This is a genomic window from Nocardiopsis tropica, assembly GCF_042660575.1.
Lineage (GTDB): Bacteria > Actinomycetota > Actinomycetes > Streptosporangiales > Streptosporangiaceae > Nocardiopsis > Nocardiopsis tropica.
Map to the genome: position 1 here is coordinate 54905 of NZ_JBHSUF010000003.1, position 54874 is coordinate 109778.

At 71.1% G+C, this 54874-nt stretch carries 58 protein-coding genes and 3 pseudogenes (2 of these 61 cut by a window edge); 36 read left to right on the forward strand and 25 right to left on the reverse strand.

Features of this window, described 5'->3' with window-relative positions; genetic code table 11:
- Positions 1-1885, reverse strand: partial view of an FAD-binding and (Fe-S)-binding domain-containing protein gene (locus ACFQBR_RS05815; RefSeq protein WP_344178397.1) — the 5' portion only. 1085 nt of this gene lie to the left of the window's left edge; the window shows 1885 of its 2970 coding nt (coding positions 1-1885); its start codon is at positions 1883-1885; its stop codon lies off the left edge, out of view.
- A gap of 64 nt (positions 1886-1949) precedes the next feature.
- Positions 1950-3116, reverse strand: a complete 1167-nt coding sequence (locus ACFQBR_RS05820) for a pyridoxal-phosphate-dependent aminotransferase family protein (protein WP_344178399.1) — start codon at positions 3114-3116, stop codon at positions 1950-1952.
- Between the two features lie 326 nt (positions 3117-3442).
- Between ACFQBR_RS05820 and ACFQBR_RS05825 the strand changes: the two genes are divergently transcribed.
- A complete protein-coding gene (locus tag ACFQBR_RS05825) occupies positions 3443-4864 on the forward strand; it encodes an SLC13 family permease (RefSeq protein ID WP_344178400.1) in 1422 nt (473 codons plus the stop codon).
- A 52-nt stretch (positions 4865-4916) separates the two neighbouring features.
- On the opposite strand, the gene ACFQBR_RS05830 is transcribed toward ACFQBR_RS05825, so the two are convergent.
- Both ACFQBR_RS05830 and ACFQBR_RS05835 read right to left on the reverse strand, forming a co-directional pair.
- Positions 4917-5801, reverse strand: a complete 885-nt coding sequence (locus ACFQBR_RS05830; RefSeq protein ID WP_378552314.1) for an amidohydrolase family protein — start codon at positions 5799-5801, stop codon at positions 4917-4919.
- A 222-nt stretch (positions 5802-6023) separates the two neighbouring features.
- Positions 6024-6653: a TetR/AcrR family transcriptional regulator gene (locus ACFQBR_RS05835; protein ID WP_344178403.1), complete on the reverse strand. Its 630-nt coding sequence runs from the start codon at positions 6651-6653 to the stop codon at positions 6024-6026.
- An 87-nt stretch (positions 6654-6740) separates the two neighbouring features.
- Between ACFQBR_RS05835 and ACFQBR_RS05840 the strand changes: the two genes are divergently transcribed.
- From ACFQBR_RS05840 to ACFQBR_RS05850, 3 genes are all read left to right on the forward strand, one after another.
- The gene (locus tag ACFQBR_RS05840) at positions 6741-7358 is read left to right on the forward strand and encodes a GNAT family N-acetyltransferase (RefSeq protein WP_344178404.1); all 618 of its coding nucleotides are present in this window, start codon (positions 6741-6743) and stop codon (positions 7356-7358) included.
- A gap of 226 nt (positions 7359-7584) precedes the next feature.
- Positions 7585-8058, forward strand: coding sequence for a carboxymuconolactone decarboxylase family protein (locus tag ACFQBR_RS05845; RefSeq protein ID WP_344178406.1), 474 nt, complete (start codon positions 7585-7587; stop codon positions 8056-8058).
- A gap of 230 nt (positions 8059-8288) precedes the next feature.
- The gene (locus ACFQBR_RS05850) at positions 8289-9881 is read left to right on the forward strand and encodes a glycoside hydrolase family 10-like protein (RefSeq protein ID WP_344178505.1); all 1593 of its coding nucleotides are present in this window, start codon (positions 8289-8291) and stop codon (positions 9879-9881) included.
- Here ACFQBR_RS05850 and ACFQBR_RS05855 read toward each other — a convergent pair.
- The gene (locus tag ACFQBR_RS05855; protein ID WP_344178408.1) at positions 9817-10128 is read right to left on the reverse strand and encodes a hypothetical protein; all 312 of its coding nucleotides are present in this window, start codon (positions 10126-10128) and stop codon (positions 9817-9819) included. The two genes, ACFQBR_RS05850 and ACFQBR_RS05855, sit on opposite strands and share 65 nt — an antisense overlap.
- Before the next feature lie 230 nt (positions 10129-10358).
- Here ACFQBR_RS05855 and ACFQBR_RS05860 point away from each other — a divergent pair, with 230 nt between their 5' ends.
- Together ACFQBR_RS05860 and ACFQBR_RS05865 are read left to right on the forward strand one after the other, a co-directional pair.
- Positions 10359-11219, forward strand: a complete 861-nt coding sequence (locus ACFQBR_RS05860; protein WP_344178410.1) for an aldo/keto reductase — start codon at positions 10359-10361, stop codon at positions 11217-11219.
- Positions 11220-11382: 163 nt separating this feature from the next.
- Entirely contained in the window at positions 11383-11703 is a 321-nt protein-coding gene (locus ACFQBR_RS05865; protein ID WP_344178412.1) for a MazG nucleotide pyrophosphohydrolase domain-containing protein, read from the forward strand.
- Between the two features lie 355 nt (positions 11704-12058).
- Here ACFQBR_RS05865 and ACFQBR_RS05870 read toward each other — a convergent pair whose 3' ends face one another.
- A complete protein-coding gene (locus tag ACFQBR_RS05870) occupies positions 12059-12256 on the reverse strand; it encodes an NUDIX hydrolase (RefSeq protein ID WP_344178414.1) in 198 nt (65 codons plus the stop codon).
- A 44-nt stretch (positions 12257-12300) separates the two neighbouring features.
- Complete coding sequence (locus tag ACFQBR_RS05875) at positions 12301-12582, reverse strand: NUDIX hydrolase (protein WP_344178416.1); 282 nt, start codon at positions 12580-12582, stop codon at positions 12301-12303.
- 489 nt (positions 12583-13071) lie between these two features.
- On the opposite strand from ACFQBR_RS05875, the gene queC reads away from it, so the two are divergent.
- The 20 genes and pseudogenes from queC to ACFQBR_RS05975 all read left to right on the forward strand — a co-directional run.
- On the forward strand, positions 13072-13782 hold the full coding sequence (queC, locus tag ACFQBR_RS05880) for a 7-cyano-7-deazaguanine synthase QueC (protein WP_344178418.1): 711 nt from the start codon (positions 13072-13074) through the stop codon (positions 13780-13782).
- Positions 13783-13786: 4 nt separating this feature from the next.
- Entirely contained in the window at positions 13787-14203 is a 417-nt protein-coding gene (locus ACFQBR_RS05885) for a 6-pyruvoyl trahydropterin synthase family protein (protein WP_344178420.1), read from the forward strand.
- On the forward strand, positions 14200-14955 hold the full coding sequence (locus tag ACFQBR_RS05890) for a 7-carboxy-7-deazaguanine synthase QueE (RefSeq protein WP_344178422.1): 756 nt from the start codon (positions 14200-14202) through the stop codon (positions 14953-14955). The genes ACFQBR_RS05885 and ACFQBR_RS05890 overlap by 4 nt, the downstream gene beginning before the upstream one ends.
- An 82-nt stretch (positions 14956-15037) precedes the next feature.
- Positions 15038-15886 (forward strand): reverse transcriptase domain-containing protein, encoded by an 849-nt coding sequence (locus ACFQBR_RS05895; RefSeq protein WP_344178424.1) that lies wholly within the window; start codon positions 15038-15040, stop codon positions 15884-15886.
- A gap of 2 nt (positions 15887-15888) precedes the next feature.
- Positions 15889-16458, forward strand: a complete 570-nt coding sequence (locus ACFQBR_RS05900; RefSeq protein ID WP_344178426.1) for a formylglycine-generating enzyme family protein — start codon at positions 15889-15891, stop codon at positions 16456-16458.
- Complete coding sequence (locus ACFQBR_RS05905) at positions 16455-16892, forward strand: hypothetical protein (RefSeq protein ID WP_344178429.1); 438 nt, start codon at positions 16455-16457, stop codon at positions 16890-16892. The genes ACFQBR_RS05900 and ACFQBR_RS05905 overlap by 4 nt, the downstream gene beginning before the upstream one ends.
- A complete protein-coding gene (locus tag ACFQBR_RS05910; protein WP_344178431.1) occupies positions 16889-17914 on the forward strand; it encodes a glycosyltransferase family 2 protein in 1026 nt (341 codons plus the stop codon). Before ACFQBR_RS05905 ends, ACFQBR_RS05910 begins: the two co-directional genes overlap by 4 nt.
- On the forward strand, positions 17911-18855 hold the full coding sequence (locus ACFQBR_RS05915) for a radical SAM protein (protein ID WP_344178433.1): 945 nt from the start codon (positions 17911-17913) through the stop codon (positions 18853-18855). Before ACFQBR_RS05910 ends, ACFQBR_RS05915 begins: the two co-directional genes overlap by 4 nt.
- The gene (locus tag ACFQBR_RS05920; RefSeq protein ID WP_344178435.1) at positions 18852-19424 is read left to right on the forward strand and encodes a phosphoribosyltransferase; all 573 of its coding nucleotides are present in this window, start codon (positions 18852-18854) and stop codon (positions 19422-19424) included. Before ACFQBR_RS05915 ends, ACFQBR_RS05920 begins: the two co-directional genes overlap by 4 nt.
- Positions 19424-20530: a glycosyltransferase family 4 protein gene (locus ACFQBR_RS05925; protein WP_344178437.1), complete on the forward strand. Its 1107-nt coding sequence runs from the start codon at positions 19424-19426 to the stop codon at positions 20528-20530. The genes ACFQBR_RS05920 and ACFQBR_RS05925 overlap by 1 nt, the downstream gene beginning before the upstream one ends.
- On the forward strand, positions 20527-21369 hold the full coding sequence (locus tag ACFQBR_RS05930; protein WP_344178439.1) for a 5'-3' exonuclease: 843 nt from the start codon (positions 20527-20529) through the stop codon (positions 21367-21369). The genes ACFQBR_RS05925 and ACFQBR_RS05930 overlap by 4 nt, the downstream gene beginning before the upstream one ends.
- A gap of 26 nt (positions 21370-21395) precedes the next feature.
- A complete protein-coding gene (locus ACFQBR_RS05935; protein ID WP_344178441.1) occupies positions 21396-21980 on the forward strand; it encodes a PIG-L deacetylase family protein in 585 nt (194 codons plus the stop codon).
- Between the two features lie 32 nt (positions 21981-22012).
- On the forward strand, positions 22013-23140 hold the full coding sequence (locus ACFQBR_RS05940) for an aminotransferase class I/II-fold pyridoxal phosphate-dependent enzyme (protein WP_344178443.1): 1128 nt from the start codon (positions 22013-22015) through the stop codon (positions 23138-23140).
- Positions 23133-24182 (forward strand): Gfo/Idh/MocA family protein, encoded by a 1050-nt coding sequence (locus ACFQBR_RS05945; RefSeq protein WP_344178445.1) that lies wholly within the window; start codon positions 23133-23135, stop codon positions 24180-24182. The genes ACFQBR_RS05940 and ACFQBR_RS05945 overlap by 8 nt, the downstream gene beginning before the upstream one ends.
- Before the next feature lie 13 nt (positions 24183-24195).
- On the forward strand, positions 24196-24924 hold the full coding sequence (locus ACFQBR_RS05950) for a class I SAM-dependent methyltransferase (protein WP_344178447.1): 729 nt from the start codon (positions 24196-24198) through the stop codon (positions 24922-24924).
- 63 nt (positions 24925-24987) lie between these two features.
- A pseudogene (locus ACFQBR_RS05955) lies at positions 24988-25539 on the forward strand (IS5 family transposase); the annotation flags it as partial.
- 127 nt (positions 25540-25666) lie between these two features.
- The gene (locus ACFQBR_RS05960; protein ID WP_378552328.1) at positions 25667-25774 is read left to right on the forward strand and encodes a hypothetical protein; all 108 of its coding nucleotides are present in this window, start codon (positions 25667-25669) and stop codon (positions 25772-25774) included.
- A 39-nt stretch (positions 25775-25813) separates the two neighbouring features.
- Positions 25814-26743 carry a transposase family protein gene (locus ACFQBR_RS05965; RefSeq protein WP_344178450.1) on the forward strand — a complete coding sequence of 310 codons (930 nt, stop codon included), beginning with the start codon at positions 25814-25816 and terminating at the stop codon, positions 26741-26743.
- A 115-nt stretch (positions 26744-26858) separates the two neighbouring features.
- Entirely contained in the window at positions 26859-27590 is a 732-nt protein-coding gene (gene lipB, locus ACFQBR_RS05970; protein WP_344178452.1) for a lipoyl(octanoyl) transferase LipB, read from the forward strand.
- Positions 27591-27627: 37 nt separating this feature from the next.
- Positions 27628-28109, forward strand: a pseudogene (locus ACFQBR_RS05975) (IS5 family transposase); the annotation flags it as partial.
- 47 nt (positions 28110-28156) lie between these two features.
- On the opposite strand, the gene ACFQBR_RS05980 reads toward ACFQBR_RS05975, so the two are convergent.
- Both ACFQBR_RS05980 and ACFQBR_RS05985 read right to left on the reverse strand, forming a co-directional pair.
- Entirely contained in the window at positions 28157-29482 is a 1326-nt protein-coding gene (locus tag ACFQBR_RS05980; RefSeq protein WP_344178454.1) for an NtaA/DmoA family FMN-dependent monooxygenase, read from the reverse strand.
- A 19-nt stretch (positions 29483-29501) separates the two neighbouring features.
- The gene (locus ACFQBR_RS05985) at positions 29502-29996 is read right to left on the reverse strand and encodes a flavin reductase family protein (RefSeq protein WP_344178456.1); all 495 of its coding nucleotides are present in this window, start codon (positions 29994-29996) and stop codon (positions 29502-29504) included.
- 266 nt (positions 29997-30262) lie between these two features.
- On the opposite strand from ACFQBR_RS05985, the gene ACFQBR_RS05990 reads away from it, so the two are divergent.
- Both ACFQBR_RS05990 and ACFQBR_RS05995 read left to right on the forward strand, forming a co-directional pair.
- On the forward strand, positions 30263-30970 hold the full coding sequence (locus ACFQBR_RS05990) for an NADPH-dependent F420 reductase (protein WP_344178458.1): 708 nt from the start codon (positions 30263-30265) through the stop codon (positions 30968-30970).
- 86 nt (positions 30971-31056) lie between these two features.
- Positions 31057-31437 carry a MerR family transcriptional regulator gene (locus ACFQBR_RS05995; protein ID WP_344178460.1) on the forward strand — a complete coding sequence of 127 codons (381 nt, stop codon included), beginning with the start codon at positions 31057-31059 and terminating at the stop codon, positions 31435-31437.
- A 373-nt stretch (positions 31438-31810) separates the two neighbouring features.
- On the opposite strand, the gene ACFQBR_RS06000 is transcribed toward ACFQBR_RS05995, so the two are convergent.
- The 10 genes and pseudogenes from ACFQBR_RS06000 to ACFQBR_RS06045 form a co-directional block, all read right to left on the reverse strand.
- The gene (locus ACFQBR_RS06000) at positions 31811-32122 is read right to left on the reverse strand and encodes a nitroreductase family protein (protein ID WP_378552336.1); all 312 of its coding nucleotides are present in this window, start codon (positions 32120-32122) and stop codon (positions 31811-31813) included.
- A gap of 107 nt (positions 32123-32229) precedes the next feature.
- Positions 32230-32979, reverse strand: a complete 750-nt coding sequence (locus ACFQBR_RS06005; RefSeq protein ID WP_344178462.1) for an SDR family NAD(P)-dependent oxidoreductase — start codon at positions 32977-32979, stop codon at positions 32230-32232.
- A gap of 216 nt (positions 32980-33195) precedes the next feature.
- Positions 33196-33630, reverse strand: coding sequence for an NADPH-dependent F420 reductase (locus ACFQBR_RS06010; RefSeq protein WP_344178464.1), 435 nt, complete (start codon positions 33628-33630; stop codon positions 33196-33198).
- The gene (locus tag ACFQBR_RS06015; RefSeq protein WP_344178466.1) at positions 33591-33824 is read right to left on the reverse strand and encodes an NAD(P)-binding domain-containing protein; all 234 of its coding nucleotides are present in this window, start codon (positions 33822-33824) and stop codon (positions 33591-33593) included. Before ACFQBR_RS06015 ends, ACFQBR_RS06010 begins: the two co-directional genes overlap by 40 nt.
- A gap of 147 nt (positions 33825-33971) precedes the next feature.
- Complete coding sequence (locus tag ACFQBR_RS06020; RefSeq protein WP_344178468.1) at positions 33972-35357, reverse strand: DHA2 family efflux MFS transporter permease subunit; 1386 nt, start codon at positions 35355-35357, stop codon at positions 33972-33974.
- Positions 35358-35944: 587 nt separating this feature from the next.
- Positions 35945-36470: pseudogene (locus ACFQBR_RS06025) on the reverse strand (transposase).
- 164 nt (positions 36471-36634) lie between these two features.
- The gene (locus ACFQBR_RS06030; protein ID WP_344178471.1) at positions 36635-37525 is read right to left on the reverse strand and encodes an aminoglycoside phosphotransferase family protein; all 891 of its coding nucleotides are present in this window, start codon (positions 37523-37525) and stop codon (positions 36635-36637) included.
- The gene (locus ACFQBR_RS06035) at positions 37522-38811 is read right to left on the reverse strand and encodes a hypothetical protein (RefSeq protein ID WP_378552340.1); all 1290 of its coding nucleotides are present in this window, start codon (positions 38809-38811) and stop codon (positions 37522-37524) included. Before ACFQBR_RS06035 ends, ACFQBR_RS06030 begins: the two co-directional genes overlap by 4 nt.
- 866 nt (positions 38812-39677) lie before the next feature.
- Positions 39678-41123: an NADP-dependent phosphogluconate dehydrogenase gene (gene gndA, locus ACFQBR_RS06040; RefSeq protein WP_344178475.1), complete on the reverse strand. Its 1446-nt coding sequence runs from the start codon at positions 41121-41123 to the stop codon at positions 39678-39680.
- A gap of 201 nt (positions 41124-41324) precedes the next feature.
- A complete protein-coding gene (locus ACFQBR_RS06045) occupies positions 41325-41900 on the reverse strand; it encodes a TetR/AcrR family transcriptional regulator (RefSeq protein ID WP_344178477.1) in 576 nt (191 codons plus the stop codon).
- Positions 41901-42001: 101 nt separating this feature from the next.
- Between ACFQBR_RS06045 and ACFQBR_RS06050 the strand changes: the two genes are divergently transcribed.
- From ACFQBR_RS06050 to ACFQBR_RS06060, 3 genes are all read left to right on the forward strand, one after another.
- Entirely contained in the window at positions 42002-42853 is an 852-nt protein-coding gene (locus ACFQBR_RS06050) for an SDR family oxidoreductase (RefSeq protein ID WP_344178479.1), read from the forward strand.
- Between the two features lie 443 nt (positions 42854-43296).
- The gene (locus tag ACFQBR_RS06055; protein WP_344178481.1) at positions 43297-44082 is read left to right on the forward strand and encodes a 2-keto-4-pentenoate hydratase; all 786 of its coding nucleotides are present in this window, start codon (positions 43297-43299) and stop codon (positions 44080-44082) included.
- 85 nt (positions 44083-44167) lie between these two features.
- Entirely contained in the window at positions 44168-44929 is a 762-nt protein-coding gene (locus ACFQBR_RS06060; protein WP_344178484.1) for a phosphotransferase, read from the forward strand.
- A 126-nt stretch (positions 44930-45055) separates the two neighbouring features.
- Here ACFQBR_RS06060 and ACFQBR_RS06065 read toward each other — a convergent pair whose 3' ends face one another.
- Complete coding sequence (locus tag ACFQBR_RS06065; RefSeq protein WP_378552345.1) at positions 45056-45913, reverse strand: helix-turn-helix transcriptional regulator; 858 nt, start codon at positions 45911-45913, stop codon at positions 45056-45058.
- Between the two features lie 126 nt (positions 45914-46039).
- On the opposite strand from ACFQBR_RS06065, the gene ACFQBR_RS06070 reads away from it, so the two are divergent.
- The 3 genes from ACFQBR_RS06070 (at position 46040) to ACFQBR_RS06080 (ending at position 48283) form a co-directional block, all read left to right on the forward strand.
- On the forward strand, positions 46040-46471 hold the full coding sequence (locus ACFQBR_RS06070) for a nuclear transport factor 2 family protein (protein ID WP_344178489.1): 432 nt from the start codon (positions 46040-46042) through the stop codon (positions 46469-46471).
- Positions 46468-47298: a Rossmann-fold NAD(P)-binding domain-containing protein gene (locus tag ACFQBR_RS06075; RefSeq protein ID WP_344178491.1), complete on the forward strand. Its 831-nt coding sequence runs from the start codon at positions 46468-46470 to the stop codon at positions 47296-47298. The genes ACFQBR_RS06070 and ACFQBR_RS06075 overlap by 4 nt, the downstream gene beginning before the upstream one ends.
- A gap of 187 nt (positions 47299-47485) precedes the next feature.
- Complete coding sequence (locus ACFQBR_RS06080) at positions 47486-48283, forward strand: siderophore-interacting protein (protein ID WP_344178493.1); 798 nt, start codon at positions 47486-47488, stop codon at positions 48281-48283.
- A 37-nt stretch (positions 48284-48320) separates the two neighbouring features.
- Here ACFQBR_RS06080 and ACFQBR_RS06085 read toward each other — a convergent pair whose 3' ends face one another.
- From ACFQBR_RS06085 to ACFQBR_RS06095, 3 genes are all read right to left on the reverse strand, one after another.
- Positions 48321-48965 (reverse strand): response regulator, encoded by a 645-nt coding sequence (locus ACFQBR_RS06085; protein ID WP_378552349.1) that lies wholly within the window; start codon positions 48963-48965, stop codon positions 48321-48323.
- On the reverse strand, positions 48953-50182 hold the full coding sequence (locus ACFQBR_RS06090) for a sensor histidine kinase (RefSeq protein WP_344178497.1): 1230 nt from the start codon (positions 50180-50182) through the stop codon (positions 48953-48955). Before ACFQBR_RS06090 ends, ACFQBR_RS06085 begins: the two co-directional genes overlap by 13 nt.
- 335 nt (positions 50183-50517) lie before the next feature.
- Entirely contained in the window at positions 50518-51297 is a 780-nt protein-coding gene (locus ACFQBR_RS06095; protein WP_344184257.1) for a carbon-nitrogen hydrolase family protein, read from the reverse strand.
- Positions 51298-51396: 99 nt separating this feature from the next.
- Here ACFQBR_RS06095 and ACFQBR_RS06100 point away from each other — a divergent pair, with 99 nt between their 5' ends.
- Positions 51397-52026, forward strand: a complete 630-nt coding sequence (locus ACFQBR_RS06100) for a GntR family transcriptional regulator (RefSeq protein ID WP_267949560.1) — start codon at positions 51397-51399, stop codon at positions 52024-52026.
- A 154-nt stretch (positions 52027-52180) separates the two neighbouring features.
- On the opposite strand, the gene ACFQBR_RS06105 is transcribed toward ACFQBR_RS06100, so the two are convergent.
- Positions 52181-53515 (reverse strand): MFS transporter, encoded by a 1335-nt coding sequence (locus tag ACFQBR_RS06105; RefSeq protein ID WP_344184258.1) that lies wholly within the window; start codon positions 53513-53515, stop codon positions 52181-52183.
- Between the two features lie 82 nt (positions 53516-53597).
- On the opposite strand from ACFQBR_RS06105, the gene ACFQBR_RS06110 reads away from it, so the two are divergent.
- Complete coding sequence (locus ACFQBR_RS06110; RefSeq protein ID WP_344184259.1) at positions 53598-54290, forward strand: DUF2848 domain-containing protein; 693 nt, start codon at positions 53598-53600, stop codon at positions 54288-54290.
- A gap of 125 nt (positions 54291-54415) precedes the next feature.
- Here ACFQBR_RS06110 and ACFQBR_RS06115 read toward each other — a convergent pair whose 3' ends face one another.
- A protein-coding gene (locus tag ACFQBR_RS06115) for an ABC transporter ATP-binding protein (RefSeq protein WP_344184260.1) crosses the window boundary here: on the reverse strand, positions 54416-54874 show its 3' portion. The gene runs 1374 nt beyond the window's last position; only the last 459 of its 1833 coding nucleotides appear in the window; its start codon lies beyond the right edge, outside the window — the gene reads right to left on this strand; the stop codon is at positions 54416-54418.

The window sequence follows — 54874 nt, forward strand, 5'->3', positions numbered from 1 at the left end:
GAAGGCGCTCGTCGCCCAGGGCCGCCGTCGGGTCGGGCTCGGACAACGCCTTGACCAGGGCGTTGGCCCGGCCGCGGGTGGCGTGCTCCTCGTCGCGGGTGGCGATGTAGGAGGGGCACATCGCCCCCGTGGTGCTCTTGCGGCACAGGCCGATGTTCATGCACCGGTCGGCGGCCCCGCGCATGCCGCCCACGACCTCGAAGGCGAGCCGCGTCCGCACCGGGGCGGCCTCGGGCAGGGCCGGGTCGCGCAGGTGGTCGGTCATGGGGGGCGCGTCGACGATCTTGCCGGGGTTGAGCAGGTTGTGGGGGTCGAAGACCCGCTTGACCTCCTGCATGGCCGCGTACAGCTCGGGTCCGAAGATCTGGCGGTTGAACTCGCTGCGGGCCAGCCCGTCGCCGTGCTCGCTGGAGTTCACCCCTCCGTACTCGGTGACCAGGTCCTTGACCTCCTCGGCGACCGCGCGCATCCGCTCGGCCTCCCCGGGCACCGCCAGGTCGACGAACGGGCGGATGTGCAGGCAGCCCACCGAGCAGTGGCCGTAGAACCCGGCCTCCATGCCGTGCCGGTCGAGGATCTCCTTGAAGCGGGTGGTGTACTCCACCAGGTGGACGGGGTCGACGGCGGTGTCCTCCACGAACGCGAGGGGGCGCCGGGTGCCGCTGCCCGCCGCCATGAGCAGGCCGAGGCTGGACTTGCGCACCTTGAGCAGGGCGGCCTGCTGCTGCGGGGTCACCGCCTCCAGGGTGTGGTAGCCGTGCCCGGAGGCCTTCCAGGTGCGGGTGAGCCGGTGCAGCCGGTCGACGAGCTCGGCCTCGTCGTCGCCGGTGAAGGAGACGAACAGCAGGGCCTCGGGGTCGCCCTGGAGGATGTCGCCGAGGGAGGCGTACTCGATGCGCTGCCGGGACAGGTCGAGGATGGTGCGGTCCATCAGCTCCACGGCGGCGGGGTCGTGCGCCAGGGCGTCCTGGGTGGCCGCGATCGCGGCCGGGACGCCGGTGAAGTGGCCGACGGCGATGACGGTCCGCGCGGGTTTGGGGACCAGGTCGACCTCGGCCCCGGTGGCCAGCACGAGGGTGCCCTCGGAGCCGACGACGAACTTGGCCAGGTCGAAGGCGGGGTCCTGTGCGAGCCGGTCCAGCCGGTAGCCGCACGCCCGCCGCCAGAAGTCCGGGTACCCGGTGGCGACGGCCTCGGCGTTCTCGCTCAGGATGCGGGCCAGGCCCCGGTGGATGTCGCCCTCCAGGCCGGGGCGGGCGGCGAGGTCGGCGCGCTCGGCCCCGGAGTAGGGGCGCAGCGTGGTGCGCGCGGCGTCGGCCAGGACCACGTCCAGGGCGCGCACGTGGTCGATGGTCATGCCGTAGCGCAGGGAGCCGCTGCCCGCGGAGTTGTTGCCGATCATCCCGCCGACGGTGGCGCGGTTGCTGGTGGAGGTGTCGGGGCCGAACATCAGGCCGTGGGGGGCCGCCGCCGCGTTGAGCTCGTCCTGGACCACGCCGGGCTGGACGCGGGCCACACGGGCCTCGGGGTCCAGGGAGAGGATGGAGCGCATGTGCCGCGACATGTCGACGACCAGGCCCGCCCCCACGGTCTGCCCGGCCAGGCTGGTGCCGGCGCCGCGGGGGGTCAGCGTCACGCCGAGGCCGCCCGCGACCGAGGCGACCGCCGCGACCTCGTCGGCGTCGCGCGGGAAGACGACGCCGAGCGGCGTGATCGCGTACATGCTCGCGTCCCGGGAGAACAGGTGGCGCGAGTAGTCGTCGAAGCGGGTGTCCGTCACCCCCTCCCGGCGGAGCAGCTCCCGGGCCTCCGCGGCGAGCCCGGCGGGCGCCGCCCCTCCCCCGCCCGCTCCGCTCGTGCCGCTCTTCTGCGTCGTGCTGGTCATCGCCGCCTCCATCGCTCGCGTCCGCCCCGGTCCGGGGCCCCTCGGGTCGGTCGTCCGGTCCGTCTCAGTGCTCGTCCAGCAGCTTCAGCGCCGCCGCCAGTCCGTCGCCGGCGGGCGTGATCCCGGCGTGGCCCAGGCCCATCTGCACCCCGGCGAGCGCGCCGGCGATGGTGAGGTCGTTGGTGTGGCCCAGGTGCCCGATGCGGAAGACCCGCCCGGCCAGGCGGCCCAGCCCGGCGCCCAGGGACATGTCGTAGCGGTCCAGGATCACCTTCCTGACGTGGTCGGCGTCGTGCCCCTCGGGCACGAGCACCCCGGTGAGGACGCCCGAGTACTCGCGCTCGTCCGCGCAGAGCACCTCCAGTCCCCAGGCCCGGACCGCGGCGCGGACCGCCCGGCCGTAGCGGTCGTGGCGGGCGAAGACGGCGGGCAGCCCCTCGGCGTTCAGGATGCGCAGCGCCTCGCGCAGGCCGTAGAGGAGGTTGGTGGCCGGGGTGTAGGGGGTGAACCCGCGCGCGTTGGCCTCCAGCATCGGCGCCCAGTCCCAGTAGGACCTGGCCATGCGCGCGGTGCGCGACGCCTCCAGCGCCTTGGGGCCGACGGCGTTGAAGGCGAGTCCGGGCGGCAGCATGAGCCCCTTCTGCGAGCAGGACACGGTGACGTCGACGCCCCACTCGTCGTGCCGGTAGTCCACCGAGCCGAGGGAGGAGATGGTGTCGACGAGGAGCAGCGCGGGGTGGCCGGCGGCGTCGATGGCGCGGCGCACGTCGGGGACGCGGCTGACCACGCCGGTGGAGGTCTCGTTGTGGACCACGCACACGGCCTTGACCCTGTGGCCGGTGTCGGCGGCCAGGACCTCGGCGAGGCGGTCGGGGTCGGCGCCGCGCCGCCAGTCGCCCGGGAGGACCTCCGCGTCCAGGCCGAGCCTGCCGGCCATCTCGCTCCACAGCGTGGAGAAGTGGCCGGTCTCGGAGCAGAGCACGCGGTCGCCCGGGGAGAGGGTGTTGACCAGGGCGGCCTCCCAGGCCCCGGTCCCCGAGGAGGGGTAGACGACCACGGGCCCGGTCGTGCCGAACACCGGGGGCAGGTCGCGCAGGAGCCCGCTCATCAGGGCGCCGAAGCCGGGGCCGCGGTGGTCGACGGTCGGCGCGGACATCGCACGCAGGACCTCGTCGGGAACGTTGCTGGGGCCGGGAATCTGGAGGAAGTGGCGGCCGGTGGCGTCATCCATGGTGATCCTCTCGAAGCAATATCCGCATAGTGGAATATTGATTCCACTGAACGGATCCTAGAAGCCCCGACCCGATCGCCACAACCCCCTTGTCGCCGCCGGATCCCCACTTTACTGTGACTCACATCTCAGGCAATGGTTGACGTCGGCAGATTCAACGGAGATACTTCTGCAAGACAGAATCTATATTCCACAATACGAAATAGTGGAATGCAGCGGTGCGTCAGTCGCCCCCCACCGACACCCAGGCCCGCGAACCCACGGCGCATCCCGGCCCCCACGGCCCCCGTCCGACTCTCCGCCGCCGAGCCTTCACAGGAGGCCACGTGCCCGCAGAAGTCATCTCGATCGTCGTCCTCGTCCTCGTCTTCCTCATCGCGACCCTCACCTCCGTCCACATGGGGGCCCTCGCCCTCTTCGCCGCCTTCGTCGTCGCCCTCGCGGTGGCGGGCGAGAGCACCGACGACGTGTTCGGCGGGTTCCCCGGCGACCTGTTCGTCGTCCTGGTGGGCGTCACCTACCTGTTCGCCCTGGCCAGGAACAACGGCACCGTCGACTGGCTGATCCAGGTCGCCGTCCGCGGCGTCGGCGGACGCGTCGCCCTCATCCCGTGGGTGATGTTCGGCGTCACCGCGGTGCTGACCGCCGCGGGCGCGGTGGTCCCCGCCGCCGTCGCGATCGTCGCCCCGGTCGGCCTGGGCTTCGCCCTGCGCTTCAGGATCAACCCCGTGCTCATGGGCCTGCTGATCATCAACGGCGCCAGCGCGGGGGGCTTCTCCCCCATGAGCATCTACGGCACCATCACCAACGGCGTCGTGGCGCGCAACGGCCTGGAGGGCTCCCCGCTGCTGCTCTTCGCCGCGACGTTCGCCTTCAACGTGCTGCTCAGCGTGGCCGTCTTCTTCCTGTTCGGCGGCCGCTCCCTGCTGGGCCGCCGGGAGGGCGAGGAGTCCGCGCCGACCCCGCCCGCCCCCGAGGAGGGCGGGGGTCCCCGCGAAGCGCTCCCCGGACCCGTCGCCGGAGGCGGCACGGCCCCGGCCGCCGCCCCCGGCCGGCCGGGCGGGCCGACCGCCACCGCGACCAGGCCGGAGGGCGCGGCCGGGACCGACGACGGCGGGGCTACCGCAGCCGTGGAGGAGGAGCGGATCGTCCTCACCAGGGACCGCGTCCTGACCCTGCTCGGCATCGCCGCCCTGGGCGTGGGCGCGCTCGCCTTCGGCCTCGACGTGGGCCTCACCGCGATCAGCGTGGGCGTGGTGCTGAGCATCGTCTCCCCCGGCGGCGCCAAGGGGGTCGTCAACCAGGTCGCGTGGCCCACCGTGCTGCTGATCTGCGGGATCGTCACCTACGTCAGCCTCATGGAGCGCATGGGGACGATCGACTTCCTCGGCGGCAGCGTGGCCTCCATCGGCATCCCGCTCCTGGCGGCCCTGGTGATCTGCGTGGTGGGCGGCGCGGTCTCCGCGTTCGCCTCCACCACCGGCATCCTCGGGGCGGTGATCCCGCTGGCCGTGCCCTTCCTGCTGGTCGGGGAGGTCGGCGCGATCGGGATGATCACCGCCCTGGCGATCTCCTCCTCGGTGGTCGACTCCTCGCCCTTCTCCACCAGCGGGGCGCTCGTCGTGGCCAACGCCACGCCGGACCAGCGCGACCTCGTCTTCCGCCGGCTCATGGTGTGGGGCATGAGCATGATCGTGGTGGCCCCGCTGCTGACCTGGGGAATCCTCGTCCTCCCCGGCTGGCTGTAGCCGCCGCGCGCCGGGGCGGGCGGGGCGTCGTGCCCCGCCGCCCCGGCGCCGTTCAGCCGCGGTCCTCCCCGATCGCGTACCGGCGGCGCGCGGTGCCCCCCGCCACCAGCGCGGCCTCCGCCGCCGAGGATCCCGCCGCGGCGACGGCCGCGCGCAGGGACCGCCAGGCCGTGGCGTGGTCGGCGGCCAGCAGGACGACCGGCCAGTTGCCCGCCAGCATCGACCGGTGCGCGCCGAACGCCTCCAGGGCCCGGCCGACCCAGGGGACCAGCAGGTCGGGCTCCCACTCCCAGCCGACCAGGACGTCGCCGCCGACCGAGACCTTCACGGAGGCCGAGGGCAGGGCGGCCAGCCGGTCGATCCACCCCTCCCACGCCTTCGGCTCCCCTCCGGCCAGGGGCGGGGTGGCCAGGTGGTCCACCACGATCGGCAGGTCGGGGCAGGCCGCGGCCACCTGCTCCACCAGGGCGACGTGGGACTCCGACGTCACCACGAGCTCCCAGAGCAGCCCGGCCCGCTCGGCGGAGCGCATGGTCGCCAGGAGGGCGGGATCGGCTCGGGTGCCCGGGGGCACCGCCGCCCGGAACCCCCTGACCAGGCCGGTGAGGGCGCGCACCCGTGCGAGCTCGCGCTCCGCCGCGACCTGGTCGGCCAGGGGCAGCCAGATCACCAGGGCCCCGGCCGGGGGGAACTCCCGGGCGTAGGCCGCCAGCCGGTCGTTCTCCCCGGGACCGGCCGCGCACTGGACCAGGACCGTGCGCCCGACCTCTCCCCCGGCCAGCTCCCGTTCCAGGTCGGCGGGGGTGAACGCACGGTCGAGCACGGCGGTCCCCGGGGTGCGCGGGCGGACGCCGACCGGCCAGAAGTGCTGGTGCGCGTCGACCGCGGCGGGGGTGGGAGGGGCTGCGGGGGGAGGCGTGGCGGAGGTGGGTCGCATGGGGGCTCCTTGCTCCAGAGATCCGGGCCCCTGAATTGTAGACAATAGTTCGCTAGCCAATAGGCCGAGATTCCGGGCCGCACGGATCCCCTTCGCCCTCCACGGAACGCACCCCGCACACGGCAGCGGCCCGGTCCCGGGGGTGTCCCCCTGGACCGGGCCGCTGCGCCTCCGCCCTCCGGACACCGGTCACCGCAGGGCCGCCCACGGGGCGGCTCTCGGTCAGGCGGGCTCGGACAGGCGCGCCGCGAGGGCACGCACGCAGTCGTCCAGGGCCCGGTCGAGTACGGCCCGGTCGCCGGTGGCCGACCACAGGTCGCTCAAGCCGCTGGCCAGCACCATGATCGTGGTCGCGACCTCCCGGGCGGGACGGGCGAGCGCCACGCCGGAGGCGGCCGACCACTCCGCTATCCGCTCGGCGGCGGCGCCCACGTACCTCTCGTGCTCCCAGCCCGGCAGATCGGCCAGCGCCGGGTCGCGGCGGGCCAGGGCGATGAGCTCGTCGAGCATCGCGTGGTGCCCCGGGTCGGTGCGCACGCTCTCCAGCTGCGCCTCCAGGACGTTGCGCAGCACGCCTTCCAGGTCGGTCGACCGGGAGGAGCGGTGCCGGGCGCTCTCGACCGAGCGGTCCACCTCGCTCTGCAGCAGGGCGCGGACCAGTGCCGTCTTCGTGCCGAAGCAGTAGTGGACCGAGCCGTGCGGCACGCCGGCGCGCTCGGCGATGGCGCGGGTGGTGGCGGCCGCCACCCCCTGCTCGCGCATCACCTCCGCCGCCGCGGTGAGCAGCTGGGCGCGTCGTTGTTCGATGGGCAGGTGCTCGCGCACCGCCGCCGTGTCTCGCCTGGTCGCCATGGGGTGCAAGATTACACGCGCAAGTTTTGGCCACTTGGCCAAAAATGGGGGTAGTCTGTGGGCACCACCGACCACGGGAGAGCGATCATGCACATCAGACAGGCCGGCGCGGACGACGTCGCGGCGTCCGCCGCGATCCTGGCCGAGGCGTTCGAGGACGACCCGCTCCTGCACGACTTCGTGCCCGACGGCCCGGACCGGCGCTCACGCCTGGCCCTGCTCTTCGCCGCCCTGATGCGCAGGGGGGCGCTGCGCCACGGCGCGGTGGACGTGGCCGAGGTCCCGGGCGAGGGCATCGTCGGCGTCGCGGTGTGGGAGGGTCCTGGCCCGGCGCCCGGCGCGGGGTGGGCCACCCCGCGGGAGGCCTGCGCCCTCGTGCGGGCCATGGGCGTACGGGGGCTGGTGTCCTCGTACCCCGTGCGGCGGGCCTTCGCACGCCACCGGCCCGGGCGCGCGCACTGGTACCTGGACCAGATCGGGGTCTCCGCCGCCGGGCGCGGCCGGGGGGTGGGCGGCGCCCTCCTGGCCCACGGACTGGAGCGGGCCGACCGCGAGGGCCTGCCCGCGTACCTGGTCTCGTCCACCGAGCACAACCGCCGCCTGTACCGCCGCCACGGTTTCGGGGACGGGGAGATCGTCGCGGGCGCGCGCGGCGCGGCCCCGATGGCGATGCTGCGCGAACCGGGAAGCGTCGCACCGGCCTGACCTGCCCGGGGAGCCGCCGGGCCCCGCCGACGAGGGCGGGGACTCCCCCGGCGCCCGGCGGCGCCGAAGGCCCGTGTCCCCGCCGGGGCCGGACCCCTCCCGTGTTCGGACCGGGGCACGTCCGGGCGTGACGCACCTCACGCGTCCGGCGGCCACGGGGATGTCACACCCGGCCCACCCGCTCCCGTCCTTGCCGTGTCAGCCCCGACACCGCAAGGAGAACACCATGCAGGCCCGACTCGACCTCTTCGGCAACGCCCTCGCCACGAAGCTCATGAAGCACATCGCCTCGGCGGGCAGGGCCATCGGGGAATCGACGCTTCCCCGCACCACCCAGGAGCTGGTGCAGCTCCGCGTCAGCCAGATCAACGGCTGCGCCTTCTGCACCGACATGCACACCAAGGAGGCGGCACGGGCCGGGGAGACGGCCGTGCGCATCAACCTGGTCGCCGTCTGGCGGGAGGCCACGGTCTTCACCGGGGCCGAGCGCGCCGCCCTGGAGCTGGCCGAGCAGGGCACCCGCATCGCCGACGCCGCCGGCGGGGTGGAGGACGGGGCGTGGGAGAGGGCCGCCGAGCACTACGACGAGGACCAGCTGGTCGCCCTGGTCTCCCTCATCTCCTTCATGAACACCGTCAACCGGCTGAACGTCATGGTCCAGACCCCCGCGGGCGACTACCAGCCCGGCCAGTTCGGCTGACCCCGCCCCGGCCCCGCGGAGGACGCCGCGCACCGCCCCGCGGCGGGGCGGGTCCTCCGCGGGCCGCACGGCGTTGCGCCCGATTCCCACCTCAATGAGATTCAAACCACCGATTTCAGAATCATTGTCCAAAACGTTACCAAGTGTCCTACCCTGATTCCCGGCGTGGCGTCGCCCCGACGCCACCGCGGTTCAGGGGAGGACCCGTGGCTCGAGGCAGACGTGCGGGAATGGCGCCGCGCTGGCGCAACCGGTGGCTGGCCGCGGGCGCCGCCGCGGGGCTCATGCTGTCCGCCTACGTGCTCGTCGAAGCCACCGACCCCGGGGCGGGCCCCGGAGCCGCGCGCTGCCAGGCCGCCCACGACAAGCGGGAGATGCGCGGCGCGTGGCTCACCACCGTCGGCAACATCGACTGGCCCTCCGAACCCGGGCTGAGCGCCGACGAGCAGCGGGCCGAGATGGACGAGCGCCTCGACGAGGCGGACGAACTCGGACTGAACACCGTCTTCCTGCACGTGCGCCCCACCGCCGACGCGGTCTACGAGTCCGAGCTGGAGCCCTGGTCCCGCTACCTCACCGGCGAGCAGGGCGGCGACCCCGGCTACGACCCGCTGGAGTACGCCGTCGAGCAGGCGCACCTGCGCGGACTGGAGCTGCACGCCTGGTTCAACCCCTACCGGGTCGGCCTGAACTCCGACATCGAGGAGATGGCCGAGGACCACCCGGTCAAGGACAACCCGGAGTGGCTGGTCGAGTACGGCGGCGAGGGCTTCCTCGACCCCGGGAACCCCGAGGTCCGGGAGTGGGTCACCGGCGTGATCATGGACGTCGTCGAGCGCTACGACATCGACGGGGTCCACTTCGACGACTTCTTCTACCCCTATCCCAAGGACGGGGAGGAGTTCGACGACGACGCCAGCTGGCAGGAGCACGGCGACGGCTTCGACGACCGCGAGGACTGGCGGCGCGACAACGTCAACCGGCTCGTGGAGGGCGTGCACGACCGGATCCAGGACACCGAGCCGTGGGTCCGCTTCGGGATCTCCCCGTTCGGCATCTGGCGCAACGACGGCAGCGACCCCACCGGGTCGGCGACCTCCGGCCTGGAGTCCTACGCCGCCCAGCACGCCGACACCCGCGCCTGGATCAGGGAGGGCATGGTCGACTACGTCGTCCCCCAGCTGTACTGGGAGCGCGGGTTCGGGGCCGCCGACTACGAGGAGCTCGTCCCCTGGTGGGCCTCGGAGGTCGAGGGCACCGGCGTGGACCTCTACATCGGCCAGGCCGCCTACCGGGTCGGCGAGAGCGGCTGGCGCGAGGACGACGCCCTCAGCACCCAGCTCGACTACACCGACGACTTCCCCGAGGTCGGGGGCGACGTCTACTTCTCCTTCACCTCCCTCACCGGCGCCGCCGAAGAGGCCTACGAGCACCTGGCCGAGGAGCACTACGCCGACCCGGCGCTCCCGCCCGTGGCCGACCCCTCCCGCGAGGGGCAGCCCCTGACCGGCGCCGTGACCGGGCTGACCGCCACCGCCGACGGCGACGGCGACGGGCTGGAGTGGGACGAGGTCGACGGCGCCCGGTCCTACGCCGTCTACCGGCTCGACCCGGACGAGGCGGCCCTGGTGGCGTCGGGGGACGCGGAGGACCGCTGCGAGGCCCTGTCCGCCGACAACCTCGTCGAGGTGACCGGCCGCACCTCCCTGGAGGGGCTCCCCTCCGGCGAGGACGCCCCGGAGGGAACCGCGTACGCGGTCACCGCCCTGGACGACTACCGGGTCGAGGGACCGGTCGGGGCCCTCGCCGACCCGCGCGGCTGACCCCTGCGGGGGACGACCGGCCCCCGCCGTCTCCCCCACAGGGGCCCACCCGTCCACGCGCTCCCCGGAGCGGCCCCGCCCGGAGCGCGCGGAACACCCCCGCACGGCGGTGGGCGTGCGCCCCGAAGCGGTCGCGCCGGCCCTGAAACAGGGCCGCGGGCAGGCGCTCCGCGCGCAGCTCGTCGAAGTACGCCGGCGCCGCCGGGAACCCCGGCGTGACGCAGTGCGAGGCCGACGACCTCGTCACCCGTGCCGCGCGGCGGAGTGATCCCCTGCCCCGGATTCAGGCGACTTTTCACCACACGTCCGGACAACCACTGCTGGTGTACGATGCCGAACCCGACCCCGCCGAGCACCATTGCGGGTGCTCTCGGACCGTGTCTCCCCCGAGCCGCCGGCCCGATGCCGGCTGAGGCCCACACGGAACAGCTTTCGTGATGCGAGTGCCCGCGCGGGCACACCCCCGAGGAGCCCCTTGTGGAGACCTTCACCCTGAACGACGGCCGCGAGATGCCCAAACTCGGCATCGGCCTCAACCAGGTCCCTTCCGCCGACGTCGGGCCGGCGCTGGCCCACGCCTTCGAGGTCGGCTACCGCTCGGTCGACACCGCCAACACGTACTTGAACGAGCGTGCTGTGGGCCAGGCCATCCGCCACAGCGGCTTGCCACGAGAGGACGTCTTCCTGACCACCAAGCTGTGGTCGACCGACTCCGGGTACACGAAGACCTCGACCGCGATCGACCGCACTCTGAAGCGGCTCGACACCGACTACCTGGACCTCCTGCTGCTGCACCAGCAGTACGGCGACTACAACGGTGCGTGGAGAGCGATGCAGGAGGCCGTCGCCGCGGGCAAGGTGCGCTCGATAGGCATCAGCAACTTCAATCTCAGAAGGCTGACCGACCTCACCAGCAGAGCGACGATCATGCCCGCCGTGGCGCAGCTGGAGCGTCACCCCTACTACCAGCAGCGGAAGCTGAAGGCTTTCCTCGAGCGGTTCGGCACCGTCGTGGAGTCCTGGTTCCCGCTCGGGCGCGGGGACAAGGAGCTGCTGGCGGAGCCCCTCTTCGCGGAGCTCGGACGCAAGTACGGGAAGTCACCCGTGCAGGTGATCCTGCGGTGGCACGTCCAGGACGACGGCATCGTCATCCCCGGCTCCACGAACCCGGCCCATATCCGGTCCAACTTCGAGCTGTTCGACTTCGAGCTGACGCCCGAGGAGATGGACCGGATCGCCGCGATGGACCGGAACAGACGATTCCACAACCTGCCCGAATTCCTCGAGAGGATCATTTTTCAGTCCATGCGCATGGACTACGACAAGAGGCAGCGCTGATCCACGGGCCGCCGGGTCCTCCCCGGGCAGTGCCCGGGGAGGACCCGGTCCCAGGTGCGGGCCGGCCTGGGTCGCGCGTTGGACGCGAGCTGACCTGTTCCCCTCCTGCCGCATGCCTCCCGCTGGTAGCGTCCGTGCTCCCACAGCCGAGAGGGGGTCTCCGATGGAGCCGCTACCCGAACGCACGCTCACCCTGGAAGAGATCCAGGGGTACGTGGCAAGGATGGAGGTGGAGCGCGGGTTCTCCGACAGCACGCTGATCGAGCAGGCGCTGAAACTGGCGGAGGAGACGGGCGAGGTGTGCAAGGCCGTGCGCAAGCGCTCCGCCCTCAGCGTCGACCCCCACAGCGCGGTGGGCGCTCTGGGCGAGGAACTGGCCGACGTGCTGATCTACGTCGCGGCTCTCGCGAACAGGGCGGGCATCGACCTGAGCCGCGCGTTGCGCGACAAGGAAGCGGTGAACGAGAACCGCACCTGGCGGTGAGGGTCGAGCGGTGTGCCCACGCCGCACCCCGTACACGCCGCCTGTGACGGCGTGGATCTGGCGGATGGTGCCGGTGAGCAGCACATGCCGGACCGAACGAGCCGAAGGGCCGCAGTCGCGCCAGGCGTAGAATCCCGACTCCGACACCCCCAGCACCCGGAGAACGACCTGGACCGGATGGCCTTCGGTGGCCATCACCGCGATCGCCTCGAACCGTCTTTGGGGGCACCACCTTTCCCAAGCGTGCACGGAGTCCAGGCAATCCCCTACCTTCTGGCGCAAATGGTGCTTTGCATTGACGAGGTCGTCCATGTCTCTCACCTCGACGCGATGGACTGTTCCGAAACGCCGAGGTTCACTGTCGATACCGGTAGACGCTGGCTTTGTCCTCCAGCGCGTATAGGGCATGGCGCGTGCGTTCCCACACATCCTCGCGTAGAAGCCTGGCCGCCTGCTCAAGCGTGTACCAGCCAACGGACTGCAGCTCGGGATCCCTCGGCCGCAACTCGCGCGCCACCCGTGGGGTGACCGCCCCTCCGTCGAAGACGAACATGATCAGGTCGTCCCACGGCCCGTGCGGGGCGACCCACTCCACACTCAATAGCCCCCTATTTCGACAACGAGCCCCACCTCCTCATTCACCTCTCTCCGGGCCGCGTTGTGAGGTGGCTCGTTGGCTTCAGCCATGCCGCCGGGCAGGTCCCAGAAGGGCTTGTAGACGGGATCGACCAAGAGCATGCGGCCCTGTTCATCTCGGATCAGGACCTTCGCGGCCACCCGTTTGCGGGCCTGGATCCGGTTCCCCTCGGCCAGTTGCTCACGCCACGCGCCGGGGTCACGTACATACAGAGATTCCTCTGCCGCCCCATCACCGCTCATGGCTCACCCCCTCCACTGCCAAGCGTGGTCGAGTCGCCCGAGCCCGGTTCTCACTACATCGAGCAACCTCGTAGCGACCTCAGGAATGCGACGGTACGGTCCGCGTTCTCTTGCCACGGCGTGAAGGTGCGCCTATGCCACCGCTGGCCCCTTCACGGCTTCTGATGTTGCGGTCCGGCCGACCACTGATGTGGCTTCCTCGACCTGCCCCTGACCAATCAGGTACGCCATTATCACATCGGTTAATGAATGACTATCGGCAGCACCGATAAATGATATCGGTGCGCCGATACCTCAGGCTCATTTGTTCCTTGACGATGAACGGGTGGAGCGGCTCTCGGCGGACCAGGCGAGAGTTCCAACGGTCCGTGGCCACCTCTGCTGCACGTCGTACACGGAGCCGCCGGAAGCGAGCTGGTGAGGAAGCCCCGCGATACCGGTGCCCCACACGAACCCCATCCTTGAAATCGGAACTCCTGAGGACTGCCGATGGATACTCCCCCCGACCATGTCGTTCTCGTCGCCTCTGGCGGCCTGGACAGCACGACTCTGGCCCACCTCCTCCATGCCCGCGGCTCCCGGCTCACGTTCATGGCCGTCGACTACGGTCAGCGCCACCGCATCGAACTGGCCTTCGCGAAGCGTGCTGCCCTGCGGCTCGACGCGGACTTCGAGCAGGTCGACCTGTCCGGCCTGACTCCGGTGTTGGCGGGTTCGGCGTTGACGGACCCCTCCGTGGAGGTACCGGACGGCCACTACACCGACGAGCGGATGGCCAGCACGGTCGTGCCCAACCGCAACGCCCTGATGCTGGACCTGGCGGTCGCTCTGGCTGTGTCCAGGGGCGCATCCGCTGTCGCGTTCGGCGCGCACGCCGGCGACCACCCCGTCTACCCGGACTGCCGCCCGGCGTTCGTCGAGGCGTTCGAGCAGTCGGCGCGTGTGGCCAACGAGGGGTTCCTCGACCCCGGGTTCCATGTACTGGCACCGTTCCTGACCATGACGAAGGCGCAGATCGTCTCCACAGGCGCCGAGCTCGGCGTGCCGTTCGAGGAGACGTGGTCGTGCTACCGCGGCCGAGAGGCGGCGCACTGTGGCCGGTGTGGGACGTGCATGGAGCGGCGGGAGGCGTTCTCCCTCGCCGGCGTCCAGGACCCCACGACCTACGCCAGCACCGACCACATCGCGACGGGGCGGTGAGCCTGTGTACCGCATCGCGAAGGAGTTCGGCTTCAGCGCCTCCCACCAGCTCCCCCATCTGAGCCCCGGGCACAAGTGCGCTCGCCTGCACGGGCACAACTACACCGTCACCGTGTTCCTGTCCTCGCCCGTCCTGGACGAGCGGGGGTTCATCGTCGACTTCGCCGAGCTGGCCCCGATCAAGGCGTTCCTGGACTCCTGCTGGGACCACCAGCACCTGAACGACTGCGTTCCCCTCCCTCCCACCAGCGAGCACCTGGCGAAGTTCCTGTTCGACTGGTGCCGGGACAACCTCCCCCTGCCGGACATGCGGGCGTTGGAGGTGGTGCGGGTGGCCGAATCCGACTCCACCTGGGCCGAGTACCGACCCGACCCGCCCGAAGCACCCCCGCAGTGCGGAGCGACGGGAGGAGCGGCGTGAGCAGGCGCAAGGAGGTGGAGAAGGCTCCCGATCAGCGGGACCTGCTCATCAGCGAGATCTTCGGGCCGACCTTCCAGGGAGAAGGGGCGTCCCTGGGGCAGCGGGCCGCGTTCGTCCGGCTGGCCGGATGCAACCTCGACTGTGGCTTCAGCCAGGGCTTCGAGGCCGCCACGATGCGGTGCGACACCCCCTACTCCTGGAACTGGGAGGCGTTCGACAAGCGCAACCACAGCCACCGCACGCCCCAGATGGAGGTGGTGGAGAAGGTTCGCGCGATCGGGGCCGACCTGGTCGTCTTCACCGGCGGTGAGCCGCTGCTCCAACAGCAGGCGTTGATCTGGGTGATGGACGTGTGCCGCGCACGGGGGATGCGGGTGGAGGTGGAGACCAACGGAACACGCATTCCCCGAGAGGCCCTGGTGGGTGTGGTCCACCGGTTCACGATCGGTCCGAAGCTGGCGGGCAGCGCGGTTCCCTACGCACAGCGGATCCGCCCGCAGGCCCTGCGCCGGTACATGTCCAGTGGCAAGGCCGTCTTCAAGTTCGTGGCCGCAGACCGGGGCGACTTGGAGGAGGTGGCGGCTTTGGAGCGTGACCTGGGGCTGGCGCCGATCTGGATCATGCCTGAGGGCACGACGGCCGAGGCCGTGCTCGAACGCGGCCGGGAGTTGGCCGATCCGGTGCTGGAGCGGGGATGGAACCTCACCACACGTCTGCACACGCTGCTGTGGGGTGATGAGCGTGGACGCTGAGTCCCAGGGAGGGCCTGGACGGGGCCGTCGTTCCCCTCACCCCGGGTCGCGCGTGCAGTGGTGCAGACCCGAAAGCGGCGGTGTGGGGATCGTTCCTGCCGTCCAGACGAGCACCACCGTAGCCCACGCCCGGCCCACGCGCCACTCCCTCATGCCGTTGTTGGGGGAACGCCAGCTCGCCCAGGCCCTGCGCCGCGCCGCCCGCCACTCCTCCTCTCCAGGGGCGGACGGGATGACTTGGGGGGAGTTCCGCGAGATCGCCGGGCAGCGCGTCCCGGCGCTGGCTCGTGCCCTGCGCGAGGGGACGTGGGAGCCGCAGCCGGTACGTCCCCTCACCGTCACCACCTACACCGGCAAGCTCATGCCTGCGGCCATCCCGACCGTCCAGGACCGCGTCGTGCACGGCGCGCTGCGGGCGGCGGCGGAGCCGGTGTTGGAGGCGTGGGCGTTCCACGATTGGGTGTCCGGCTACCGACCCAAGCGCAGTCGCATCACCGCTGTGCGCCACGCCGCCCGCCATATGGAGGCCGGTCTGGGGTGGGTGGCTGATGTGGATGTGCAGCGGGTGAGCGAGGGCGGCGACGTGGAGGAGGTGATCGGGTGGTTGGCCTCCTACGTCAAGGACGGTGCGTTCCTGGCCCGGGTCGCCACCGCGCTCCGAGGCCTGCCCTCACCGCTCGTTCCGGGGACCGGGTTGTGGCCGCTGCTGCTGAACCTGCGGTTGCACCAGGTCGACGTGCCCCTGTCCGATCTGCCGGTGGTGCGCTTCGCGGACAACTACTGCGTCTTCGCCTCCGACGAGGCCGAGGCCGAGCGGTCGATGGCGCGCATCGTCCAGGCGCTGGCCTCGGCCGGGTTGTCCCACCACCCGGACAAGAGCCGCGTCCGGGCGGTGGTCAACCCCGAAGACCTGTTCCTGATCGGAGGCTGAGCGTGACACCTGCGTTCTCGGAGCCGACCTGGGTCCTGGTGCCCGGCGGCACCTGCCTGTTCGGTGACAACGCCAAGCCCCTACCGGTTCCGCCGCTGCTGTGGTCCACCACTCCGGTGCCGCACGGCTGGGTCGAACAGGACCGGCCGGATCGTGCGACCCTCCCGCAGACCGGCATCACCCACGCCGAAGCCGCCGCCGTGGCGCGCCGGTTCGGGGGACGCCTGCCCACCTCGGTGGAGTGGGAGTGGATGGCCACAGGCCCCCGGCGTCGCCTCTACCCCTGGGGCGAGGAACCCTGGAGTCCCGGGCTGGCGAACCTGGCCCCGGCCGGGGCGGGAAGGCCCAGCCCGGTCGGTGCGCACCTCGCGGGTGCGACCCCTGAGGGGGTGCTGGATGTGGCGGGCAACGTGTGGGAGTGGACCAGCCGCACCACCATGGGCAACGGGGCGGTGATCCGCGGTGGCTCCTACGTCTCCCAGCCCCTCTACGCCCGCTGCACCTTCCTCAACGCCGCCCCGCGCGAACTGGGCTCGCCCGGCATCGGCGTGCGGGTGGTGCGAGAGCCATGACGGGCCGCCTGCTGATCCTGGGGTGCACCCGCGACAAGCTGGCGACTGCACGCCCCGTCGCCGCGATCGAGCTGTACACCGGGGACAGCGTTCCCCGGGTCCGCGACCGTCTGGGCCCTGAGCGCCTGTCCCGCACCCTCTTCCTCTCGGGGCTGCACGGCCTCATACCCGCCGATGCCCTCCTGCTCCCCTACGATCGGCGCCTGCGCCCTGAGGACGCCGGTGTCCTCAGTGAAGCCTCCTGCTCCCGCCTGCTGGCGTTCTCCCACCTGCAAGGGGTCCCCGAACAGGTGCTTCTGGTCGCCGAGGCCGACTACACGGCTCTGCTGGAACCGATCCTCGCCACGTGGGAGCGCACACGCATCACCCGCATCTTCGACCCCTGCGCCTGGGCCGACATCGCCCGGGTCCTGGACTCCTGGAGTTGGACATGACCAACCCGCCCTCCCTGAAACAGGTCCTCGCCACGCGAGGCAACGACCACCGCCCCCACACTGCGGCGTTCGAACGCCGCACCGGTCTGGGCTGGCACACCCCCACCCCGCCCGACGCCCCGGCGGCCCCGCTCTCGGTCGTCATCCCCGCCCACAACGTCGCCCACAGCCTGCCCCGGGTCCTGGATGCCCTCCAGTGCCAGCGCACGGCCGGTCAGGTGGAGGTGATCGTGGTCGACGACGCCAGCACCGACGACACCCCCCGCATCATCACCGGTCACCCGTGTGTGGACCTCGCGCGACGCCTGCCCCAACGGGCCGGTGCCGCCTCGGCCCGCAACCTCGGTGTCGCGCTGGCCTCGGCGCAGACGGTGGTGTTCGTGGACGCCGACATGGTGCTGCCCGAGCACGTGCTGGCCGACATGGGAGCACGTGCCACCGCCGAGGCGGTCCTGGTGGGCTTTCGCCACAACCACCCCGCCCACCTGCCACCCCCGACTCCAGAGGATCGGCCCGACCTGTACGCCGACCACCGGGTGAGCTGGCGGCCCCCGGCCGGCGTCCCCCTCATGTACTCGGGGACCGTGGTGGAAGAGCGGCGCGTCTTCCACCCGCTGGAGGAGACCGAGGACCTGCGGGCCCTGGGCCACGGTGCCCTCTTCTACGACTGGGACCTGCCCCGCATGGTCGTCACGGCGCTGGTGGGTGTGCCCCGCCAGGCCGTGCTGGAGGTGGGCGGCTTCGATCCGCGGTTCGGACAGGTGGGGTGGGGGTGCGAGGACACGCACCTGGGCGCCAAGCTCATCGCCCACGGGCTGCTCGTGGTGCCTCTGCGCCAGGCGGTCGGGTTCCACCTGGACCCCCCGGACGCCGAGGACCAGTGGAAGGGCAAGCTCGCCTCCCTGCCCGCGACGGTGGACCACTACCGCCGCCACCTGGACCGGCCCGCTCCCGACCGGGGCGCGGCGAAGTTCGACGAGCAGGTGCGCCCGCTGGTGGACGTGTGCGAGGTGCTGCGATGAAGCGCGTCTTCGCCGCCGCCTACCGCGGCGGGCGCTGCCTGGTGCACGACCCCGCGACCGGCCTCACCCACACCAGCCCCTCCCCTGTCCCGCTGGGGCGGGTGGAGTTGGACGAGGGCACCGTGTCCTCATGGCCGACCGTCCACCCTGGCGAGATCGGTGCCCACGTCCCGATCAGCGTGTGCTGGTCCCCGCTGGTGCGCTGCAACCTGAGCTGCCCGCACTGCCTGGACGACAAGACACTGGCCGAGCAGTCGTCGGCCGACCGGTTGCGTATCGCGCGGATCCTGGCCGGATCCCAGGTCATGGGCGTGGACATCTCCGGCGGCGAACCGCTCCTGCTGCGGGACCTGACCGCTCTGTGCGAGGTGTTGACCGGGGCTGGCCTGGTCGTCAGCCTCACCACCAACGGGTGGCACCTGGAGCGCCGGGCCCGTGAGTTGCGGGGGCGGGTGGACGCCGTCGCCGTCAGCCTGGACGGCCCCACCGCCCACGTGCACGACTCCTGGCGCGGAAAGGGGAGTTTCGAGCGCGCCCTCGCGGGTGTGCGCACCTGTACCCGACTGGGGCTGCGTGTCCAGCTCCAGACCGTGCTCATGGCCGACACCACCAACCACGCCCAGCAGGTGGTGGACCTGGCCGCCGACCTGGGGGCGGGTGGGGTGACGTTCTTGCAGATGCTGCCCATCGGCGACGGCGCGGCGCTCGCCCCCTCCCAGATGCTCGACGACACCGACGCGCAGAGGGTCGTGGACGGCCTCACCACCCCCAAGGGGGCGCAGGTCCGGTTGCGGCGGCGCGATGCCGCAGGCGGGTTCAGTGTGATCCGCGCCGATGGGCGCCTGTGGCGCAACACCCCCTCCGCCGAAGGGATCGGCGCGTTGAGGGTGCTGCGCGAGGTGGAGGATCTGACACTCGACGGCAGGGACGGTTCGGCATGACGCACCCTTCCCCGACCGGACGCCGCTACTTCGGGCACCGCAGGATCCACCACGTCACCGAGAGACGGTTCGCCCAAGCCATCACCAACCTCGCTGAGCAGGTACGCCTGTCACACCCACGGGTAGGACTCGTCGTCGGCATCGCCCGAGGCGGCACCCGAGCCGCCACGGCCCTCGCCGGGCTCCTGGGCATACCGTCCGCCCTCGTCTTCGCCCGCCACAACACGAGCGAGGACACCCACCTGTCCGCCTCCGGCGACGTCACGGTCGACCTCACCGACCTGCCCGCGCACCTGTCCGGCATGGCGGAAGGCACGGACGTGCTGGTGGTGGACGACATCTGCGGCAGCGGCGCCACCCTCCAAGTCCTGCGCCGCGCCCTGTCCGCTCATCTGGGTGCGGACACCGCACCGGTCGAGGCGGTGCTGTGCCGCAACCTCGGCAGCGCCCATGCCCCCGACCTGGTGGTGTGGGAGGTCGATGACTGGGTGCTCTTCCCCTGGGAGGAGCGGCCCTCCTCCGCTCTACCGCTGGTCGAGCTTCCCGCACCTTCGGAAGGGGGGACCTGATGCGACACTCCTTCGCGTTCGTCCTGCTCTCCTATGCCCCCGACGTCGCCGCAGGCATGGAGCGGGCCACGGCCGGACTCGCCCACGGCCTCACCCAGACGGGACACGACGCCGTCATCATCACCGCCGCCCAGGTCCCCGATCCCCTCCCCGGAGTCGAGCGGCTGCGCTCTTTGTCCCTGCCTGGTTCCGGGGAGGATGAGCATCTGCGGCGGGCCATCGTCGAGAACCAGGATGCCGTCCACCGCGAGTTGGGCGCGGTGTTCACCGCCCACCGGGTGGACACGGTGGTCTATGTCGACGCCCTGTGGGGCATGGGGCGGGCCATGGCCGAACACCCGGCGCGTCACGTCCTGGCGGTGCACGTGGTCGGGCACGACGAAGACCTCGCGCCGGCCCTCGCGGCGGCCGACGCCGTCATCGCCCCCTCCCCCACCGTGCTCCGCCAGGCCACCGAACGCGGGTACCGGACCGGGGACTGGAAGGTGGTACCCAACAGTCTGCACTGGGAGTCCCCGTCCGCGCTGTCGCCCGCCCGGGTCGAGGAACGGCGCACCCGGGGTCCGGTGCGCGTGCTCGCGCGCCTGGGTCCGGAGAAGGGGGTCGACCGCCTGTTGGCCGCACCGGCTCCCCGCGGGCACAGGATCGACATCGCCCTGGCGCCCGCCCCCTTCGCCTCCTCCGGAGGAGCCCAACAGCGGCTCCTGGACACGTGCCGGTGCCTGGCCGATCGCCAACCGCAGGTCCGCGTCGTCGGTGGCGTGCCGTGGGAGCGGGTCCCGGTGTGGTTGGGTCAGGCCGGGGTCGTGGTCGTGCCCTCCCTCCAGGAGACCTTCGGCCTGGTCGCTCTGGAGGCCATGAGCGTCGGGGTTCCCGTCGTGGCCCACGACGTGGACCACTTGCCCGACCTCATCGGCGCCGAAGAGTCAGCCGGAGGCGTCCTCGTGCCCCTCGGCCGTGGCGCGGAGGGTTTGTGGGAAGCCGCCCGCGACCTGCTCGCGAATCCGGTAACGTACCGTGCCAGAGCACAGGCTGCGTACTACCGCGCGCGGGACTTCCGGCCATCCGCCGTCGCTGAGTCATGCCTGAAAGCGGTACCCCGATGACGAATACGCCCCTGCTCCTGGTCGACGGCCACAACCTGTTGTGGCGCGCGGCCTTCGGCTTCCCCGCGGAGATCCGCTCCCGCGACAAGACGCGCGACCTGACCGCCGTCTTCGGTTTCTTCGCCCTGCTGCGTGTGGCCATCCGCGACGAATTCCCCGACCTGCCCGAGGTCCTGGTGGTGTTCGACGGCGAGCACGGCAGCGACGACCGCAAGCAGGACGACGCCGACTACAAGGCCAACCGCCCCGCCGACGATGAGGCCCTCAAGCCGATCCTGGCTCTGCCGCACGTCAAACAGGGCCTGGACCTTCATCAGGTTGCGTGGGTCGAGATCGAGGACGCCGAAGCCGACGACGTCATCGCCACCCTGGTGCACCTGGAACCGCAGCGCCCGACCCGGGTCTTCTCCACCGATCGCGACTACTACCAGTTGCTCACCGACCAGGTACGTGTGCTCAACACCTGCATGCACCCGGGCAAACGCCACATCGGCCCCGCCCAGGTGAGCGAACGGTACGGCATCACCCCGGCGCAGTGGGCGTCGTTCCGGGCCCTGAGTGGGGACAAGAGCGACAACATCCCCGGTGTCACCGGCATCGGGGACAAGACCGCCGCCAGGCTCCTGGCCAACGGCGCCCAGGTCCAGGACCTGCCCGCCTCGGGTAGGCTCACCGGCCGGGCCGGTGAGCGTGTCCGCGCGCAGTGGGAGCAGGTACTCACCTGGCACCGGATGATCACCATGGACACCGCCGTCCCCCTCCCGGCCAAACCCTCCAACGCTCCGTCTCCTCTGCTGCCCGCGCCCGCCGCAGTCGTGGAGGAGCTGGGGCTGTGGTGAGGCCGCCCGGGTCGGTAATGACGGTCATGGCCCACCCCGACGACGCCGAGCTGTGGGCCGGGGGGTACCTGGCCCTGTGCGCCCGCACCGGTTCCCAGGTCACCGTCGCCCTGCCCCGCCATGACCCCGAACGCGACGCCGAGGCCGAGGCCGGGGCCGCCATGCTCGGCGCGCGGGTGAGGTTGCTCGACCACGCCGACCGTGCAGGCCTGGCCGCCCTTCTGGAGCAGGAGCGGCCCGAGGTGGTCATCACGCACCCGGTGCGCGATGTCCACCCCGACCACCGCCGTGTGGCCGAGGCGCTGCTCGAAGCGCTTCCTGAGGTGGTGATCTCCACGGGGCACCCCCGACGCGTCTACACCGCCGACTCCTACAACGGGCTCACCCTGGACGGTGCGATCGCCCCGTCGACCATGGTCGACGTCAGTGACACCTTCGAGACCAAGATGCGGGCCCTCGCGCAGCACCGGTCCCAACCGATCACCGAGCACTTCGGCCCCATGGCCAGCACCCTCGCGCGCTTGTGGGGCGGGCGGATCGGTGTGACGCACGCGGAGAACTACACGCCGCTGCCCGTCCTGGGACGCCTCACCCACGCCACCCACCTGTAATCGTTCCCCCGCGAACCACACAGGAGTTCCGCATGCCCGGACCCGGCTCTGCCGTGTACCAGTACAGCACCCTGACCTCCTCTGCCCAGGCCGCCACTGCCCAGGCCCTGCTCGCCTCCGGCACGCTCGGCTCGATCGGCGGCCACCACCTCCAACAGCTCGAAGCCCGCGTGGCCGACCTGACCGGCCGCGCCGGGGCGATGTCCTGCGCCAGCGCCTCCGCCGCCCTCGAACTCACCCTGCGCGCTCTGGATCTGGGGCCGGGCGATGAGGTGATCGTTCCCGAGGTGGCGTGGGTGTCGTTGGGGGCCGCCATCGACCACGTCGGCGCACGGGTGCGGGTCGCGCCGGTGGGCAGGGACCTCACGCCCCGGTGGGAGGACCTGGCCGCGCGCATCGGCCCGTCCACCCGGGCCGTGATCCTCGCGCACCTGCGTGGACGCCCCGCACCGGACACCGAACGCATCACCGGAGAGCTCCGGCGCCGCGGCGTCCTCCTGATCGAGGACTGTGCCCAGGCCTGGGGCGTCACCGTCGCAGGGCTCCCCGCCGGTGCGCGCGGTACCGTCGCGGTCTTCTCCCTCAACCACCACAAGCTCGTCTCCACCGGCGAGGGCGGCGTCGTGGTCACCGACGACACCGCCCTGCTGGAGCGGCTGCGGGCCCTGGCCGGGGACACCCGCATCGCCCTGCCCGGCCGGTGGCGGACCAGCCTGCGCCTCAGCGAACTCCACGCGGCCCTGGCCCTGCCCCAGCTCGACTTCCTCCCCGAGCTGACCGGGCACCTGCGCCGGCTCCAACACCGGCTCAGCGTCGCCGCCTCGGCCTCACCGCTCACCACCCACGTCCTCCCCGAGCCGGGAGAGTGTGGGGAGGCGAACGGGTCCCTGCTGGGGATGTGGGTGCACGACGCCGACACGGCGCGGGAGTTGTCCGACCGGTTCTTCTCCCTGGGCGTCCCCTCCTGGCATCCGCGCGAGGGTGACCTGCACCTGGCCTCCTCCTGGCCCACCCGCGCCGAAGGATCGCGCGTCGACCTCGGCTCCTACCTCGACATGGGTGTCCCCTACCTGCCCCAGGAGCACCACGACGCGTTCGTGTCGGCGTTCACCGCCACCCTGTCCGAAGTGGCCCTCGCACGAGGTGGTGCGCATGCCTGATCAAATCCCTGCCCGGTGCGTGATCGTGGGGTGCGGGATGGTCGCCCAGGAGTACATGGCCACCCTCACCGCCCACCCCGACCTGGTGCGGGTGACGGCGTGTGCGGATCTGGACCCCGAACGGGCCCGCGTCTTCGCCGACCGCCACGACCTGACACCGGTCACGGTCGAAGAGGCCGTGGAGGGGATGGCGGGCGACCTCATCGTCATCCTCACTCCACCCCACACCCACCTTGCTCTGGCAGAACGGGCGGTGACCGCGGGGGTCGCGGTGTACCTGGAGAAACCCCTCGGTGACGACGCGGCGGCCGGGCAACGCCTCCTGGACCGCGCCCGAGCGCAGGGGGTGGCCGTTGGATGCGCGCCGGACACGGTCCTGGCCCCGCCGGCACGCCTGGCGGCGCAGTTGATCGAGCAGGGGGTGCTCGGAACCGTCACCAGCGCCAGCGCCACACTGGTGGGACCGGGCCCGGAGAGCTGGCACCCGACACCCCAGACCCTCTACGCGGAAGGCGTCGGGCCGTTGCGGGACATGGGGCCCTACTACCTGAGCATGCTGGTCCACCTGCTCGGCCCCGTCTCCACCGTGCACGGCTCCGCTCAGCACCACCGCACACCCCGGCACACCCTTGGCGGCGAGAGCTTCCCGGCACAGTCCCCGACCCACGTCAACTCCCTGCTCAGCTTCGCCTCCGGTGCCTCGGCCACGCTCACGGTCGGATGGGACGGGTCCGTCTCCGCTACACCGCACCTGGAGATCCGCGGAACCGACGCGACGCTGGCGCTCCCCGACCCCAACTTCCACCACGGCACCCTGAGGCTGCGCCACTCCTGGCGCGAACCCTGGAAGGAACTCCACCCGCCCGCGGCCGACCCACCGCCCGGCCGCGGCATCGGTGTCCTGGCCACCACCCGCCGCCTCACCACCCCTCATCCCCCGTGGGAGAGCGCCGAGCTGGCGCTCCACGTCCTCCACCTCATCGAAGCCATCGAGCACGCGGCCACCCGCGAGCCCTGCCCGGTTCCCGCCCACACCCGATGACAGAAGAGGCGCCATGGTCCACCGCACCACACCCCACCTGCGTGACAGCACCCATGCCTACCCGCAGGAAACAGCCTGGTGCCGCCTGTCCCAGTACCTGGGCGAGGACTTCCAACCCCGCCTGCGGGACTTCGACGAACTCCGCCGGCACCTCGACCGGGAGTGGGGCGCCCTCGGACCGAACTTCTACACCCACAGCCAGGGCTACCTCTACGACCTGACCCACTTCCACTACATGGAGGCCAAACGCACCTTCCTCCACTCCCTCCGATGCTTCGCCGACCACCACCGGCTCACCACGATCGCGGACGTGGGCTGCGGCATCGGCCTGGACGCCCAGGCGCTCCTGAACGCCGGGTACGACGTCCACGCCTACGACTTGGACAATCCGTCCCTGGTCTACGCGCGGTGGCGCTTCGACCGGGACATGGGAGCAGGCGAACGCGTCCACGACCTGACGGAGTTCCCCGGGCGCGTCTACGACCTGGTGTACGCGGCCGACGTGATCGGCCACAGCTGCGATCCGAGCGCCACGCTCATCACCTTGTTCCAAGCCGGACGGTACGTCTGCGTCACACTGCCGCCCCATGACTGTCGCCACCGCTACGGGCCTGTCGACCTGCACCCGCAACTGGACCACGAACGTGTGCTTCCCTTCATGCAGCGCCACGGTGAGTTGGTACGGATGGAGAGCACACCGGGAAGCACCATTTCCTTTTGGCGAAGCCTTTCCATCACTTAGAGCTCATCTCGAAAGCCCTGCGAGGTGGCCCTGCGTCTGGCATGATCACGTGCTGTGAGCGATGTGTTGCCTGACGGGCTCTGGGAGATCGTCCAACCCCTGCTGCCGCCGGCCCCGAAGACCGGCCGCCCCCGCGCCGACCAGAGAGCGGTCATGACCACCGTGCTGTTCGTCCAGGCCTCGGGCTGTTCCTGGGAGAAAGCCGACGGCCTGTTCGGCGTCACCCGCGCTACCGCCCACCATTGGTTCCAGACCTGGACCGAGGCGGGCCTGTGGCCCACGATCCACCGCACCATCCTGGATGAGCTGGGCAGAAGGGCCTGCTGGACTGGTCCCGCGCCACCGTCGACTCCCAGTCGATCCGCGCCAAGAGAGGGGGAGAACACGGGGCCAAACCCCACCGATAGGGGCAAACCCGGCTCCAAGCTCCACCTGCTGTGCGACAACCAGGGCCTCCCGTTGACCTGCGCGGTCTCCGCGGCCAACGTCAACGACATCGAGGCACTCAAGCCCCTGGTCCGGGGTATCCCGGCGGTGCGCTCACGGCGAGGTCCCCGGCGGCGGCGTCCGGCCAAGCTCCACGGCGACAAGGCCTACCACTCCCGGGCCCAGCGCCGCTGGCTGCGCGAACGCGGCATCGGGGTGCGTCTGGCCCGTCCCGGCGTCGAGTCCTCCCAGCGTCTAGGGCCGGCACCGGTACAAGGTCGAGCGCTCCATCGCTTGGTTGGGCTCCTGCCGCAGGTTGAACGTGCGTTGGGAGCGCAAGGCCTCGGCCTTCCTGGCCATGCTCGGCATCGCCTGCATCCTCATCTGCTACAAGCACCTGGCCAAGCACGCTGATGGCTTTTGAGATGAGTTCTTAACTGGAGGGCCGTGGCATGCTCTGGCCGTGGCGATCAAGCTCAACCGTGCGGTTCTGACCCACCCCTGGTTCACCGGCATCTCCCGACACCACCTGGCCGCGCTCGTCGAGGGGCTGGCCCACCCCTGGGAGGTAGCGGTTGGAGACCACCGGGACCGGGACCGGGGCGGGGCGAGGAAACGGGCCGCCGGGGCGGGTGCCCGGCACCGGCTGGTCTTCGTCGACTGCCTGGTGGCCACCCCGATCCACCTGCGCCATGACCTGCCGCACGCCGTCCTGGGCCTGCTGTTCGGGGTCGACCGTTCCACCATGACCCGTGCCATCGGCCAGCTCCGCTCCCTGTTGGCCGAGCGCGGATGCGCGGCCCCGAACCGCCCGGGAGTACGGTTGCGCACCCTGGAGGACGTGTTCGCCTACGCCCACGCCGAGGGTGTGGAACTGCGGCTGGACGCCACCGAGGTCCAGGTCCAGGTCCAGCGGCCCCGAGCGGGGCGGGGCGGCCGGCGGGCGTTCGTCTCGGGCAAGAAGAAGCAGAACACGATGAAGGCCACCGTCGTGGCCGACCACCTCGGGCGCACCTTGTGGACCGACGCCATGCGCCCGGGGCGGATGCACGACGCCACCGCAGTGCGCACCGAGGGCATCGACGCGTGTTTCCGGCACTTCCTCGAGGTGGAGGTGCTGCTCGACGACGGGTACCTGGGCCTGCGACGTGACCACCCTCATCAGGCCCTGACTCCGCCGCGCAAGCCGAACACGAGTGCTCTGCCCGAGTTCCACGAGCGGTGGAAGCACCGCCGCCACGCGCATTCCTCTGATCGGATCACTGTCGAGCACGCCTTGGCCGACCATAAGCGCTGGAAGCAGTTGATGCGTTGGACGCACCGGCGGGAGAACCTGACGACCACCTATCGGGCCATCGCCGGACTGGTCTCCGACCGCAGCGCGAACACCTGACCGGCACCACGAGCGGGGCCACCATGCCTCACCCGCTATCACGCACCAACTCGTTAGTCGGGCGACCGGTCGATCTACAGTCGTTTACATCGAATCGATCTCAATGGAGGTAGTCGTGACCGCACTCGGCGATGGCGTCGTTTCCCCGCCCGGAAAGTCATCCGGCGTGCCGCTGGTGCGGGTCGATCTCGGGAAGGTGCCCTACGAGAGGGCGCAGGCCGACATGGCGAACTGGGTAGAAGAGCGCCAGCAAGGGCTCGCCCCCAACCGGCTGTTCCTGCTCACCCATCCCCCGGTGATCACATACACCGCGCGAACCGAGGCCGACCAGCTGCCCGACCCGACTCGCTCGGACATCGCCCTCGTGCAGACCGGCCGCGGAGGCCATGCGACCTATCACGGTCCCGGCCAACTCATCGGCTACCTGGTGCTGGACGTGCGCGAGATCGGCCCTCGCGGGCTCATCCGCCGGGTGGAGGAGGGGCTCATCGACGCTCTGGACTCGCTCGGGTTCCCCGCGATCCGCCGCGAGGCCGCACGCGGGGACCGGAGTCTGACGGGGGTGTGGACGCCCGATCACCGGAAGGTCGCTTCGATCGGCATGAGGATCAACAGCGGACGCGTCTCCAGCCACGGCCTCGCCCTCAATATCGACTCCGACCTGAGCGTCTACACCACGTTCACGGCCTGTGCTCTGCCGGGCGTGCAGATGACCTCGCTGGCTCAGCTCGCCGCCGAGCAGGGCCGGGCGACTCCCACGCAATCCGATGTGCGCGACGCCGTCGCACAGGCACTCGCCGACCGCCTCGAGACGCCGATCCCGGCCAGAGTCGCAACTGCCTCGTAAGAGCTCATCTCATTTGGGTTCTCGGTAGCCTGCTCCTGTGTCGATGGTGAAACGGCTGGTGCCGGACGAGCTGTGGGAACTGTTCCAACGAGTGGTGCCCGAAGCACCCACCCGCCCGCAAGGCGGCGGGCGGCGCAGACACGGCGACCGCCAAGTGCTGGCCGCGATCATCTTCGTGGCCACCACCGGCTGCACCTGGGCCCAGCTCCCGCCGGTCTTCGGCCCCTCCGGGCCCACCGCACACCGGCGTTTCACCGAGTGGAGTCGGGCCCGTGTGTGAGCGAAGCTGCACCGCCTGGTCCTGGACGAACTCGGCTCCCGCGGTGAGCTGGACTGGTCGCGGTGCACGGTCGACTCGGTGAACATGCGGGCCCTCAAAGGGGGGACCTGACAGGTCCCCATCCTGTCGACCGGGGCAAGAAGGGCGCCAAGATCCACTTGATCACCGATCGGGCCGGGCTTCCGATTTCCATGGCGATCTTGGGTGCGAACCTGCACGACAGTCAAGCCCTGCAGCCGCAGCTTCTGCTGTTCTGGACGGCGAAGCCAACTCACATGCTCCGTGTTCAACCTGTGACGCGTGGATCGAGGCCGTACTGGGGTGACGCGCCAAGGTGGTCGCGCAAAGTCGTTCCTTCGTAGTCCAGGTGGAACAGTCCGCGTTCCTGCAGGATCGGCACCACGCTGTCGACGAAGGTGTCGATACCGTCCTCGTAGACGTCGTGAGAAACCCAAAAGCCGTCAACGGCTCCTGATTCGAACCACTCCTGCATGTGGTCTGCTGTGACTTCCGGTGGTCCTACAGGGGTGGGGTGGTAGTCGATCACCCCGTGGGCGAGGATCTCTCGGATCGTCCAGCCTTCTCGCGCGACCTCGAGGACACGCGGAGCACGAGGATCAAACGGGGTGGGCTGCGCGAGGGAGAGCTGCTCGGCGGTGAGTGGCCTGTCGATCTGGTCGAGGCGGAGCTCGAGGCCGAGCATCTGGCCGAGGTATGGCACCCGCTGGATGAACTGGTGCTCACCGAGCTGGAGCCGGCGGTCGATCGCTTCGCGCACAGTGGGAGCGATCGCGGGCATGATTCCGGCAAAGAACGCGATCTCGTCCGGGTTTCGGCCAACAGTACGAGCGGCTTCGCGCGCAGCGTCCCGCTGCGTTCGCGCGTCCTCGATGGAGAACGTGGAGCCGATGACTCCGCTCGCGTAGCGGCCGGCGATGGCCAATCCGTTGGCTCCTCCTCCTGCGGAGAACAGCACGGGCTGGCCCTGCTCGGAGGGAGGAATGGGCAGTGGCCCCCGGGAAGAGTAGAACTCGCCTCTGAGGTTGACCGGCCGGATCTTCTTCGGATCGAGGAACTGGCCACCTTCGACGTCGTAGATCAGCGCATCGTGCTCCCAGCTGCCCCAGAGCGCCTGGACGATCTGGATCGACTCATGGGCCTTCTGGTAGCGCTCAGGACGGTCGGCGACCTGCTGGCCGAAGTTCGCCGCCGCTGCGGGACTGGAGGTGGTCGCGGGGTTCCATCCCGCACGACCATGGCTGATCAGGTCAAGAGTTTTGAACTGCCGGGCGATGTTGTAGGGCTCCATGAAGGTGGTGGAGGCGGTGGCGACCATGCCGATCCGCTTGGTCGCGCGCGCGATGGCAGTGAGGGTCAGGAACGGATCGAAGGAGAACACGGGCGTCTCGCCCGGCTGGAAGCTGTCGATGCCGGGGGTGTCGGGCAGGAAGAGGAAGTGGAACTTCCCGCGCTCTGCTGCCTGCGCGTACCTGACATAGGCGTCGAAGTCGGTGTAGTTCTCCCGGGTGACGTGGGGGGCACGCCAGGCTGTCGCCTGCGCACCGTAAGTGGTACCCAGTTGCATGCCCAGCAGCATTTTGCGGTCTGACATGGGGTCTCCGATCAATGGGTCAGGCGGAAAGTCGGTGGGTGCGGCTGCCGAAGAAGACGAGGGGAAGCTGCTCGTCATCCCGATCGAGATCGAGCACGTGCAGGAGCGTGAGGACGTGATCGCCGGCCTCGATTTCGCGGGCGAGCTCGACCGTGAGCGTGGCGAGGCTGCCGACCACGTGCGCGGCGTCGCCATCGGCGCTCATCTCGATGCCGTCGAAGCGTTCAGCAGACGGTCGCCGCATTCTCGTGAGCACGTCGCTGCTGTCCTCTCCGAGGATGCTGATGCCCCAGCGGGGGGCTCGACGCAGCAGGGGCCACGACGTCGAAGTCTTCGCGAAAGAGATGGCAACCAGCGGTGGATCGAGCGAGACGGAGACCAGAGAGTTTGCAGACAGCCCTACGGTCCTTCCCCCGAGATGTGCGGCGATGACAGCGATACCGGTCGGGAAGCCGGCTAGGACGTGCCGCATCGCCAGTGAGGTGTCCGTGGGGTCTCGGCTGGTGAGAGTCATGCCGACATTGTCAGGCCTTGACATCGGTGAGAAGGTCAATGGGCTTGAGCGAGAGATCTGCGCCACTGCGAGTTGCTAGGCTTGACATTGACATAAGTGTGAAGCTCGGACGCTGGCTCTAGGAGTCCTCGCTTCTCCCTCGACGAGGGAGTCTTGAGCAAGCTCTCTGGCGTGGTCGCCGCCCGCCACGGGCTCAGTGCAGCGATCCGGCAGCACGGCGGAGCAGGGCGGGGCCACCAGACATCTAGGAGAATCACATGTCTCGCATGGGCATCATCGGTAGCGGCTCGATCGGATCAGAACTCGCGCGTCTCGCTGTCGCGGCAGGGGACGAGGTCATGGTCGCGAACTCCCGCGGCCCCGAGACCCTTGTGGGACTCGTAGCGGAGCTCGGTGCAGCAGCTCAGGCGGGGACAGTGGAGGAGGCCGCCAGCTTTGGTGAACTCACTGTCCTTGCTGTCCCGCTGTCGGCTTACGGGACTCTCCCTCTGGAGCTGCTTTCTGGGCGCGCTGTGCTCTCCACCGGGAACTACTACCCCAGTCGCGATGGTCGGATCGCCGAGCTCGACTCCCTCGATCTCACTACCGCCGAGTACGAGACGAAGCTGCTCCCCGGTGCGGTGATCGTGAAGGCGTTCAACAACATCGTCGCCCACCACATCCCGTCGCTCACCCGCCCAACAGATGCGGCGGACCGGTCGGGGATGGCGGTCTTCGGTGACTCCGAGGATGCGAAGGTTCTCATCTCGAGTGTCGTCGCCGGAATGGGGTTCGATCCGGTCGACGCAGGCACGCTCGCGGAGTCCTGGAGGACCGAACCGGAGTCGGGGGCGTACACGCTGGTCTATGCCGCGGATCCCGAGTCGTTCTTCTCCAACTTCTCCACTGACATGGGAGCCCCCGTGCCCGCGTCCCGGCTCCGCGACTTGGTGGACGCCTCCACCCGCGCCGCCGTAGCTGAGCGAGAGTTTTGAGGTCCACAGCAGCCGCGTGGGTGGTCGGTGGCAACCTACCGCCACCCTTGCAGCACAAGCACGAACACCACAATGAAGGGGCATGTATGAGGATCGGAGAGCTAACCAGGAGGACCGGGGTCCCGGCTCGCATGCTGAGGTACTACGAGGAGCAGGGCCTCATCACGCCCCGGCGGCTCGATAACGGGTATCGCGAGTACGATGAGTACCTCGTCCAGCGTGTGCTCAAGATCCGCGGGTTGCTCGACTCGGGGATTCCAACGCGGATCATCGGCGACATGCTGCCGTGCCTCAACGACACCAACGCCACGCTGGTCGCCGACCCCGACCCGGAACTGCGAGAACTGCTGGTCGAACAGCGCGACAAGATGACCGAGCGCATCTCGTTCCTCGAACAGAATCGGGCCGCCCTGACGCGTTACATCGAGGCGATGGACCGCGCCGACTCGGTCTCCACTGCCTCCTGAGGGCCACGCTCGTCGAGCACGTCCAAGTCATGCAGCACCACGCTCTGATCCAGCGGTGCGCGGCCGATGTCGAGACTGCGCAGGGTGACTCTGGGCAAGCTGTCCCGTACGCGATCCCGAACAACAGCTTCTGGTCCTTCGGTACCCCGAGGTGCTGCGAACCGTGTCCGCGCACATCCCGTGCACTGCCTGAGGGATTCCCTGGTATCCGTGCCCGTGCAGGGACAGCAGGAAGTTCTGCGCGTACATCCTGACATCGCTGGCTGCGCGCACTCCATCGCCGAGCTGTGGCACGAACAGCGTCGCCACGTGCGGGGCGCCGTAGAAACGCACGTTCTCACGCACGACTTCGTTGCATCCTTCGTGGTCGTCGCTAGCGATGCCGCGGGCCCCGTACATCGCGGCAGTGAGGTGCTGTGAACGTTTCTAGCAGGGCTGAGCTCAGCGCATCCCGTGCAGATCCAGAGACGATGTGCGTGGTCCATGGCTGGGTGTTGCTGCGCGAGGGCGCCCAGTGGGCATCCTCGAGCACCTCCCGGATCACGCCCCCGGGGACAGGATCGGGAACGAAGACACGCGGCGAACGACGCGAACGAATGATCTCGGTGATCGTCGACATGGATGTAAACCTCCCGTGCAGTGCGCCTGTCGTGCTCCAGGCAGGAGCACGGCCATCCTTCGACATTCACACTCATGAGAAGGCCAAGTCTGCATGAGCTCGCTCTCCTAGAAGATGACTGTGATCAGTCGAAGCAGCTGAACGCGCGTGAGACGGGGGCGATTCAGGCTGGGCTATTCGGCCAAGCGTCCTCCATCAACGACAAGCTCGCTGCCCGTCATGTACGAGGCCTCGTCAGAGGCGAGGAAGAGCACCGTGTAGGACACCTCGCGAGGGTCTGCGAACCGGCGGATCGGGAGGGTTTGAGCGAGGGCCTCGAGCTCCTTGGTGTCGTTCAGATTCTTCGCCATGGGGGTGAGGATGGCGCCTGGATGCACGGAATTGACGCGTACGTTGTGGGGCCCGTACTCGATCGCCGTCGCCTTGGTCATGCCTCGGACCGCCGCTTTGGCGCCCGTGTATGCCACGTTGGGTGTCCCGGGGAGGTGGGCCATCGCTGCGGCCGACGAGATGTTCACGATCGATCCGCCTCCAGCGTCGACCATGCCGGGCAGCACTGCCCGCATGCCCAGGAAGACTCCGGTCTGGTCGACCGCAACGACCAGGTTGTATGCCTCGGGGTCGAGTTCAGCGGTGACCGCGCTGGGCCCGGACAGGCCCGCGTTGTTCACGAGCACGGTGATGGGTCCGAACGCCTGGGTACCAGTGGCGACGGCCGCAGCCCAGGAAGCGGGGTCCGAGACGTCGTGGTGCACATACAAGGCGTTCTCTCCCAACTCGTTGGCGAGCTCTGAGCCATCCTTCTCGTTGAGGTCGGTGATGATGACTTTCGCACCCTCGGCGATGAAGACGCGGGCATGTTCTGCGCCCATGCCGACTGCGGCTCCTGTTATCAGTGCAACCTTGTTGTCCAGGCGTCCCATGGGTGCCTCCTAGGTGTTGTGCGCCGACGGAGCGACGCGGGATCGTGATGGTTCAATACGACAACGAGAGGGCCTCTCGGCCGAGGTGAGCCATGTCGGGCTTGTTGCTGCCGGGCCCCTCGAAGGAGTGGGGAGGGGCTTACATGTAGATGGCGCGGTTGAGGCGCACCAGGAAGTCGCCGGTGATCGTCGTGTCTCCCTGGGCGCGCTCCATGATCAGATCGAGGGCGAGATCGCGGCGCCGCGGAAGCCGATCCTTGAATCGGCGATCGCGCCAGCATCGTATGCATCGAACCCGGTCTCATCGACGAGCTGCATCGCCACAGCACGATCGCTCTGACGATCCGCAGCGATGGGGATGCGCCCCGGAGTGCCGGCCGGGGCAATATTATCCGCGAAGGATTGAGAGGTGAGCGCGTTCCAGGCCTTCGCGATGGGGCGATTGAACTGTTCAGCGCCCCAGACGCTCTCGACGATGCCCTCGTCGATATCAGCGATGTTGCCATCGCGGCGCGGGTAGTAGTTCGCTGTATCGATGACCACGGTCTCCGGTGGGGTGCTGCGGATCAGCGGTGCGATCGCGGGCATACGGTTGAACGGGATCGAGGAGATCAGTACGTCGGTGTCCACCACCGCGTCGGCGGCGTCCACGGCCTATGCCCCGAGGTCAGCAGAGACGGGTCAATGGTCTCCGGGCCGCAGGAGTTCGCGACCTTCACATCATGCCCGGCACTGCTCAGTCGCTGCACTAACGTGGCACCGATCGATCCGGCGCCGAGAATTCCGATCTTCATAGGGTCCACCTCTGTGTCGTCGAGCGATAACTCCAGTCTGGACCTTCTCATTAATGTGAAGGTCAAATCCGTCCCGCTTCGATCTTCTCGGGGCGCACGCGGCGCATGGTGCCGAGAAGGGCGCGGCAGGGCCGTCCCTGTCGCACCCTGGCCAATCCGTGTCGGCCCGCCGCAGGGCGCCGATCATGTGGGACACGCTTAGCTGGACGGTGCGGCCTCTGCCTTGATGGCCTGCCGACGCCGCCCGATGAACAGCGTGCCGATGAAGCCAGCAAGGGCGATGATCCCGGCCATCATGAGCGCCGTCTGGCCAGCGACGACGGTCTGGGCCACGGTCAGCTGGCCAGCATCCGCTGCATTCGAGCCGATCGTGTACGCGGACACCAATACCGCGCCGCCGGCGGCGCCGGCGAGCTGCTGCACCGTGGTGAAGGCAGCACTCCCATGCGGATAGAGCTCCGAGCGGAGAGACGACAGCGCGAGGGTCGTTACCGGTGCCCAGATCATCGCCTGACCAGCGGTCATGATGAGGTAGCCCGCCAGATAGGTCCACACGCTGCTGGCGTCATTCAGGGTGCTGAGGGCCCAGATGCTCGATGCCCAGATCACCGCACCCGGGATCGTGAGAGGCAGGGGACCCCATCGGTCGTAGACGCGCCCACCGAGTGCGGACACAACCGAGATGACGACTCCACCTGGTAGGAGGAACAGCCCGATCGCCAGGGTGCTGAGTCCCAGCGCCCCGGTCAGGACGAAGGGCAGGACGAGTGCGACGCCGAAGCCGTTCATGGCGACGAAGAGCATGATCACGATCGCCACCGTGAACGTCCGGCTCCGGAAGATGCGCAAGTCCAGGAACGGGTCCCCATGTCGACGAAGGGCCACCTGGCGAAACACGAAGGCGGCCAACCCGACCGCACCGACCACGATAGGAACAAACGGAGGCACGGGCGCATGGCCGGACACAGACTCGCCGATCAGAGACAACCCGAACACCAGCCCGCCAAACCCGAGGATGGACAGCGCCAGCGACCACAGATCCAAGGATGCACGCTCTGGAGTGGTGATGTTCTTCAGCTTGAGAGCACCGGCGATCAGGGCGACCAGGGCGAGCGGCAGCACCAGGATGAAGAGCCAACGCCACGGCAGGTATGTCAGCACGAGGCCCGAGACGGCCGGCCCAACTGCGGGAGCGATAGCAGGGACGGCAGTCACGATCGCCATCACCCGGCCCCGTCGCGACTCCGGTACCAAGCGGATCGCCGTGGCCATGAGCAAGGGCACGAACACTGCCGTTCCCACTGCCTGCACGATGCGGCCGACGAGGAGAGGGCCGAAGCTCGGAGCCGCAGCGGCGATCGCGGTCCCGACGATGAACACCGACAGTGCCGTCAGGAAGATTGTCCGAAGATGGTAGCGCCGCATGATGAAGCCGGTCGCTGGGATGAGGACAGCAAGAGTCAGTAGATAGCCGGTCGTCAGCCACTGGCCGGCCGACGGTGTGATGCCGAGATCGGCAATAAGGGTCGGCAAAGCGACACCCAGCAACATCTCATTGAGCAACACAAGGAACGTGGAAGCCATGAGCAGACCGATGACGAGGGCGTCGCCAGGCCCCAGGCGATCAGTCGCCGAGGCGGGCCCGCCTGCAGGAGAGTAAGTAGTCACCCCCCCATCGTCAACATTGACATTAATGTCAATGTCAAGCCAGGGCGTGTTCGGTAGCTCACAGCGGATAGTGATCCGTTTCGGACCGGCCCTAAGCGCGGGCCAGCTTGGGGGCTAATCTTCGGCTGAACGATGCCGGTCCCCCGGTAACGGTGACGACTTGCTGCTCGCGTCAGCGACCAGCAGCAGTGATCGCGCGGCAGAGCGGGACCTGGGTGAGCTCGGTGCCGCCCGTCTGAACGGCTGCGGCCAGGGACCCATCTTGACGTGCCAACCCACGCACGGTATCCAGCTGATCAGCGAAAGAGTCGGGGACGTAGGTGTAGTGGGCCTGGGCCAGCAGTTCCCGCGCCTTACTGTGTCGGTCCTCTGCTCTCCGTTCGGGGCGATCTCTGAAGGCTTTGTCATGGTCGGGCCATAGGGTCGCGACCACGACGAGGGGGCCCGCAGCGTCGGAGCGGCGCAGTAGCGCCGCCCCGACCGCCTCGCCTTTAAAGCTCATCTCATTTGGTGAGTCGGCGGTAGCAGATCAGCGTGCAGGCGATGCTGGCGAAGGCCAGGAAGTGCTCGGCCTTGCGCTCGTAGCGTCGGTGCAGCCGGCGGCATCCGGCCAGCCAGGCCATGGTGCGCTCGACCTGCCACCGGTGCCGGCCCAACTGCTTCGAGGACTCCACACCCTTGCGGGCCAAGCGGTGGACGATCCCACGTGCGCGGAGCCATCGGCTCGCGCACCGCGACCAGTCCACCTCGCCGCGGGCACCGAGCTCGTCCAACACGAGTCTGGAGCTTGGCCCAGACCCTCGCCCGGGTCCACTCGGTGAAGCGCCGGTGCGCGGTGGGCCCGGAGGGGCCGAAGACCGGCGGGAGCTGGGCCCAGGTGCAGCCGCTGGTCGCGACGAAGATGATCGCGGCCAGCACCTGGCGGTCGCCGTGTCTGCGCCTGCCGCCGCCCTGGGGGCGCGTGGGTGCCTCGGGCACCACTCGTTGGAACAGTTCCCACAGCTCGTCCGGCACCAGCCGTTTCACCATCGACACAGGAGCAGGCTACCGAGAATCCAAATGAGATGAGCTCTTAAAGCCACACCCCATCGGCACCCTGGCCGTCAAAGCGAGCACGTACACCAAAGCGGAAAAAGGTATGACTGAGACTCTGAATTCTGCGGGTTTTACCCGGTATGACCTGGTGGTCGCGCTCACGCGGCAGGTGTCCACGGCCATGGGCGCTTCCCGTGTCGGCCTCGCAGGCAGTCGATTCTGAGCTGGGCTTCGGTGCGCATCCGCTCCTGGTCGGAGTGTTGGACGAAGTACAGGGTCATGCGGAGTTCGCGGAGATCACGCATGAGGGTGAAGCCGGGCCAGTCGGTGACGTTGTGGCCGCCGTAGACGTGAATGAAGCGGTCGTACGCTTCCCTGCTGAGCCAGGGCACCGAGCTGGTCTTGATGGCGGTGGAGACGAGGTCCCATTCGGGTGGTCCCACCGAGCAGCGCTCCAGGTCGAGCAGGACGGCGCCGTTCGCATGTCGGGCGATGTTGCCGATCCAGGCGTCGCCGTGGACCACGGTGTGGGGGCGACCGGCGGGAAGCCGGGACCAGGCTTCGCGCAGGGAGTCCAGGCGGTTCCTCAGCCAGGCCAGATCGTCGTCGGGCAGGCCCATGGCGTCATCGATGCGCTGGGGCAGGCGGACGAACGGGTCGAGGTGCCCCAGGTCGAGGTGGGTGGGGAGGGGGAGTGCGTGGAGGTCGCGCAGGAGGTGGGCGACGTCCTCGACGGTTCCGGGGGTGTGTTCGGGCAGCACCTCCCAGAAGGTGACCGCGCGGCCTTCGACCACGACGGGTTGCTCCACGTTCAAGGGTGTGGTGACGGGGAACCCGTGATCGGTGAGCCAGCGCGCGACTACGACCTCTCGTCGGGCTGCCTTCTCCTGTCCGGGGCGGGCTATGCGAGCCACCAGGTCGGGGAAGCCGATGATCGCGTTCTCACCGAGTCGGATGGGGGAAGCGGTGGCGAGGGATCGGTTCAGGCCAGCGTGGGTCAGGGCCTGGTCGAGGATGTGGTCGTAGGCGGTTGCGTGTGGGGGTGTCATGGGTGGGCCTCGATGCGGTCCGTGATGTGGCGGCTCAGGTCGGCGGAGTGGTGGAACGTGGTCGTAGCGAGTTCTCTCAGGTCGTCCTCGGCACGGCGGGACTGGACCTGGCCTATGTCGTCCAAAGCGCACAGCGTGGTCCTGTGTCCTTGCTCGGGGTCGGTGCGCATCTGGAGAGAGGCGAGTTTGATGCCGGAGATGGCGCGGGAACGGCGGTAGGCGTCGGTGTGGCCCTCGACCGCAGTCTGGAGCCGTTCTTGCGCCGCGGGCATCGGATGAAGCCGGGCAACGGCCAGGTCCCACAGGGCGTGTCCGGTGTCTCCTGCGTGTTGGGCGGCGTCGTAGTAGCCCATCCACACCGGGGGAGGCACCCGGCTCTCGGTGGTGAACGCTTCGTCGGCGCCGCCGATCGCGGCCAGGGTCTGTTGCTTGTCCCCGAGCTTGGCGAAGGCTCGGGCTCGGGCGGTGAGGAGCATCGCGACTTCGGGTGGGGAGAGCCGGTCGGAGCGCACCAGGGCGAATTCGGCGTAGGTGAGGCCGGCATCGGGGTCACCGCACCAGATCTCCTGTCGGGAGCGGTGGGAGAGAATCTTGGCGCGCAGGTGCCAGTCGTCGGCGTGTTCGGCTGCCTGGGTGGCGAAAGCGAACATCTTGCGGGCATCGTCATGGACGTAGGCGTCGAAGGCCATGAATCCGCAGACCATGGAGAGACGTGCGATGGCTGAGAAGGTCTCTGAGCGCAGGCGGGTGGGAATGTGGCGATCCAGCAGGCCGATCGCCCAGCCGAGGTGGGCGTTGACGGCGGCGCGTGCGCTGCTGCCCCCGTAGGTGTGGTCCCATCCGGAGAAGACGGTGGAGGCTTGGTTGATCTGGTCGAGGTCTCTGGGGTGGACGGTGGCGAAGTCTGTTCGCAGGTCGGGGAGCCCGAGGAAGGGGGCGATCACTGCGCCGGTGCCGGCCACTTCGAGGAAACGTCGTCGCTTCACATCCTCCAGCTTCCCCGCTGAAGCCGTGTCAGGGACATCTCCAACTGGTTCGATCTGGGTGACCGTGGTCTCATCCGGAAAGCAATGTGCCGTTGGGTGGGGTCGAAGTGTCCCGACCCCTTCGAGTGCGGTGTTGATCTTGTCGAGGTTCTTCAGGACGGTCTTACCGGAGATGACGTCGGAGAGCGTCGACTGAGCCAGACCGGTGAGCTTGACCAGCGCCGTCAGGGACAGGTCGGTGTTCCACCGCACCAAGCGAATCACCGCAGTGGCATCCCTCTCCGCCCATGCCTGCTGCATCTCGGGGAGTTCCCACACCTCAGGCGGGATACACCGGCATCCGGATCTGAGAGTTCCTGCCACCGGGCGGCCACACGCCCGGCACACCACAGCCTCTGCCGCTGACGTTGATGAACGACCACTGGGGGACGTCGCCATGGTGGACCTGGACCTTCCGGGCGAGAGGCGGGGGCGCATGGAACAACGGTAACCACACACTAGATACTGCGCCGTGTTTGTCCGAAAAAGGACCAACGCCAGCCACCAAGCCATTCCGCAAATACCATATCGTCCGCAGATTAGCCATCGGTGGTGCCGATATTCTTTATCGGCTCACCGATACCTCTGGGACGTGTGGAATTCCACGATGGGACGCATGAACACAGCCCGCCCCCAGGCACCGAACCGACCGAACGCCGATGGCCCCCGACATGCCTGCACGAGGAGATCGCTGCACTGGCTGTTGAACAGGGTCTCGACGTGTTCGTCTTCGCTACCGAGGGGCGCCTCATCGGTGCCAGCCCCGGGTACTACGCCCAGATGGTCGAACAGATCGCCGCGACCAGCTCCGGGCTGGTCGACGGAGCGCGCGGCTACGGTGACCACATCCGAGTCGGAGGCGTGGAGCACCTGGTCACCCGATGTGGCGAGGGAGCCCTCGTCCTGTTGCCCGTCAACGAGGTGATCTGGGCGGGCTGTGTGACCGAGAGGGCAGTCGGGTGGACAACCAGATCTCCGGGCTGCCGCAGCACTCCTCCGTCCCGCCGCCGAGAGCCCGCACGCCCTGAACGCGGCACGCCATGGGCGCCCAGGGCGGCGACGCGCGGCAGGGCCGGGTCCGGGTCGGATCGGGCCGGGGAACAGTCTCCGACCCTCCCGACCTTGCCTCAGCCGTCCACGCGCTCCTCGGACCGGTCCCCCGCCCAGAGCGTGTGGAACACCCCCTCGCGGTCCGCACGGCGGTAGGTGTGCGCCCCGAAGTAGTCGCGCTGGCCCTGGACCAGGGCCGCGGGCAGGCGCTCCGCGCGCAGCGCGTCGTAGTACGCCAGCGCCGCCGAGAACCCCGGCGTCGGCACCCCCTGCGCGGCGGCCGTGGCCACGACGTGCCGCCAGTCGCCCTGGGCCCGGCCCATCTCCTCCGCGAACGCGTCGTCGGACAGCAGGCTGGGCAGGTCCGGCCGGGCGGCGTAGGCGTCGCGCACACGGTCCAGGAACACGGCGCGGATGATGCACCCCGCACGCCACAGCGCCGCCACCGCGCCGGGGTCCACGTCCCAGCCGTACTCGGCGCTCCCGGCCGCGATCTGCAGGAACCCCTGGGTGTAGGAGACCAGCTTGGACGCGTACAGCGCCTGCTCGACCCGGTCCGCGAACCGGGCCGCCTCCTCCTCGCCCAGCGGTTCGGGCACGGGGCCGGGCAGCGCGCGGGAGGCCTCCCGCAGCCCCGCCCCGCCCGACAGCGAGCGCGCGAAGACCGCCTCGGCGATCCCCGGCACGGGGACCCCGAGGTCCAGGGCCGTCTGAACGGTCCAGCGGCCGGTGCCCTTCTGCTCCGCCCGGTCCTGGACCACGTCGACGAACGGCTCGCCCGTGGCCCCGTCGCGGTGGGCGAGCACCTCGGCGGTGATCTCGATCAGGTAGGAGTCCAGGCGGCCGGTGTTCCACGAGCGGAAGGTCTCCGCGATCCGCTCGGGCGAGTACCCGGCGACCGACCGCAGCAGCTGGTAGGCCTCCGCGATCAGCTGCATGTCGGCGTACTCGATGCCGTTGTGCACCATCTTCACGAAGTGCCCGGCGCCGTCCGGTCCCACGTGGGACACGCAGGCGGCTCCGTCGGGCGCCCTGGCCGCGATCCGCTCCAGCATCGGCGCGAGGGACCGGTAGGACTCCGCCGACCCGCCCGGCATGATGCTCGGGCCGTTCAGGGCGCCCTCCTCTCCCCCGGACACGCCGGCCCCGACGAAGTGGATGCCGCGCTCGCGCAGCTCCGCCTCGCGGCGCCGGGTGTCGAGGAAGTGGGCGTTGCCGCCGTCGACGATGATGTCGCCCTCCTCCAGCAGGGGCGCGAACTCCTCGATCACGGCGTCGGTCGGCCCGCCCGCCTTGACCATGACCACCAGGCGGCGGGGCCGTTCGAGCGAGGCGACGAAGTCCTCCGCCGAGTAGGCCGGGACGAAGGAGCCCTCGTCCCCGAACCCGTCGACCAGGTCGCGCGTCCTGGCCTCCGAGCGGTTGTGCACGGCCACGGTGAACCCGTTCCGTGCGAGGTTGCGGGCCAGGTTGCGTCCCATGACCGCGAGGCCCGTGACACCGATCTGCGCGGTGGCGTCCATCCTGCGTCCCCCTGTTGTCCGACGGCGGCTGTGTCCCCCGTTGCAAAGTACAGCCGGGCGCCCCCGGAGCGGTGTTCCGGGGGCGCCCGGCGTGTGGCCCGGCGCGGTGTCGGCTCGGCTGCCCCGCGGCACGCAGGGCGCGGTCGCCACCGGCCCCCGGCCGGGCTCCGGCGCTCCAGGCCCGGGGCCCGGGCCCCGGGCTCAGCTCTCCGCCGAGCCCTTGGCCAGCGCGTCCACGAGGAGGCCGACGAGGGGGCGGACGCGCTCCTCGGTGGCGTGCCGTGCGGAATAGGCGACACCGCCCATGAGGAGCAGGACGTCGTCGGGGGAGACATCGGTTCGCAGGCTGCCGTCCCGGGCGCCGGCCTCCAGGAGCGTGGAGACAGCGCCGAGGAGGAGTGCGCGGCTGTCCCGGTAGGGATCGACCCCGGAGGCGATGACCGTGTTGAGGGCTTCGGACATACCGCTCTTGGCCGTGGCGTAGCGGATGAAGTCCTCCATCCACGCACGGGTCGCCTCGACGGCCGGGTACCGGTCGAGGAGGACCTCCGCCTTCTCGCACACCTGGGTGAGTTCACGCCGGTAGGCGGCCTCGATGAGGGCCTCCCGGGTCGGGAAGTGCCGGTAGAGCGTGCCGACGCCGACACCCGCCTTCTTGGCGACGGCCGCCGGCGCGGTGTCCAGACCCTGTTCGGCGAAGACCTGCGCGGCCACCTCCAGAAGGCGCTCTCGGTTCTGCAGCGCGTCGCTCCTGGTCCGGCGCGGGGTGGCGGGCATGCGGGTTCCTTCGTGTCCGTCTCGGCTTGCATTCCGGAACGCGTTCCGCTTAAAGTTCAAACGGAACACGTTCCGGTAGAACCCTACTCCAGGAGACTCCCATGCCCCCTGTCCCGGACAAGGCCGTACGCCACTGGTTCGTCACCGGCGCCTCCGGCGGCCTGGGCCGCCACCTCACCGAGCACGCCCTCCGGAGCGGCGACCGCGTCACGGCCACGGTCCGCCGCCCCTCGGCCCTGGACGACCTGCGCCGAACCTACGGCGACCGGCTGTGCGTCGAGGTCCTCGACCTCGCCCGGCCGGACGACGTGGGGGAGGTGGTCGGCAGGACGCTCCGGGCCGGACCCGTGGACATCGTGGTCAACAACGCCGGATACGCGGTCGTGGGCGCCGCCGAGGAGATGACTGCCGACCAGATCCGCGACCAGATCGAGGTCCTCCTGCTCGCCCCCATGACGATCACCCGGGCCTTCCTGAAGCCGATGCGCGAGCAGGGCGGCGGCCGGATCATCCAGATCTCCAGCGTGGGCGGCCAGGTCGGCATCCCCACGCACAGCGCCTACCACGCGGGCAAGTGGGGACTGGAGGGCTTCACCGAGAGCGTCAGCCGCGAAGTCCGCGACTTCGGCATCCACCTCACCCTCGTCGAGCCCGGCGCCACCCGCACCGGTTTCGCGTCGGCCCTGGACTACACCACCGAGACGGCCGCCTATCGCGACAACGCCGTCGGACTGGTCCGGCGCCACCTGGAGACCGCCGACGGGAACGCCTTCACCGGCGACCCGGCCAGGATCGCCGCCGTCGTCCACGACACCACCCGCCACCCCGACCCGCCCCTGCGCCTGGCCCTCGGTTCGGACACCTACGACGCCGTCCACGCGGCGCTCACCGAACGCCTCACCGCGCTCGGGTCCCAGAAGGACCTCGCAGCGTCCGTCGCCTTCTCCCCCTGATCCGACCCGCCGACGCCGCGACCGCATTGCCGTGGCCGACCTGCCGCGACAGGACCGCGCCCCCACGCGCCCCGGTGGGGCGAGGAGCCGGAGAACGGGAACAGCGGAACAGGATCCGGTGCCCGGCAGCACGGTTCCGCGCCGTTCCCCGCGCCTCCCGGCGGCACGGGCCGATCCGGTCGGCCGCCTGCTCCGGACCCCCGCCGCGCGCCTTCCCCTCGTGCCCGTCGGCCGACTCCGACTCGTAGCCCGCCAGGACGGTGCCGACCAGGCCGGGGCGCCCCGCCCCGGAGGACACGGCCCGGCGTCATGCGGTCGCGGGCGGGGGTACCCGTTCCGGGACGCGCCGCGGAGCGCTACGGTGTCGGCGCAGACGAGAACCCGCGCGGGCGGACAGCCGTTCCCGACCCCGGCCGCGCCGTCCCGAGAGTCCGAGGTCAGCCATGTCCCAGGCACACGATCGCGCCCGCGCCCTCCACGAGGCCCGCCGGACGCGCAAGCCGGTCCCCCCGTTCACCGACGCCGACCCCTCGCTCGGCGAGGCGGAGGGGTACGAGACGCAGGCGGAGCTGCTGGAACTGCTGCTCGCCGACGGCGACGAGGTCATCGGCTACAAGGTGGGGCTGACCTCGGCCCCGGCGCGCAAGCTGCTGGGCATCGACTCCCCCGACCACGGCCCGCTCCTGGCCTCCGCCGTGTACCGGGACGGCGACACCCTGCCGCTGGACCGCTTCATCGCGCCGAAGATCGAGGCGGAGATCGCCCTGAGGCTCGGCTCCCCCCTGAAGGGGCCGGGCGTGACCGTCGAGCAGGCCCGGGCGGCGGTGTCGGAGGTCAGGGCCGGGGTCGAGATCGTCGACTCCCGCATCGAGGACTGGCGGATCCGGATCGCCGACACGGTCTCCGACCTGGCGTCCACGGGGGCCATCGCCGTCTCCGACACGGCGGTCCCCCTGGAGGGGTTCGAGCCCCGCCTGGTCGGCATGGTCCTGAGCCGCAACGGCGAGGTCGTGGACACCGGGGTCGGCGCCGCGGCGCTGGGCGACCCGGTGGCCGTGCTCGCGTGGCTGGCCAACTCCCTGGCCGGGTCCGGCAGGGGCCTGGAGCCCGGGCAGCTGGTCCTGACCGGCGCCCTGCACACGCCGATCGCCCTGGAGGCCGGAGACGTGTTCACCGCCGAGTTCGACCGGCTCGGGTCGCTGACGCTGCGGGTGGCCGAGACGGTGTAGGGAGGAGCCGAACCGGTTTTCTCACCTCCAGGTGAGATTTTTCCGAGTTCGCACCTTGACGACGTAGATCTACCAAAGGGGAAGAATGTCCGGTGTTCGAGGGGGCGCCGGGGACCGCCGTCCGTGGTCGGTGGAGTTCGACTCCCACGGAAGGAGCGTCCACCGGCCCGACCACCCCGACAGGGAGTTCGAGCGCGCCCTCCTGGACCACCTCCACGGCCGGGGGTGGCGGGGCGCGCCCCGCCAGTACGGCCACGACCACAACGGGCGCCTGGTGTACGACTTCCTCCCCGGCCGGGCCGTCCACTACCGCGACCCCCTCCCCCGCCACTACATCGCCCGTGCGGCCCGGCTCACCCGGGAGTTCCACGACCTGACCGCCGGGACCGCCCTCGCCGGGGACCAGGAGGTCGTCTGCCACAACGACCTGGCCCCCCGCAACACCATCGGCCTGAACGGCGTGCCCCACGCGTTCGTGGACTGGGAGCTATCCGCCCCGGGCCGGCGCGTGCACGACGTCGCCCACCTGTGCTGGCAGTTCGCGCGCCTGGGCCCCGGGGCGGTCGGCGCGGGCGCCCGGATCCGGCTGGTCTGCGACTCCTACGGACTCGCCGAACGCGGGGACGTCGTGGAGACGGTCCTGTGGTGGCAGGACCGCTGCCGCCGGGGCATCCTCGACCTGGCGGGGAAGGGCGACGCGAAGATGCGCCACTTCCGCGACCGGGGTGTCGTGGAGGAGGTGCGGGAGGCCCGTGAGTGGACGGCCCGGCACCGGGCGGAGCTGGAGGCCGCCCTGGTGTCCGACGCTCCCCCGCCGCATCCGCCCGGCGACCCGGCCGCCTGGTGAGGCCGTGGCGTCCCCCCGGCCGGACCCGCCGCCGTCGACGCGGGCCGGGTCGGAACGGACGCCGGGGACCGCGGCGGGCGGGGACCACGCGGACGGCCGTCCGGCCTCCGCGGCATCCGCCCTCCGCTACGGGAGCGGGGAGGGCTCGAAGACCGCGAGCCGGAGCTGGAGACGGGTGAGCTTCTCGTGGGCGGGGGTGCCCGGTTCGGCGCTGAGCATGACCACGCGCAGGTCGGAGCCCGGCACCGCGAGGGTCTGGGAGTCGAGGTCGAGCACGCCGAGTTCGGCGTGCTCGACGCGCTTGCGCAGCGTCGTACGCGGACGGACGTCGTGCCGCCGCCACTCCGCCGCGAACCCGGGCACCCGCTCGGCGGACTCGCCGACCAGCCGCCGGAGCGCGGGGTCGTGCGGGCGGCGGGACAGCGCCTCGCGCGCATGGGCCGCCGCCTGCGCCTCGAACCCGCCCGCCGCCTCCGGGGGCGCCGAGCACACCGTCCCGCCCAGGCGCGCGGCCAGGCGCAGCACGTTGCGCTCGGCCGGGGGCAGCGCGCCGAAGTCCGTGACCAGCTCTGCCGCCAGGTCGTTCCAGGCCACGATGTCGTGGCGGTCGTCGCAGACGTAGGCGGCGACCGGGCCGAGCCGGTCCAGCAGGGCGAGCACCCCCGGCGGGACCTGTTCGGCCGGACCCGGCCGTGCGGACGGCGCGTGCCCGGCCAGCCGGGACAGGTGCGCCCTCTCCGCCCCCGACAGCGCCAGGGCACGCCCGATCGCGTCGATCACCTGCGGTGACGGACGCGGCGCCCGGGCCTGCTCCAACCGCTCGTAGTAGCTCACCGAGACCCCGGCGAGGTCGGCGACCTCCTCGCGCCGCAGCCCCGGCGTGCGCCGCGCGCGCCCGCCCGCGCGGACGGGAAGGCCGGCGTCGGCCGGGCTCAGGGCCTCGCGGCGGGCGCGCAGGAAACCGCCGAGTTCTCGCTTGTCCACGCACCCAGCCTGCCATGCGCGCGGACGGCTAGCCACGGACCAGTGGTCCGGGGACGACGCGGCCGTTCCCCCGCACTGCGCGCCCCGCCACTGTGGTGGACGAGGGACCCGACACAGGAGGCGGAGATGGAACGATCACCCGAAGAAGTGCTCCGGCGGATGCTGGAGCTGCTGGAGGCCAAGGACATGGACGGCATCGCCGGGATGTGGGCGCCGGACGGGACGGCCGCGTTCCCGTTCGCGGAGGCCGGGGCGCCCACGCGGCTGGACGGCCGGGAGGCGGTGCGCGACTACCTGTCCGGATACACCGATGTGTACGACGTCACCGGCGTCCCGGCGATGCGCGTGCACCGCACCGGGGACCCGGAGACCGTCGTCGCCGAGTACAGCGCCGAGGGCCGGACGGTGCGCACGGGCGCGCCCTACCGGATGGACTACATCACCGTGGTCACGGTGCGGGACGGGTTCATCACCGAGTTCCGCGACTACTGGAGCCCCGTGCAGGTGGCACGCGCCGGCGGCGGGCTGGAAGCACTGCGGAAGGGGCTCGGGGCATGACGGTCCTCATCACCGGCGGCACCGGCAACACCGGCCGCCCCCTGGCCGAGACGCTGCGGTCCCGCGGCGCGGACGTGCGCGTGGCCAGTCGCAGGCCGGGCCCCGGGGGCGTGCCCTTCGACTGGGCGGACCCGGGGACGCACGCCCGGGCCCTCGCCGGGGCGGAGGCCCTGTACCTGGTGCCTCCGCCACTGACCGTGGACCCCATGCCGGCGGCCGGACCGTTCCTGGCGGCCGCCCGGGCCGCCGGGGTGCGGCGCGTGGTGCTGCTCGGCTCGCTGGCGGAGCTGCCCGGCGTCCCGGGCGCCGCGGAGCTGGGCAGGGCAGTGCGGTCGTTCCCGGAGTGGGCGGTGCTGCGGCCGTCGGGGTTCATGCAGAACTTCACCGGTGCGCACCCGGTGGCGGCGGGCATCCGCGAGCGCGGCGAGATCCGCTCGGCGACCGGCGGCGGGCGGCTCGGATGGATCGACGCCGCCGACATCGCGGCCGTCGCGGCGGAGGTGCTGACGGCTCCGGGGCCGGTGGCCGACGACCACGTGCTCACCGGTCCGGAGTCGTTCGGGTACACGGAGGCGGCGGCGGTCATCGCCGACGCCGTCGGCCGACCGGTGCGCCACACGCCGGCGCCGGTGGCCGAGCTGGTCCGGCGAAATCTGGACGCGGGCATGCCGGAGCCCTTCGCCTCGGCGCTGGTCGGGGTGGACTCCGGCATCGCCCGGGGCGACGAGGACCGCGTCACGGACACGGTCCACCGTCTGACCGGCCGCCCGCCCCGCGCCTTCGCCGACTTCGTCCGCGCCCACCGGAAGGAGTGGTCCGCGGCCTGAGGGACCGGGCGGACCGGTCCGGCGGTGCGGGACGCCGCCCGTCCCCGGAGCGGTCCGGGGACGGGCGGCCCGCTCCGCGCGGGTCGCCTCCGGGCTCCGCCGCCGCTTCGACGCCGGGCAGTTGGTGAGGCTAACCTAACGAGGGGCGTTTTCCGCCCGTCCGTCCGACCGAGGAGGAAATGGGCCCGTGCGCATCGAACACCCCCGCCACCGCGCGATGATCCGCACCCGCGTGGTGCGCACCACCCGCGTCAGCAAGCACTTCGTCACGGTGACCCTCGGCGGCGGGGAGCTGGAGGGGTTCGACTTCCTCGGCCGCGACCAGTTCGTGCGCCTCTTCCTCCCCCGCGAGGGCCAGGACCGGCTGTACATGCCCGCCGACGCCGACAAGCGCTGGGTGGAGCAGCTGTACGCGATGCCCGACGACCGCAAGCCGCACGTGCGCAGCTACTCCGTGCGCCGCTTCGACCCGGACGCGCTCGAACTCGACCTGGAGTTCGTGGACCACGGCGACGCCGGCCCGGCCTCCGCCTGGGCCGCTGCGGCCGCCCCCGGCGACGAGGCGGGCCTGCTCGCCGACGCCGTCTACTACGTGCCCTCCGAGGACACCGACTGGCAGCTCCTCGTGGGAGACGAGAGCGCCGTGCCCGCCCTGGTGTCGATCCTGGAGCAGGCCCCCGCCGACCTGCGGGCCCGGGTCTACCTGGAGGTGCCCTCCGCCGACGACGTCCGGACGCTGCCCGACCTGCCCGGCGTGGACGTGCACTGGCTGCCCCGCACCGACCCGCACGCCCTGCCCGGCAGGCTCGCCCTGGACGCCGTGCGCGCCGCCGAGTTCCCGCCGGGCCGCCCCTTCTGCTTCGTCGCCGGGGAGAACGCCCTGCCCACCGGCCTGCGGCGGGCGCTGGTCCGCGAGCGCGGGGTGCCCAAGTCCGACATCGCGTTCGTCGGCTACTGGCGCCACGGCACCTCGGCCATGGACTGACGGGGCGCACCGGCAGGGCGCCGGACAGGCGGCCCCCTCAGCCCGCGAGGTAGGCGAGGACCGCGAGCACCCGGCGGTTGTCGTCCGGGTTCACCGGCAGGTCGAGCTTGGCGAAGATCCCGCTCACGTGCTTGGCGACCGCCGCCTCGGTGACCACCAGGGCCTCCGCCGCCGCGGCGTTGGTGCGGCCCCGCGCCATCAGTTCCAGCACCTCGCGCTCGCGCGGGGTCAGCCGCTCCAGGACCGACCGGTTGCGGCGCCGTCCCAGCAGGCGGCGCACCACCTCGGGGTCGACGACGGTGCCCCCGGCGGCGACCCGCTCCAGGGTGCGCAGGAACTCGTCCACGTCCCCGACCCGGTCCTTGAGCAGGTAGCCGACCCCCTCGGCGCGGCTCTCCAGGAGTTCGGCGGCGGCCGCGCCCAGCACGTACTGGGACAGGACGAGGATCCCCGTGCGGGGGTGGGCGCGGGCGAGCGCGATCGCGGCGCGCAGTCCGTCGTCGTTGTGGCCGGGCGGCATGCGCACGTCGGTGAGCACGAGGTCGGGGCGGTGCGCGTCCACCGCCGCCATGAGCGCGGGTGCGTCGCCGACCGAGGCCGCCACCTCGTGCCCGACCATGGCGACGAGCTGTTCCAGGCCCGCCCTCAGCAGGACCGAGTCCTCGGCGATCACGATCCGCACGGGATCCTCACCTCCACCGTCGTCGGCCCTCCGCCGGGGCTGGTCAGGGACACCCGTCCGCCCAGGGCGGCCGCCCGGTCGGCCAGGCCGGTCAGTCCGCTCCCCCGGTCCGGGTCGGCGCCGCCGCGGCCGTCGTCGGTGACCGTGAGGAGCAGGGTCCCGCGCCGCGCCCCTCCGTTCACGCGCAGGCCCACCCGGACGGTGTCGGCCCCGGAGTGGCGGGCGGCGTTGGCCACGGCCTCGGCGGCGCAGAAGTACGCGGTGGACTCGACGGCGTCGGGCAGCCGCCCCACGTCCCCCGCCTCCACGGCCACCTCGACCTGCTGGGTGTCCGCCAGCTCCTCCAGCGCGGCGACGAGCCCGCGCTCGGTCAGGGCCGCCGGATGGATGCCGTGCACCAGCTCGCGCAGCTCGACGAGGGCGGCGCGGGCGTCGGCGTGCGCCTGCTCGACCAGGACCCTGGCCTGTTCGGGATCGTCGTCGAACCGGCTGCTCGCCATGCCCAGGCGCACGACCAGCGCGGTGAGCCGCTGCTGGGCCCCGTCGTGCAGGTCGCGCTCGATCCGCCGCCGTTCGGCCGTGAACCCGTCCACGATCCGCGTGCGGGACCGGGACACCAGGACGAGCCGCTCCCCGAGCTCGGCCAGTTCCTCTCCGCGCGGCGCGGTGAGCAGCGCACGCGCCAGCCGGGCGCGGCCCGCCGCCAGCACCATGGCCGTGTAGGCGCTCACCGGCAGCGTGCCGAGGCCGAGGAGGACGCCGAGGGCGGCCGGGGACGGGCCCTCGGCGACCCCGGCGGCGCGCAGCACCGGCGAGGCCAGCAGGAGGGCCGGCACCCCCGCCAGGACCACCGCCACGGTCAGCTCGACCACGCACAGCAGCGCCAGCAGCAGCCCGTGGGCCAGCTCCAGCCAGGAGGCCGCCTCGCGCGAGCGCCACCGGATCCAGCCCGCGGGCCCGGCCCCCGGCGGCGGGGGCGTGTGCGGGGAGGGCGCGGGCGCCCCGTCCACGAGGGCGAGCCTGCGGCGCTCGACCGCCCCCAGGGGGAGGCCCGCCAGGGTGAGCAGCGGCCAGCACAGGAGCGACCACACCGCGGCGACCGGGGCCGACGTGGCCAGGTAGAGCAGGGCACGCCACGGCCAAAGGGTGAGGAGCACCGCGACCGGACGGCGTACGAGCGCCGGCCACAGAGCCGTCTCGGCGTCGTTGTCTCGCACCGGGGAATCCTATGCCGCCCCTCGCGGGACGGGGGGCTCCGGAGGCGAAGAGGGGTGCTCCCCCCACCCCGGGGGTCGAGGTTCCTCTACCCTCCCCGCCCGTCCGGGGCCGGCTCCGGCCGGGGCGGGGCGGCCCCGCCCCGGAACGGCGGCGACCGCGACGGCCGGGAGGGCCGGTGCGGCGCAGGCGCACGCACGCGACGCCGTGGCCCGCCGGACGACCGGACGACCGTGCGGCCGGGCCGCCGGGCCGCGCACCGGCGCCGCCGGCGTCCGCCTCGGGGAGGGGCCGGTCGCCGGCGGCGCGGAGGGTCCGGGGCGTCAGGCCCCCAGCCTCACAGCCGGGCGTTGCGCAGGACCGGCACGGCCTCGCGCACGGCTGCGGCCTCCGCCACGTCGATGTCGGCGACCAGGAGCCCCGGCGCCCCGTCGAGCCCGGCCCTGCGGGTGCCGTCCGGGCCGATGACGGCGCTGTGGCCGATGCCCCGGGGCGCGGTGCCCTCCACCGGGCCGGGGTCGGCCTGTCCGCAGGCCAGCACCCACGACGTGGAGTCCAGGGCGCGGGCGCGGGTGAGCAGGTCCCACTGCTCCCGCTTGCCGGGGCCGGCGCCCCAGGAGGCGCACACGGCGATCACCTGGGCCCCGGCCAGGGCGAGCCTCCGGAAGAGTTCGGGGAAGCGGACGTCGTAGCAGACGGCCAGGCCCACGCGGACCCCGCCGACCTCGATGACGACCGGCTCGGAGCCGGGGGCGACGGAGTCGGACTCCCGGTGCCCGAAGGCGTCGAAGACGTGGATCTTCTGATAGGCCGCCTCGACGCCGTCCCCGGTGGCCAGCAGCAGGTTGCGGACCCTTCCGTCACCGGCCGGGGCGAACATCCCGGCGAGGACGGTGACCCCGTGGCGGGCGGCGATCCCGCGCAGGCCCGTCGCCCAGGGCCCGTCCAGCGGCTGGGCGGCCCCGGCCAGGTCGGCGCCGAAGTGGACCATGGCGGCCTCGGGCAGGACCACCAGCTCGGCCCCGGAGGCCGCGGCCTCGGCCACCGCGGTCTCCGCGGTGGCGAGGTTCTCCTCGGGCCGGTCGGTGGAGGAGATCTGGCAGAGTGCTACGCGCATCGTGTTTCCCCTGTGTTTCTTGGCTCATGGAGTGCGCGCCGACGGCGCGCCCCGGGACAGTAAGGTCGTGCATACATGTTGTGTACGTGAGGAGGGGCAGTGGCCGCATCGGGTCGGGAGAGGGCCTACCAGTTCCTGAAGGACTCCTACCTGAGCGATCCGGAGCGCCAGGGGGGCTTCATCAACGAGCAGGAGGTCGCCAGCCTGATCGGGGTGTCGCGGACCCCCATCCGCGAGGCGCTCCTCCTCCTGTCCGCCGAGGACCTGGTGCAGCTCATCCCCAAGCGCGGCGCCTACGTCGCCCCGATGAGCGGGCGCGAGCTCTCCGAGCTGATGGAGATGCGCGGCATGGTCGAGCGCCACGCGGCCGAGCAGGCCCTGCGCCGGGGCGCGGCGCCGGTCGGGCCGATGGAGGACGCGCTGCGGCACCAGGAGGAGCTCACGGTGCCCGAGGAGGCCCGCACGTTCATCGACTGGGACCACCGCTTCCACTCGGCCCTGGTCGCCTCGACCGGCAACGACATGCTCATCAAGTTCTACGACGGGCTGCGCGCCCGGCAGGTCCGGGCGGGCATGGTCGCCCTGTTCTCCACCCAGGACCGGTACGCGTCCGTCCTGGACGAGCACACCGTCATCCTGGACGCGCTGCGCTCGGGTGACGAGGCCGCGGCCGCGGCGGCCATCGACTCGCACCTGGACGCCACGCTGAAGGTCCTGCTGGAGAGCTGAGCGACCGCCCTCCGGGGCCCCGGAGGGTGCGCTCGGGCCCGGTGGCGGTCCGGGCGCCCACCGGGCCGGACCGGCCGCCGCGCACGGCGGCCGGGGGACCCCGTGGCGCGGACACCCGGCCCCGGGAGGCGCGCAGGCCCCGGACACCACCGGTCTAGACCCCGGCGCCGGCGAGGAGCTCCTCGTCCTCGTGCGGCGCGGGGTCGCGGCCCAGCGCCAGGCCCGCCACCGTGACGGCGGCCGTGACGGCGACGTAGACGGCCAGCGGCACCCAGCTGCCGGTGGCGGCCAGCAGGTACGTGAACACGAGCGGCGCGACGGCGCCGCCGATGATCCCCGCCAGGGTGTAGGCGAGGGAGCTGCCCGTGTTGCGCAGGCGCGGGTGGAACTGCTCGGAGACGAAGGCGGCCTGCGGGCCGTACATGACCGAGTGCAGGGCGAGGCCGACCACGATGCCGCCGGTGAGGGCGAGGAACGAGGCGTCGGCGATGGCCGGGAAGAACACGAAGGGCCAGATCCCGGCGCCGAGGGCGCCCAGGCCGTAGAGCAGCCGCCGGTTGACGCGGTCGGAGAGCCACCCCGCGAGCGGGATGAGGGCCACCTGGAAGGCCGACCCGGTCAGGACCGCAGCCAGGACCGTGCCGGACTCCAGCCCGAGCACCTGGGTCCCGTAGGTGAGGACGAAGACCGTGAACAGGGCGTAGACGACGTCGGGGGCGACCCGGCTGAGGACCGCCGCGGTCAGGGGCCGTGCCTGCTTCGTGAAGACCTCGCGCAGGGGCGCCGAGGGCCGCTCCCCCTCCTCCGCGATGGCCTGGAAGACGGGGGTCTCCTCCAGCTTGGCCCGGATCCACAGCCCGAAGAGGACGAGGACGCCCGACAGGAGGAAGGCGACGCGCCAGCCCCAGGAGAGGAACTGCTCCTCGGTGAGCAGCAGTCCGAGCAGGGCCAGGACGCCGTTGGCCATGAGGTTGCCCAGGGGCGGGCCCACCTGCGCGGCCGAGGCGAAGAAGCCCCGGCGGCGGGGGTCGCCGAACTCGCTGGACAGGAGCACGGCGCCGCCCCACTCGCCGCCCACGCCGACGCCCTGGGCGAAGCGGAGGGCGACCAGGAGGACGGCGGCGGTGCCGCCGATGCTGGCGTGCGTGGGCAGGAGGCCGATGAGGAAGGTGGCCACGCCGATGAGCACGAGCGTGCTGACCAGGACCTTCTTGCGGCCGACGACGTCGCCGAGGCGGCCGAAGAAGATCCCGCCCAGCGGCCTGGCCACGTAGCCGACGGCGTAGGTGGAGAACGCGAGCATCGTCGCGGCCAGCGGGTCGTGGCTGGGGAAGAAGAGGTGCCCGAAGACGAGCGCCGAGGCCGCCGAGTAGATCGCGAAGTCGTACCACTCCAGGGCGGTTCCCGAGAGGCTGGCGATGAACGCGCGCGCCACCGTCCCGCGCCCCACCTCTCTCGCGCGGGTCGTCGCTGCTTGTGGCTGGTCCATCTCGTTCCTTCCGGTCGTGTTGCGCGGATGCTGGTTATACTCGTCGTATACAAGAGGTATGCGCAAGTCCCGGAGGATTTTGATGACCGAACTGCAATTCGAACTCAACGACGGGACCACGGTCGCCGTGGAGGTCACGCACCTGCTCAACGCCGGCTACACCGGCCGCAGCCAGGACGACGTGCGCGCCCACGTGGAGGAGCTGGCCCTCCTCGGCGTCCCCGCCCCCACCACCACACCGGCCCTGTACCCGGTGTCCCCCTACCTCGCCGCGCAGGTGTCGCAGGTCCCGGCCCAGCACGGCCGCACCTCCGGCGAGGCCGAGTGGGCCCTCGTCGTGACCGGCCCCGAGCCGCGGGACGTGCTCGTCACGGTGGCCTGCGACCACACCGACCGCGAGCTGGAGGCACACGGCGTGGCGTGGAGCAAGAACGCGGGCCCCGACGTCCTCGGCGCCAGGGCCTGGCGCCTGACCGACGTCGAGGACCGGTGGGACGACATCACCCTGAAGGCGTGGGTCGGGACCGGGGACGGCGAGGCCGAGATCCAGGACGGCACCCTCGCCGAGCTCCTGGCCCCCTCCTACTGGCTGGAGGTCCTGCGGGAGCGCGGCCTGCTGGTGACCGGCGCCGTCCTGCTGTCGGGCACGATCCCCATGCGCGCCGACGTGGACCAGTTCGCCTCCTCCTGGCGGGTGGAGCTGACCGACCCCGCCTCCGGGGACACCCTCGGGCTGGCCTACCGGGTCGCCCCGCTCCCCGAGCCCATCGGCTGACCGGGTCCGCCGGACGACGGACGGGCCGGGCGCCGCTTCCTCGGCGCCCGGCCCGTCGGTGTCGGCCAGGAGGTGTTCCCCGCGCTTTTCCGGCCCGCGGCCGCACGCGAGCCCCCGAGGGGGCCCTACACGGAGGGTGCGGCCGTGTCCGGCCCCGGGGCGCCCTGCCAGCTGCGCCAGAGCGCCGCGTAGCGGCCCCCGGCGGCGACCAGCTCGGCGTGCGGCCCCTGCTCCACGATCCGGCCCCGGTCCATCACCACCACCCGGTCGGCGGCCTCGGCCTGGGTGAGCCGGTGCGCCACGACCAGCGTGGTGCGGCCCGCGGTGGCCGCGACGGCGGCCCGCTCCAGGCGCCGCGCCCCGGAGCTGCCCGCCTCGGCCGTGGCCTCGTCCAGGACGGCGACGTCCGGGTCGGCCAGGACCAGGCGGGCCAGCGCCAGGTGCTGGGCCTGCTCGGCGGTCAGGGGGTGGCCGCCCTCGCCCACGACCGTGTCCAGCCCCTCGGGCAGGACGCGCACCCACTCCAGGGCGCCGACCGCCTCCAGGGCCCGCTCCGCGTCGGCCGGCTGCGCATCGGCGCGCGC

Bases quoted from the DNA above. Each gene is read 5' to 3' on its own strand.
- ACFQBR_RS05875 (WP_344178416.1), bottom strand. From the start codon at position 12,582: ATGAGCGGTGATGGGGCGGCAGAGGAATCTCTGTATGTACGTGACCCC.
- ACFQBR_RS06015 (WP_344178466.1), bottom strand. From the start codon at position 33,824: ATGAGAAGGTCCAGACTGGAGTTATCGCTCGACGACACAGAGGTGGAC.
- ACFQBR_RS05980 (WP_344178454.1), bottom strand. From the start codon at position 29,482: ATGTCAGACCGCAAAATGCTGCTGGGCATGCAACTGGGTACCACTTAC.
- ACFQBR_RS05840 (WP_344178404.1), top strand. From the start codon at position 6,741: ATGCACATCAGACAGGCCGGCGCGGACGACGTCGCGGCGTCCGCCGCG.
- ACFQBR_RS05820 (WP_344178399.1), bottom strand. From the start codon at position 3,116: ATGGATGACGCCACCGGCCGCCACTTCCTCCAGATTCCCGGCCCCAGC.
- ACFQBR_RS05845 (WP_344178406.1), top strand. From the start codon at position 7,585: ATGCAGGCCCGACTCGACCTCTTCGGCAACGCCCTCGCCACGAAGCTC.
- ACFQBR_RS06045 (WP_344178477.1), bottom strand. From the start codon at position 41,900: ATGCCCGCCACCCCGCGCCGGACCAGGAGCGACGCGCTGCAGAACCGA.
- ACFQBR_RS05910 (WP_344178431.1), top strand. From the start codon at position 16,889: ATGACCAACCCGCCCTCCCTGAAACAGGTCCTCGCCACGCGAGGCAAC.
- ACFQBR_RS06005 (WP_344178462.1), bottom strand. From the start codon at position 32,979: ATGGGACGCCTGGACAACAAGGTTGCACTGATAACAGGAGCCGCAGTC.
- ACFQBR_RS05915 (WP_344178433.1), top strand. From the start codon at position 17,911: ATGAAGCGCGTCTTCGCCGCCGCCTACCGCGGCGGGCGCTGCCTGGTG.
- ACFQBR_RS05850 (WP_344178505.1), top strand. From the start codon at position 8,289: ATGGCGCCGCGCTGGCGCAACCGGTGGCTGGCCGCGGGCGCCGCCGCG.
- ACFQBR_RS05870 (WP_344178414.1), bottom strand. From the start codon at position 12,256: ATGTTCGTCTTCGACGGAGGGGCGGTCACCCCACGGGTGGCGCGCGAG.
- ACFQBR_RS06060 (WP_344178484.1), top strand. From the start codon at position 44,168: ATGTCCGGTGTTCGAGGGGGCGCCGGGGACCGCCGTCCGTGGTCGGTG.
- ACFQBR_RS06000 (WP_378552336.1), bottom strand. From the start codon at position 32,122: ATGTCGAAGGATGGCCGTGCTCCTGCCTGGAGCACGACAGGCGCACTG.
- ACFQBR_RS06030 (WP_344178471.1), bottom strand. From the start codon at position 37,525: ATGACACCCCCACACGCAACCGCCTACGACCACATCCTCGACCAGGCC.
- ACFQBR_RS06050 (WP_344178479.1), top strand. From the start codon at position 42,002: ATGCCCCCTGTCCCGGACAAGGCCGTACGCCACTGGTTCGTCACCGGC.
- ACFQBR_RS06105 (WP_344184258.1), bottom strand. From the start codon at position 53,515: ATGGACCAGCCACAAGCAGCGACGACCCGCGCGAGAGAGGTGGGGCGC.
- gndA (WP_344178475.1), bottom strand. From the start codon at position 41,123: ATGGACGCCACCGCGCAGATCGGTGTCACGGGCCTCGCGGTCATGGGA.
- ACFQBR_RS05990 (WP_344178458.1), top strand. From the start codon at position 30,263: ATGGGCATCATCGGTAGCGGCTCGATCGGATCAGAACTCGCGCGTCTC.
- ACFQBR_RS05945 (WP_344178445.1), top strand. From the start codon at position 23,133: ATGCCTGATCAAATCCCTGCCCGGTGCGTGATCGTGGGGTGCGGGATG.
- ACFQBR_RS05950 (WP_344178447.1), top strand. From the start codon at position 24,196: ATGGTCCACCGCACCACACCCCACCTGCGTGACAGCACCCATGCCTAC.
- ACFQBR_RS05925 (WP_344178437.1), top strand. From the start codon at position 19,424: ATGCGACACTCCTTCGCGTTCGTCCTGCTCTCCTATGCCCCCGACGTC.
- ACFQBR_RS06055 (WP_344178481.1), top strand. From the start codon at position 43,297: ATGTCCCAGGCACACGATCGCGCCCGCGCCCTCCACGAGGCCCGCCGG.
- ACFQBR_RS05865 (WP_344178412.1), top strand. From the start codon at position 11,383: ATGGAGCCGCTACCCGAACGCACGCTCACCCTGGAAGAGATCCAGGGG.
- ACFQBR_RS05935 (WP_344178441.1), top strand. From the start codon at position 21,396: ATGGCCCACCCCGACGACGCCGAGCTGTGGGCCGGGGGGTACCTGGCC.
- ACFQBR_RS05930 (WP_344178439.1), top strand. From the start codon at position 20,527: ATGACGAATACGCCCCTGCTCCTGGTCGACGGCCACAACCTGTTGTGG.
- ACFQBR_RS06020 (WP_344178468.1), bottom strand. From the start codon at position 35,357: ATGGCTTCCACGTTCCTTGTGTTGCTCAATGAGATGTTGCTGGGTGTC.
- ACFQBR_RS06095 (WP_344184257.1), bottom strand. From the start codon at position 51,297: ATGCGCGTAGCACTCTGCCAGATCTCCTCCACCGACCGGCCCGAGGAG.
- ACFQBR_RS05830 (WP_378552314.1), bottom strand. From the start codon at position 5,801: ATGCGACCCACCTCCGCCACGCCTCCCCCCGCAGCCCCTCCCACCCCC.
- ACFQBR_RS06110 (WP_344184259.1), top strand. From the start codon at position 53,598: ATGACCGAACTGCAATTCGAACTCAACGACGGGACCACGGTCGCCGTG.
- queC (WP_344178418.1), top strand. From the start codon at position 13,072: ATGGATACTCCCCCCGACCATGTCGTTCTCGTCGCCTCTGGCGGCCTG.
- ACFQBR_RS06075 (WP_344178491.1), top strand. From the start codon at position 46,468: ATGACGGTCCTCATCACCGGCGGCACCGGCAACACCGGCCGCCCCCTG.
- ACFQBR_RS05995 (WP_344178460.1), top strand. From the start codon at position 31,057: ATGAGGATCGGAGAGCTAACCAGGAGGACCGGGGTCCCGGCTCGCATG.
- ACFQBR_RS05940 (WP_344178443.1), top strand. From the start codon at position 22,013: ATGCCCGGACCCGGCTCTGCCGTGTACCAGTACAGCACCCTGACCTCC.
- ACFQBR_RS06070 (WP_344178489.1), top strand. From the start codon at position 46,040: ATGGAACGATCACCCGAAGAAGTGCTCCGGCGGATGCTGGAGCTGCTG.
- ACFQBR_RS05985 (WP_344178456.1), bottom strand. From the start codon at position 29,996: ATGACTCTCACCAGCCGAGACCCCACGGACACCTCACTGGCGATGCGG.
- ACFQBR_RS05905 (WP_344178429.1), top strand. From the start codon at position 16,455: ATGACGGGCCGCCTGCTGATCCTGGGGTGCACCCGCGACAAGCTGGCG.
- ACFQBR_RS05920 (WP_344178435.1), top strand. From the start codon at position 18,852: ATGACGCACCCTTCCCCGACCGGACGCCGCTACTTCGGGCACCGCAGG.
- ACFQBR_RS05835 (WP_344178403.1), bottom strand. From the start codon at position 6,653: ATGGCGACCAGGCGAGACACGGCGGCGGTGCGCGAGCACCTGCCCATC.
- ACFQBR_RS06035 (WP_378552340.1), bottom strand. From the start codon at position 38,811: ATGCAGCAGGCATGGGCGGAGAGGGATGCCACTGCGGTGATTCGCTTG.